This window comes from Solidesulfovibrio aerotolerans, assembly GCF_009856865.1.
Taxonomy (GTDB): Bacteria; Desulfobacterota; Desulfovibrionia; order Desulfovibrionales; family Desulfovibrionaceae; genus Solidesulfovibrio; species Solidesulfovibrio aerotolerans.
Map to the genome: position 1 here is coordinate 1 of NZ_WVUD01000006.1, position 57671 is coordinate 57671.

Below are 57671 nucleotides of genomic sequence, written 5' to 3' on the forward strand. Positions count from 1 at the left end.
AGTCGTTCACAGGAAGCCTCCGTCTGTTTGAACTTTGAGCGGTTCAAGCGATGGAGGCTTCCGATTCCCGGAACTGTCAAACTTTGTGAGTCCCCCGGCAGAGCCGGGGGTTTACTCGTTATTATTATGTTCGGAGCAATTCGTTGCTGGATCGACTATGTCCATTTTTTCTGTAAGTTTAAGTCCAGAAGTTGGTTTTGATCCAAATTGTATGCCGTTAAAGCTGTTTGGTAATGGCTCAAACGAGTATGCTGAGGCATGGAGTCCTAAAATAATACACAGAAATAAAACAGAAGCTGAGAACGATTTGAGATAAGGTTTGCTTGTTGTCATTGAGTCATCCTCCTCATTGTATACGTTGAAATCAATAATTACGATTGGACCAAAATATGGTCAAGCGTTAGGTTGTCGCGTCTCCCAGTTTAATGGCACGTCGGGAGGGAGTGTACGGACTGGTGGCGCAATTTTGAGCCGCGAGGTTACCGGGCACTGAACACAGATTTGTGTCAAGCGCCGGGTGGACCTCGACGAATTGGCCGGGGTAGGGGAGGTGTGGAGAAAGGTGCAGCAATTTCGGGTATATGAGAAAATATAATTTATTAAGTCGTGTAAAAACAGAGTGTTAAATGTGTTTGAATGGTCCCCGTCCTCCAAGTATTTTCAAGCGGGTACAACACAATGTGTTGTAACCGCTTTTCTGTTTTGTCCCATTGGCCCCGCTCTGGTCCCATGGTCCTATTGGGGCGGTCTCTGGATACGAAACACCATGGCATAGAGCGCCGGCGTAAACAGCAGGGTCAACAGGGTCGCCACCAAAAGCCCGCCCATGATGGCAAAGGCCATGGGTCCCCAAAAAACGTTTCGTGTGAGGGGAATCATGGCCAGGATCGCCGCCAGCGCCGTCAATACCACCGGCCGGCTCCGCCGCAGGGTGGCACCAATGACAGCCTCCCAGGGCGCAATCGCGTCCCGCCTGTCCTGGGAGATCTGATCCACGAGGATGACGGTGTTGCGCATGATCATGCCGGCCAGGGAGAGGACACCGAGCATGGCCACAAAACCGAAGGGCCGGTTAAAGGCAAGCAACGCGCCAACCGCCCCGATCAGCCCCAGGGGAGCCGTGGAGACGACGAGAAACAGACTCGGGAAGCTTTGCAACTGAAACATCAACAGCACGAGCATGACCCCGGCCATCAGCGGCAACAGTACCACGATGGCGGCATTGGCCTTGCTGCTTTCCTCAAGGGCCCCGCCGGTTTCGATACGGTAGCCCGGCGGGAGCGTCTTTTCGATGGGCTTAAGCCGGGGCAGGATTTCCATGGAGACGTCCGGCGGCTGCACCCCGTCGATGACTTCCGCCCGGACGGTGATATTGAGGTCGCGGTTTTGCCGCCACAGGATGGGTTCCTCGGCGATATATTGAATTTTGGCCACCTGGGAGAGGGGAATGGGCTGGCCGTTGCGGGCGCTGATCGTCAGATCGGCGAGGATTTCCGGGCGCAGGCGTTCCTCGGGAACGGCCCGGGCAACGATATTGACCAATTCGGTGCCGTCCCGGACCTGGGAGATGGTGACCCCGGACAGGAGCATCTGGAGGGCCTCGGCGATATCCTGCGGGGTCAGGCCGAGCACCCTGGCCCGGTCCTGGTCCACCACCAGCCGGATGGCTTTGGCCTGCTCGTTCCAGTCCAGATTGACATCATAGACCTTGGGATTGGCCCGCATGACCTCGCGGACCTCGTAAGCAATGGCCCGAACCTTGAGCGGGTCCGGCCCGATGACTCGAAATTGCACGGGAAATCCCACTGGCGGCCCCAAAAAGAGCGTCGTCACCCGCACCCGGGCCTGGGAGAGGCCACCCGTGGCGACAAAGGCCTCGACGCGGTTTTTCAGCTGGTCCCGGGCCTGGGCATCCCTGGTATTGAGGACGACGACACCGTAGCTGGCATTGGGCAGCTCCGGGGCCATGGGCAGGAACCAGCGCGGCGGACCGGAGCCGATATAGCTGGTGGCGCTCCTAATGGCAGCATCGTCCTTGAGGAACGTCTCCATGGTTTCTATCGCAGCGGCTGTGGCCTTAAAGGACGAGCCTTCCGGCAAACGCATTTCCACCAGAAGTTCCGCACGTGAAGAGGCCGGAAAAAACTGGAGCGACAGAAAGGCCGCGCCGACGCAGGCCAGGAGGAAAAGCCCCAAGGTCGCGCCAACCACGATGTTGCGGTGCATGACGCACCAGGTGATGCAGGTGCGCAGGCGTTTATATGTCGGGGTTTCGTAAATGGCGTCGCCACCCTCATGGGCCGCGCCGTGAAACTGCGGCAACAGCTTGTAGCCCAGGTAGGGCGTGAATACCACGGCCACGAGCCAGGATGAGAGCAGGGCGATGGTCACCACCCAGAAAATGCCGCCAGCGTATTCTCCAGAGGACGACTTGGCCAGTCCGACGGGCAGAAAGCCGGCGGCCGTGACCAGCGTGCCGGTCAGCATGGGAAAGGCCGTGGCGTTCCAGGCGAAGGTGGCAGCCTTGATCCGGTCAAATCCCTGCTCCATTTTCACCACCATCATCTCGACCGAAATGATGGCATCATCCACCAGCAGGCCCAGGGCGATGATGAGCGCGCCAAGCGATATTCGTTCAAGGCTCATGCCAAGCGCAGACATGATCGCCAGAACCATGGACAGCACCAGCGGCACGGCCAGGGCCACGACAATGCCTGTGCGCCAGCCCAGCGACAGGAAGCTCACGGCCAGGACGATGACCAGGGCCTCAAGAAACGAGCGGAGGAATTCGGACACCGAGTCATCGACCACTTCCGCCTGATCTGCCACCGTGCTGATGGTAAAGCCCAGGGGCAGGTCTTTGCGGATGTGCTCCATGGCTTGGTTGAGGCGCTGGCCAAGCTCCAGGATATTGCCGCCCTTGGCCATAACCACGCCCAGGGCGATGGCCGGCTTGCCTGCATGCCGGACAATAAACGTCGGCGGATCCTGGGCGTCCCGGCGCAAGGCGGCGATGTCCCCGAGCCGGAACACCTTGCCGGCATGTTGGATGGGCACTTCCGCCAGGGCCTGGGCACCGGTCAGTGCGCCGTCCACGCGCAGATGGATGGTGTCCGTATCCGTGTCCAGATTGCCGGCCGGTGTCACGGCATTCTGTCGTGCGATGGAGTTGAAAACGGTCTGGGCCGTAAGGCCAAGGGTGGCCAGTTTGGCGTGGTTGAGCTCCACGAAAATGCACTCGGCCTGTTCCCCGTAAAAGCGGACCTTGGTCACGGAAGGCACGCGCAGCAAGGCCTGGCGGATGTTTTCGGCCTCGTCCTTGAGTTCACGCATGGTGAAGCCGTCGCCTGTAAGCAGATAGAGCACAGAGTCCACATCGCCAAACTCGTCATTAAAAAACGGACCGAGCACGCCCGTGGGCAAAGTGCCCTTGATGTCGCCCACGCGTTTTCGGGCCTGGTACCAGCTCTCGCCCACTGCCGTTGCCGGCGCGCTGTCCCGCAGGATCAGCTGCATGACCACGCTGTCCGGCCGGCAGTAGGTTTTCACCTTGTCGAAATACGGGACTTCCTGGAGCTTTTTCTCGATGGGATCGGCCACCAGACGCTGCATCTCGTCAGCCGTGGCCCCGGGCCAGTTGGCGCTTACGATCATCGACTTGACAGTGAATTCGGGGTCCTCGGCCCGCCCGAGCTGCAAATAGGACCAGATGCCGGCCAGGGATACGACGAGGATGAGAAAGAGCGTGAGCGGCCGGTGGGTGACGGCCCACTCCGACAGGTTTAAGCGCATTACTTGCCGCTCTCCTTCGGCGCGTCGGCCAGACGGACGGTCATGCCGGCATCGAGCTTCTGGACGCCGGAGGTGACAATGGCGTCGCCGGTGGCAAGCTGCCCGAGTACGAAGGCATCCCGGTCGGAGTAGTGGTCAATCGTCACGGGCCGAAGCGCCAGTCGCCCGGTCTGCGGTTCGACAATCCACACGCCAGGGCCGCCGCCCTGGTTAAATAGGGCGCTGGCCGGAATGCGGAAGATACGTCCGTTGGCGGGAGCTGTCAGACGCAGGGTCGCGGTCATGCCCAGGCGTACCGCGTCGTCGGTGTCCGGCAGCGCATAGCGTACGGCATAGGTCCGGGTGGCCGGATCAGCGGCCGGGGCGGTTTCCCGCAACACGGCCCGATAGCGTACGTCCCGGTTGGACCAGAGGGTTATTTCCGCGGTGGTATCCTTAATGTCCTGCAGCCGCCGTTCGGGAATGTCAGCCTGGACTTCCAGCGCGCCGTCCCTGGCTATGGCCACGACGCTCTGGCCCAGGGACACGACCTGCCCGGCCTCGGCATTGACTTTGGTGACCACTCCGTCTGTGCTGGCCAGGAGATTGGCGTAGCCAAGCTGGCTCACGGCCAGCTTGTGGGTTCGCTCCGCTTTCTCCAGACGCGCCCGGGCCTCCTCGCCGGCAAGATGCTTCAGATCGTATTCGGACTGGCTGACCACATGCCGGGCCAGCAGTGTGGTATAGCGCTGTTCCTCGGTGGCGGCCTGCTCCTGGTTGGAAATAGCGGCCTTCCATTCCGCCAGGGTGCTTTCCGTCGCCAGCCGGAGGTCTTTTTCATCAAGGCCGGCCAGCACCTGCCCGGCATGGACGCGGTCTCCGACATCCACCAGCCGTTTTTCGATTCGCCCCCCCACCCGGAAGGATTCCTCCACCTCATGGCGCGCCACGATCACGCCGGAATAGGTGCGGTTCTCAACCCCCGAGTCCTGACTGACCCGCATGGTCCTGACCACAGGAACAGCCGGACGGTTGCCGCCGGCTTCCTTGCAGCCGGGCAGCAAGAGGCAAAACACAAGGGGGAAAAATCTCGCCCAACGGATCGCCACTGTGGATTGGGGCGACAGGGATTTGGTGCGCAAAGGCATAGCAGACGCCATCCAGGTTGGAAGGTGGAAAGGGTATTCAGGCTTTGGCGCTCAGGCCATAAAAAAGAAGATCAAGGAGTTGTTCAAGCTCCTCCAGCATACTGCCGTCACCGTCTGTTTCGTTCATTCGATGTTCAAGAAGGGATGGATACAGGAAAACAGCCAGAGCTTCATGGATGGCGATTGCCATTTTGGAGGCGTCCATTTGACGAAATTCCCCGGCGGACATTCCTTGCTCAAGAATTATAGAGATATTATCACACATGCGGTAGCTGTGTTGTTGTACGACATCCCAGTGTTCGTCCATGGCCACGGCAACCATGTCGTAGAGTTTTCTTTCCTTGATAATGCTGCGCTTGATGATGGTATGGTAGGCGATGATGAAGCGGGTCAGCCTCTCAGTCGCCGTGCTTTCTCCGCCAAGCGATGCCAAGCTTTGGGCTTCGATACTGTGCACCAGCCGGTCGCAAATCGCTTCGTTTATGGCCGCCTTGGTGGCGAAATAGCGATAGACATTGGCCGGGCTCATGCCCAGGGCTTTGGCGATGTCCGCCACGGTGGTCTTGGCGTATCCTATATCCCGGAAAAGCTGTTCGGCCGTGGCAACAATGCGCTGCTTGATGGCTTCGGCATCGAGTTCGGAAGTTTTTTTACGTCCCACGTGTCGCCTTCTCTGGTTGTGGCCCCTGCGGTCCGGGGCTCAATCTTGATTTAAATTTAATGATGATTTTTATGATTTATCATTTTATAAGTCAAGGCATTTCGCGCCGCCATTTAACAAGATGAAATTGCAGTGTTTTCTAGGTGCTCATGGTGCGGTGGGCCGTCTCGAGAGCTTCACGAGCCTTGATGCGGCGGAGGGGGGCAGCAGTTTGGGAGCCAGGATGTCGCGGATGGGGCGCGCGCCTGTCGCGTGGTGGTCTGGATGGCAACGGGCCAAACGCCCCCCAGGATGCAGACACCAAGGAGAGGGGATTCGTACCATGCCGACAGTATCATTTTTAACGGGAATCAGCCAATGAACTTCGTGGCTTTCAACTCTGGAAAGATAGGCCAGTGATCAAGGGGCTTGTCCTTTAAAACAAGCCCCAGGTAGCGTTTGGCGCAGCCAATCCAATCCTGTAAGGATGCAGTCCACCTGCATGAAGCGCCAGATGCAAGTTGATGAGAGGCACCTATGGCGATTCTGAACCACATTCGTTTCAAATCAGAAGGCTTTTTCTTCTTAATGAACGCTGTTTAAGCTTGTCGCCACAGCTGTTTATTAGAATATAAACCCAAGGCGCGCTCCGAATGAACTGGTCATGATGCCGTTGTACACGCTGGCGTCGGTCTTGCCGTTGATCATCAGCTGGGTGTGCGGCGTGAGCATGTAAGCGAACGAAAGCCCCAAGGTGTGGGAGTCGACCCAGTCCTTTTGCCATGTATCGTTGATTGTAGTCTCACCCCCGTGGAGGTAGTAGTAGTCGAAGGAACCGAAGAAGTCCTTTGTAAAATTGTAGCTCAAATGGGTTTCTCCGCCGTACGAGGCGGCCTTGGACGAAGTGACCGTGCGGTTTTCCGCGTCCCGGGCGTCGTTGTTGTCGGAATAGAATTGGACATGCGCCGCGACTTCGAGCCAGGTGCTGTCGCCAAACCCTTTGGCGACGCAGACCTCGTGTTTGGTGGCCCAGCGGTTGGACCCGAAGTTCACCGGACTGTTGGGGTCATAGCGTCCGGTGGGAGCGGTCAGAAAAGGCGTGTAGGCGAAAATGAACTTGTATTCCTTGTTGTTGATGAACCAGATGGTGGCGGCGAAGGTGGCGTCGCCGAGTCCGCCCGAGGGACTCTTGATGAGATCGGCCTCGCCAAAGGGAAGGATGAGCTGTGGATCGACGGTGAACGGTCCGATGCTCGTGTAGTAGACGGGACGGAAGACGCCGACGTTGGCATAATAATTCGTATTGCCGCTGACTTTCGTTCCTTTGTGGTAGTAGTCGTTCCCGTAATAATGGTCGTAGTAAAAAGCGACAAAGACACTGCCCGGGTCCAGCGGCAGGTAATCCCTCGGGCTGTTGGCCAGGGCCAGGCCCGGCATGGTCAAGGCTGTGATCAGGGCCCACAGGCAGAATGTATTTCGCATGATCCTTCCCCCCTGAAGGTTTTGCGGAATGGCCGCAGGGCGACAGGTGCAACAGCGCCTGTCCGTCCGCAGGTGTTGTGTGGGCATGGACGGCGCGGGCTGGCGGACCCGTTTCGGGAAAGGTCACGGCCGTCATGCGGGCATGTCCAGGCCGGGGGACGGACTGGCCGCCCCCCGGTCGTCGTGGCTACAGTGAATTTTTAAAGATGCGTTCCACCACGGCCTCGTTCACCTTGATGGGGGCCAGGGGCAAGAGCACCTTGGACAGGGAAGATGCCATGGTCAATTTGACCAGAGCCGGGATGTCGGCCTCGGAGTAGTAGCCGGCCATGCTGGTGGACTGGCCCACACTGTGGCACCAGGCACGCAGCTTTTCCACCACGAAGTCGGTCTCGCTGGGTTCGCCCTTGAGGCCCGGGATAGCCGGCGAGAACAGGTCGGCGATGACTTCCGGCACGGCCGGATAAATCTCCTGGACGATGGCTGGCATAAGGATGCCCAGACCATCGCCGTGGGTGACCTTGGTGTTGATGGCGCTCATGGCGTGCTCCATGACGTGGGTGATGTGGAGCATGCCCTGGTAGAAGCTGATGCCGGCGATGGCCGAAGCATACATGAGCCAGTAGCGGGCCGTGAGGTTGGAGGGCTCGACAATGGCCGTCGGCAGGTACGTAATAACCAGCCGGATGGCCTCTTTGGACAGCTCGATGCAATAGGGCGTGGTCGTGATTGTGGTGGCCGCTTCCAGGGCATGGTTCACGGCATCCATGGAAGTGGAGATGGTCTGCGTGGTGGGCATGGTCGCCGTCAGGGCAGGGTCTTCAATGGTGTAGGTGGAAAAAATGTGCGGCGAAAAGATGGCGGGCTTGTCCTCGCCGTCGGACTGGGCCACGGCGCCGTAGCCGCACTCGGAGCCTGTTCCGTGAGAGGTGTTGATAAGAATGAGCGGCACGGCCCCGGTGATGGGTTCGCCCTTCTCGTAGAATTCCACGGCCTTTTTGCCGGGATGCTTTATGAGCACAGCGGCCGTCTTGGCCGTGTCCATGGCGCTGCCGCCGCCGATGGCGAGGATGGCGTCGGCCTTGAAGTCCAGGCCCATTGCAGCAGCGTCTTCGCAGTTGGTATAGGTGGGATTGGGCCGCACCTTGTCATAGTGCTTCCACTTCACGTTTTTGTTCAGGGCCGGCTCCACGCTGTTCCAGGCACCGCTGGCCTTGTAGGCGATGGAATCAGTGACCACGAGGATGTTCTTAATGCCTTTAAGGGCCATCTCCGCCAGAATGGAGTCGATCTTGGCAATGGCTCCAACCCCGAAATAGGTGATCGGCCTGGGTGTTTGCAGAACAAAAACCTTGTTGATGTCGATCTTTTTTTCCCAATGAGACATAGCTGGGCTCCTCGTTGCTGATTGTTTGCAATATTGCAAAAATCAAGGCATAAGATCTCCACGGCATCTCGATGCGAAACTATTTCAAGAGACTGTGCAAAGCGACTCGTCCTTGGCAGCCGCCTGCACCTTGCTTGCTTTATTGCAACAAATCGTCCAGGCCAGGGGACCAAGGGAAACATGGCCAAAGGGGGGGAGGGCCATCTGCGGTTGTCTGCTGAAAAAATGTATTTTTACAGGGTGATACTTGGCGGGCAATTATATAAAAAGCTTCAAGTGTATGTAAAATGTTTCTATATGCCAGTGCGTTAGAGTTTGTTGCGGGGAAAAGTATTTTTTAAAGCCAGAAAAGGATACCGTTGCACTCTCTCGACGAAATCATGTCCAATTTATGGACATGCAAGGCTAACATGCCCATGAATTGGACAAAGAAGTGTGAGCGCGCAATACGGCGTATCTTGCCAAGTCACGAGAAAAGGCGCAGGAGCTCAGGCAGCGATGAGCAGGAGACAGGGATCGAGGTGTAGGCCCCGGAGCGCCTTGCGTTTTGCATCGGTGGTGCCGGCCGGCAAGTGCTCGAAGCGGTGTCGCAGAGAGCGGCGTGGCTCCAGGCCGTTGGCCTTGACCGTATTGATGCGGCAGTAAAACGGCGGCCGAGGTGTGGGCTCCAAGTGGATGGCCTGAGAACAACCAGTTTTTGCGTCCCACGGCAAAGCGCTATGTCAAACAGAACACTCTCCAATCATTTGGGGTTTGTCCCTGAAACTGGTGACGTCATGCGTCCGCGTGTTTTTATTTCTGGAGCCTCGGGCTTCATCGGCCGGGCGTGCTGCGCCCGGTTGGTTCAATCCGGCTTTGGGGTCCGAGCCGGCTTGCGAAAATATTGCCAGTTGGCGGAAGGCGTTGAGCCGGCGATAGTGGGAGATCTGTCTGGCGCCACGCAGTTCAGCGACGCTTTGCGCGGCGTGGACGTGATCGTCCATCTTGCCTCGCGGGTCCATATGCTGCGCGACACGGCCAGGGATAAACTGCAGGCCTTCCGGCTGGTCAATGTCGAGGGGACATTAACCCTTGCCCGCCAAGCGGCCTTGGCCGGGGTGAAGCGTTTCGTCTTCATCAGCTCGATCGGCGTTAACGGGACGCAGACCTTTGCTTCCCCGTTTGGTCCCGACGACGCGCCGAGGCCAAATTCACCCTATGCCAGATCAAAATTCGAGGCTGAAACCGGCCTGCGAAAGATTGCCGATCAGTCGTCCTTGGAAGTTGTCATCATTCGCCCCCCCCTGGTCTATGGTCCAGGCGCACCAGGAAATTTCGGCGTACTCATTCGCTTGCTGCAACGCGGTTGGCCGTTGCCGTTCGGCAGTGTCCGCAACAAACGCAGTTATGTTTTCCTGGACAATCTCGTGGATCTGATCGCCACCTGCGTCGTGCATTCGCAGGCAGCCAACGAGACGTTCTTGGTGTCCGATGGGGACGACCTCTCTACTCCCGAATTGATGCTGCGCCTGGGCCGGTTTATGGACAGGCCGGCCAAACTTGTGCCTGTGCCGCCGGTGCTGCTGCGGTCCGGCGCAAGAATCCTTGGCCGGCCGGAAATATATAGCAGGCTCTGCGGCTCCCTGCAGGTCGACATCAGCAAAACCATCAGTCTCCTGCAATGGACGCCGCCGATCAGTGTGAACGAAGGTTTGCGACGCGCGTCCAGAAGACTCTAACTGCCGGTCTCTTGGGCGGTTGGGCCAAATCCGCTCTTGCCTTCTTGGTCATCATAGGTAAGCGCCTGACAAGGCGCATCCTGTCAGGTCGAGAGGAAAGCGTCAGAAGCTCAGGCAGAGATGATCAGGGAGCAGGGATCAAGATATTGGGGGAGGAGGGCCTTGCGTTGGGCATCGGTCGTTGCCGCCGGCAAGTGCTCAAAGATGCGCCACTCGGCCTTGTCGAAGTCGACTTCCGACCATTTGGCATGGCGCAGCTCGCCAGGGCGCACGGACAGCATCGGGGCCAGCCGCAGCACGCTCATGGTCACAAAATCGAAGCGGCGAATGGTCCGGTCGGCATGGGAGGCGGTCCAGTTCTCCTTGAACTTTGAGAACCATTCCCGCGCCACCTTCTCAAAGCTCACGGCGTCGGCGGCGATTCCGGCTTTATCTTCTTTGCGTAGGGCGCTCGGGCAAATTCCGTTGGCGATGAGCTTTCGGGCGTCGTCGCGTCGCTCTCGGGCGTCCTTGAGGGACACGTCAGGATAGACGCCGAGGGAGATTTTTTTTTCCTTGCCCCCAAGTCGATACTTGAGACGCCACCACTTGCCCCCAGCAGTGGCAACTTCCAGATAGAGGCCGCCGCCATCGAACAATTTGATGGCGGCGGCTCCCGGTTTAGCGTTGCGGACAGCGGTATCTGTGAGCATGTGGGGCAACTTCTGGCGGAAATTTTCATGTCCAGCCTTGTTGCCCCAATTGTTGCCCCCAGAGTGGGCGGATGTCACCGGACCTAAAAAGACGAAGCCGGACTATCTCTAGCCCGGCTTCATGCTGAAATCTTTGGTCTTTTGGACTTTATCGGATCGTGTTGGAAGGTCTTTTGGGGTGGGGACAACCACATTGGTTCTTTAACATGCTTGTATGTTTTATAAAGATTGATTCTTGTTTTGGCGGTTATACGTAAAGTTATACGGTTTTTGAGAGCGCTGGAAAATATTTTCCGACTCCACCTTGTCCGCCATGGGCGGGGGGGGGGGGCGCTCGACCTCCCCGGCTTGGCATAAGCGCTTATCTCGCCTGCGCCCGAAACCGATATGCACGAGGACCAGCAATGCCCCGCCACCTGTCCGCACTCCTCTGGCTGGTCCTGACTCCTGGGTCTTCTCCTGTCCCCGCCTCAAATCCACGCAGTGGACTCCTGGCAGGGGAAGGTGGTGGGTGTCGTGGACGGCGCGACCCTGGGTGGCCAAGTCCGATGGTCAGGTCGAGCGTGTCAGGCTCTTCGCAATCGGCGTCCCCGCAGCCGGGCAAGCCGCAGCCGATGCGGCGCAAAGGCGGACGGCGTCATGGTGCCGCCAATGGGGGGACGTGGCCGAAGTCCGGCCGATGGGACATGACCGCGAAGGCCGGGTGGTCGCCCGGGTCCTCGTAGGCCGGGAAGACGTGGCCGAGGTGCTCACGAAGGCTTGCCTTGCCATTGTGGACATGCGGCGTTGCCGAGAGCAGTTCACCCCGGAATGCGTCTCCTGGAACGCCTGGGAGCTTCAATGTCGAGATGAAAAAAAGGGGCTCTGGGCACAATGACCAGTCAAATCGTAAGGAAGGGCATCCTCGCCGCGCTCCTCTTTGTCCTGCCGGTGTTTCCTTCCTTCGCCTACGACCTGACCCTCAATGACACCCCCGTCAGCCTGTATTTCAGCCCCAGAGGCGGCGGGCAAAAGGCCATCATTGAGTGCCCTCGGGCAGGCGAAGGAAAGCGTCTACGTCCAGGCCTACAGCTTCACGAGTGCCCCTCATTGCCAAGGCCCTGGTGGACGCGGCCAAGCGCGGGTGAAGGTCGAAGCCCTTCTGGACAAGAGCCAGCGGAGGGCGACCTACACAGGGGCGTCCTTCCTGAAAAACGCGGGTATCCCGGTCTACATCGACGTGGCCCACGCCATCGCCCACAACAAGGTCATGGTGGTCGACGGGCAGACGGTCGTGACGGGGAGCTTCAACTTTACGAAAGCGGCCGAGGAGCGAAACGCCGAGAATCTGCTCATCATTAAGGACAAGGGGCTGGCCCGGCTTTACATGGAAAACTGGGAGCGGCACAAAGATCATTCGGAGGATTATTGAGAACCACCATATTTATCTCGCAGGCCCGCTCTTCACCCACGCCGGCCGGGCATCTGGCCGCGCTACGCGACCAGCTGTGCTGGCTCCCAGACGGCCAGTGAGCCCTCGTAATCCTTCACCGAGAAGTAACCGAAGCCGCGAATCTCCACGGCAGCAGTCCCAGTAGGTATGCAGTTTCAATAGCGGCCGGCTGGTCCTGGCCCAGGACCAGCCGGCCGATACAAGAATATTTCCCGGCGGCTCCAGGCCTCTCCCCAAGAACTCAGGGGTCGTCGCTGGCTTCGTCGTAACGGCTGTCTGCAAGGGGGGCGGCACCTTAGCGCAACAGCAGCACCATGACCAGCCCCCACATGGTCAGCAGGGTGTTGCTGATGGCATAGGGCACGGTATAGCCAAGCATGGGGATGGTGCTTTGGGCTGCGTCGTTGACCATGCCGACCGAGGCCGTGCTGGTGCGCGCCCCGCCGCAGCAGCCAAGGTTTAGGGCCGGGTCGATTTTAAAGACATGCTTGGCGAGAAGCGGGGCCAGGAGCATGGGCACGGCCGTGGCCACGGCCCCCCAGAAAAAAAGGCCCCAGCCGGCGGACTTGAGGCCGGCGATAAAGCTTGGTCCCGAGGAGATACCGACCACGGCGATGAAGGTATTAAGGCCCACGGAATTCATGAACCACAGCGACGGGGCCGGGATGCGACCGAAGGTGGGATGCACCGAGCGCAGCCAGCCGGCCACAAGGCCCAGGATCAGCGCCCCGCCGGAGGAGGACAGGGTGATGGGGATGCCGGAAACCGGCACCGTGACCGACCCCAGGACGCCGCCCAGGGCAATGGCCAGCCCGACAAAGACCATGTCGGTCATGTTCGAGGGCCGGTCCTCGTAACCGAGCTGGGCGGCCAGCCGGTCCAGGTGGTTGGTGGTGCCGGACACCTTCAGGATGTCGCCCCGGTAGAGCTTGGTCTGGGCCAGGATCGGGATGTCGATGCCAGCGGCTCCCCGGGTGATCTTGCGCAGGTGCACTCCCCGGGCAAAGGGTTCCTTGGCCAGATCCAGAAGCGTGCGACCGTTGACGCTTTTTTTGGTGATAACGAGATGGACCGATTCCAGGGGAATGGACAGCAGTTCACGATCCTCCACTTCCACAGCCAGCTTTTCCATGATGCCGACCAGGCTCTCGTGGTGCCCGGACACGGCCACCACGTCCCCGGCCCCAAGAACAGTGTCCGGCGTAAATTCGACGATCCGCCCTCCCTGGCGCAGCCGCTCCACAAAGACCGGCGGATTGGCCAGCTTTGATTCCACGGCTGCAACCGTCAGCCCGTCCAGGCGGCCGCCTTTTTCGACGGCATAGGCCCGGGCGTCGATGGCGTGCCAGGCCGAATGGATGCCGCCGGCCGGCGTGCCATGGGACAGTTTGGCCTCGTAGTCCCGGCAGGCCTTGGGCAGGTCGATGCCCAGGAGCTTGGGTCCGAGAAAGGCCAGAATCCAGCCCGTGCCCAGGGTGCCGAAGAAATAGCAGACCGCATAAGCCACCGGGATTTCCTTCAGCAGGGCCGACGCCTTGTCCGGCGGCAGCCCGAGCTTGCCGATGGCGTCTGTGGACAGGCCCATGGCGGCCGAAATGGTCTGCGCCCCGGCGAACAGCCCGGCCCCGAAACCGATGTCAAAGCCGCCAAGGCGCACACAGACGTAGGTCACTCCCAGACACAGCAGGCAGATGACCACGGCGAAAAGAGCCTGCGGCCCGCCGTCCGAGGCCAGCCCGCGCACGAACTGCGGCCCCACGCCGTAGCCGATGGCAAACAGGAACAGGATGAAAAAGACGGCCTTGACGTTCTCCGAGACCGGGATATCGAGCTGGCCGACCAGGACGCCGGTTAAAAGGACGCCGGTCACAGCACCCAGGCTGAAGTTCTTAAATTTAAGGCCGCCAACCCAATAGCCCAGGCCAAGGGTCAGGAAGATAGCCAGCTCGCTGTGCTGGCGCAGGGTGGTCACGATCCATTCAAGCATAGAATACCTCATGGGGCGCCTGGGCGGCCGGTTGGCACAATCAAAGGCGATTGCGCAAACCGGTCGCACGTTGTCGGCAGGGCCGCGTCAATCCGGGCCGGTTAGCGGGAAGCGTCCCACTCGGCTTTGTAGTCGGCCAGCAGCTCGCTGATGGCCTTGCCGATCTTGCCGTATTCCGGCGTGTCCAGGTTGGCCTGGGAGACCCGCACCGACATGGTGGGACCAGCAAACCCGCCGCCGTCCATGAGGACCACGTCCTTGTCCGCCGCCAGCCGCCAGACAAAGTCGATGGGTTCGTGGGCGTCGCGCAGCCAGTCGTCGAAGTCCTGGCCGTAGCGGGCTACGGCCAGTTTGTGGATGTCGATGGTGGTGTAGTAGCGGGCAAAGGAGTCGTCGGTGTCCGGGGCGGGGATGCCGATGCCGTCAAAAAGCGCTTCGTAGCGTTCCTTGACCAGTCCCTGGGCCTCCTGCTTGTAGAGGTGAAACTCCGTGTCGAGCAGTTCGGCCAGGGCGAAAAAGACCATCATGGCCTGCTGGGGCGTGGACAGGCCGGCGGTGTGATTAAGGGCCACGGCCCGGCTGTCGGCCACCAGCCGGTCGATGAGTTTAAGGCCGTCAGGGTTGGTGGCAATGGACTCGTAGCGTGTATGTAGGGCGGCGCGCTTGTCGGCCGGCAGGGTGGCGATCATGGCGTCAAGGACGTTGTCCTGGTACAGGCCGATGACCCCGAGCCGCCAGCCGGTGCAGCCGAAATATTTGGAGAAGGAATAGACCAGGATGGTGTTGCGCGGGGCAATGGCGGCCAGGGAGCGGAAGCCGTTGACGAAGGTGCCGTAGACGTCGTCGGTGAGGATGATGAGATCCTGGCGTTTGGTGCGTACCAGTTCGGCAATGGTTTGCAGGGAGGCTTCGGTGAGGCTCACCGACGGCGGATTGGACGGGTTGACTAGGAAGAAGGCCTTGACCGCCGGGTCGTGGAGTTTTTCCAGTTCCGCGTCCGGGAACTGCCAGCCCTTTTCCTCGTCCATGGCCACATCCACGCTGACCAGGCCGTAGTCGGCCAGGGGCGGAATTTCCAGGTAGGGCGAAAAGATGGGGGTGGCGATGGCCAGCTTGTCGCCAGGGTTGAGCAGTCCGTTTTCCTTAAGCGTATTGAAGATGTAGCTTATGGCCGCCGTGCCGCCTTCGACCAGGAAGAGGTCCATGGTCCCGGCCGGCGGGCGGCTGTCGAACATGGTCTCGTTGAGATAGGCCTGGATGACTTTTTCGGTCAGGGGCAGCACCCGGTCCGGGGTGGGGTAGTGGTCGCCTATGATGGCGTCGGCCAGTTCGCCCACAAAGGCGTCGCCGTCAAGAGAGAGCTTTCCGGTGGCGTAGGCGTAGGCATCGGCCAGGAACTGGGCGCCGTTGTGGTCGCCGTGGGCCTGACAAAAGGCCAGCAGGCGCGCCCCGCTGCCGGCTGCGGCCGGCGCGCCGGCCATGCCCGGCCGGCTCATGACCCGGCGGGCCTCGGCCAGGGCGAAGCTGCCAAACAGGAAATAGGCCTCGCGCGGGGCGGTGGCGATCCAGTTGGGATTGCCGCGCCCGGCATTAATCATCATTTTTTCATGGGCCGTCTGGGCCAGATCGGCCAGCTTGTTTTTCAGTTCAAAGGGGCTGAGGCTCTCGTAGCGTTTTTCCTCGTCGCGCTGTCCATCCTGCATGGGATCATCTCCGTGTCGGGGTTGATTCGTTGGGAGCGAGGGGAACCTGCCGGTCGATGCGCTGGCCGCCGGGCCGGCGGCACCTTACGGCGCTTAAAAAAGAGCCTTGAGTTTGGCTGCGTCCGGGCCGTAGCCGGCCAGCCCCAGCATGAGGAGCAGGCGGGCTTTTTGCCCTGGCAGATCCCCGGCCAGGATGCAGCCGTCTTTTTCGAGCATCAGGCCGCCGCCCAGGTCGCCGTATACCGGCTCCACAGACCCGTAGTAGACCGTGGTGGAAATGACCACGACCACGCCTTTGGACAGGGCGTATTTGACGGCCCCGTAGACGGCTTCGTTGACGTTGCCGGAGCCGACGCCGTTAATGACAATTCCCTTGGCCCCGTCGTCCACGGCGTGGCGCACGAAGGCACCGTCGTCGCCGGCATAGGTGGCCAGAAAGGCGACCTTGGGCAGGGTTTCGGGCAGGGGCAAGCGGACCCGGCGCAGCCGGTCGTTAAAGCGCGAGACCGTGCCGCTGGTGATGTAACCCAGATACCCCTTTTCGCCGGACTCAAAGGTCTGCACATTGGTTGTCTGGGTTTTGCGCACGTCGCGGGCGGAGTTGATGTACCCGTTTAGGGTGACGGTGACGCCCCAGTCGCGGCTATTGGGTGAGCAGACCTGGAGCACGGCGTTGTACAGGTTGCCTGGGCCGTCAGGAAACGGGCTTGACGCGTCGTTCATGGCCCCTGTGAAGACGACGGGCTTATCACTTGTAAGCGTGGCGTCGAGGAAAAACGAGCCTTCGGCCATGGTGTCGGTGCCATGGGTTACGACCACGCCGCCCACCTCGGGCCGGTTCAGGGCCGCGTCCACGGCCCGACTCAGACCCGCCCAACGCTCCGGAGTCATTTGCGAACTGTCGATATTGGAATAGTTAACCACTTCGATGCGGGCCAGGGTGGCCAGTCCCGGTACGGCGGCGATGAGATCGTCGCCGGAAACGGTCGGCACCGCCCCGCCCGTTTTGGGGTCGGTCTTTTCCGCAATGGTGCCGCCGGTCGAAACCACCACCACCAGGGGCAGGGCCTTGGCTCCGTTTTTGGCGGCCGGGGCGGAGCCCTGGGGAGCCGCCGCCCCGGCTGTTATAGCAGCTCCTGGCCCCAGGGTCAGGGTCAGAAACAGGACCGTCAGGATTGCCAGAATCGGGGTGCGCGCCATGGGCATGGGCCGTCTCCTTGGGTTGCGGGTTGGTCTTAGAGCCGGGCCGGCCTGTGTTCGCGGCGGGCCGTCCGTCAGGACTTCTTAAAACGTATAGATAAGCCCCACGGCTCCCTGCCAGGCATTGCCGGCCTTATCCGCCATGTGCTGTCCCCAGATGCTTTTGCGAAACCCCTGGCCCTTGGCCCAGCCGGTTTCCAGCACCAGCTTCAGTGCCTCGTTTATGGCATAGGTATGTTCGCTGGCCACGGAGAGGGCGGATTCGCCCTGGGCCAGATCCTGGCCCATCGTCACGTAATTGCCGGGGCCGCCGGAAACGGCCATGGCCTGGCGCAGTCCGGCCGGAGAATTGGTGCCGGTGGCCACGGAGAAGGCCACCAGGGAGGTCAGTCTGGGGAGCAGGCCGATGGCATTGAAGTTGAGCGTCAGCCCCATGCTGCCCTGGGGATTGGTGTTCATGGAGGCGTTGGTGAGATCCTGGTTGGCGCTGAAAAGAAACGACCCGGTCGGTCCCCAGGTGGTGACGATATACGGCAGGCGCTCGGAGCCATTGGCGAGGCTGGCGTCTTCGCCGGCGCCGTACCAGCCCATGAGCTGGGGCGTGACCCAGGTGAGTCCGGTATATTCCAGGGCCAGATCGGCAAACCAGCCCTGGCGGTGGTTGCGGGAGGCATCGGCGAAGCCGGCGTTGCCGTATGCGACGTCGGCGGAGATCCGAATCGGGTCCAGGGCGTTGGCGGTCAGGGTCGCGCCGGCCCACACGGCCGCGTTCTGGTTATTATGATAACCGGTCGGGGTCAAAAACGAACCGGCCGACACCATGTTCTGGCTCATGCCGCTTGGCAGGTCGGCATCCTTGCCAAGCACGCCAACCGCGCCCCAGGGGGTGACGGCGAGGCCCGGGACGGTCAGGTTCAGACTGGCGAAGGCCAGATCGAACTCGTCACCGACCTGGGTGGTGGTGGTGTCGTACGTCCGGTTGGTGTCCACCAGCCGGCTAAATCCGACGGTGCCGGAAAGGGTCTCTGCCATAATCGGGCCGGAAACCACCATGGCGGCGGCGTCGCTGTTGCCCGAGTCCGTGGACAGGACCACAGAATCGTAGAAAATCGTGGAATGGGGCAGGGACAGAGGCTGGTAGCCGGCCGTGACAGTCACCTTCGTGTCCGGCACGGTCAGTTGCAGATAGCACTGGTAGGGCTGCACGGCCGGAACCGGATTGGCGGCCGTTAAGTAGTTCGTGCCCCAGGTCTGGTTCTGGACGCGAAGGCCCAAGCGAAAGGCAAGGTGGTCGCCGGCTGCCAAATCCATGTGAAGCCGCAGACGCTGCCAGATGTCGAAAGTATCGGCGGTCTGGCTGCCATCAGTGCTTTGCCCGGTGTAGTTCTGGTTGGAAAAAAAAGTCCCCTGGACGCGGAAATCGCCGTAGAGTTTGACCGAGGTGGCCGTGGCCGTGGTGCAAACGGCCAGTGATGCCAGCAAAATGCCCACGATGGAGAGAACCATTCGAATCATTGGCGTTCCTTTACAGCGGGCTGTGGCAGATTGGGGACAACAGGCAGGGGAACTCCGACAATAAACGGTCCAACGCCGGGGCAGCCGGGCGCAGCGGCGGTGCGGATTGTTCAGGTCTCATCAAAACAACGGCCCTGCTGCCAATTCCTGTTGCTGCATGACAAGCCCAGGCCTCGGCTGCACTACAGGCATGTTACAATTTTTCTTGTGCAGCATAAAACAGTCCTGGGCAAAAATATAGAGCAATTTTTACCCAGACCATTACGACCGATCCAGCTAAAAAAGATAGTCTGAGCCTGTTTACAATGAAGTCACTTGGTCTATCGACCCAAACTCCGCCCCCGGCACTCGCCTGATCCGCCAGCATATGTCCTACGGCGTATACTGGTCAAAAAGAGGCTGCACTTCGCCGTCCTTGTCCAGGGAGGCGACGGCACCTTTCGTGGCCAACCAGTGGAGCGGGTCGAACATGTTGGGCATGGGGAAGAGATATCGGGAACCTCAGGTGGAGGGAAGTGTCGGCGAACCCTTTCGCACCCGGGTCGGCCGGCCGCGAACCATAAGGGGGGGCATGTTTTGGGCAAAAAACGAAGGCCAGGCGTAAACCCTTAAAAACTGGCCGTAAAATCGTCTTTCGCTCTGAGGATGGAGAACGTCCCGGATTGTTCCGAAGAACGCAGGGAAGGGGCGTCTGGAGAGTAGGCGAAGGTGGGTGAGGCGGGTTTTCTTTCGCGGCAGGATAGGGAAGCTATTTTGGAAGCGTTCGGGGCCGGTTCAATTTTGGCCAGGGGTGTGCGGCCGGTTTCTTTGCTGCGAAGCCAGGAAGCTCTTGGAAACTTCCATTTCCACGGAGCCCCTGGCAAAGTTATGTGCGAGCGCAATCTTACCTTGAGATGGGCGTGCTCGCCCTCTTTTTGGCTGGAGTCTGGCTTCCGGCCTCCCCGAGCCTGGGAAGCTCGACGAACTCCGCTTCGATTGGGCTTGCCTCAATACGTACAAGATCCAGAGGAGGCGAACCGTCACCGTGCTGGGTGATGCTGTAGCGGCCGTTTTTCAATCACGAGCTCTGACTCTAGCCTGGATTCAGAATTTCGCTACCCCGTGGGCGGGTACATCGCGCCAGCGGTCCTTATAGTATAGGACGGTCTTGAGTTCGGCGAAAAAGGCCTCCACCACGGCCGGATCAAAGGCCGTGCCTGCACCCTGGCGGATGATGCGCTGGCAGGCATCCTCGGGAAAGGCGGGCTTATATGGGCGATGGTTGCCAACGGCGTCGTAGACGTCCACCACCGAGACTATGCGGGCCTCCAGGGCAATGGACTCCCCGGGCAGCCCCTTGGGATAGCCGGTCCCGTCCCAGCGTTCGTGGTGGGACAGGGCGATGGTCTGGGCCAGGGGCATGAGCCGCTGTTCCGCGCCCCGGGCGGGCAGTGGACCGGCGATGGTGCAGACCACGGCCTCGGTCTGGCCCTCGGCCAGGGGCTGGCTGAGGATCATGCAGCCGTATTCGCAGTGGCGCTGCATGACGGCCCATTCCGCAGGGGTAAGCGGACCGGGCTTGAGCAGGATGTGGTCGGGCACGCCGATCTTGCCGATGTCGTGCAGGGGGGCGGCCTCACGCAACATCTCTACCCGAGCTGGGTCCAGGCCCAGGCTGAGGCCCAGGGCGGCGCACATCTCGCCCACCCGGATGACGTGGCGGCCGGTCTCGTTGTCGCGGTATTCCGCCGCCTTGCCCAGGCTGTAGAGAATCTGGCGGCGGGTGTCGCGCAGTTCGTCCGTGCGCGCATCCACCAGGGCTTCCAGGTTGTGCTGGTAGTTGCGGTTTTCCCGCAGGAGACGGGCGCGCTCCAAGACCCGTGACAGGGCGTGCTCCACCACGGCAAAGCGCGACACCGGTTTGGTGATGTAGTCCCAGGCCCCCAGACGGATGGCCTCCACGGCCTTGTCCACGGCTCCGACGCCAGAGACCACGATCAGGGGCAGTTCCGGGGCGCGGACCCGGACCCGCTCGATAAAGGCGTAGCCGTCCATGACCGGCATGTTGAGGTCCACCATGACCACGTCCGGGGCGAAGCGTTCCAGGACCTCCAAACCCTCGGCCCCGTTGGCGGCCAGGGCGGTCAGGCAGTTCATGTCTTCCAGATAATCGGCCAGGGTGCGGCGCAGCATGACTTCGTCGTCAATGACCAGCACCCGCACCGCCTGCCCGGGAGGCAGGCCCAGGGCCTTAGCGAAGGGCATTGTCAAGGGCACGGACGATCGCCGCCATGTCAGCCACGGGCTTGTAGAGCACGCCCCGGAAGCCGGGGATGTCCTGGATGGTCGCCTTGGGGAGCTGCTCCTCGGGGGAGCCGGTATGGATGAGAAAGCGCAGGGCCGGGTACAGGGCCTGGGCCTGGAGCATGAACTCGATGCCGCTTGAACCCGGCAGACGCAGGTCCACCAGACACACGTCAACGGCCTGACGCCGCAGCAGGTCCAGGCCGGACTCGGCATCCTCCGCCACGAACGCCTCGAAGCGCCCTTCGTCTTCCAGGTAATCCTGGGCGGCCAGGCCCAGCAGGGCCTCGTCGTCGATAATCAGCACGCGGATGCGCTCGGAAGTCATGGCTGTGCCTACCCCAGGGGAATCTCGATGGCAAACGTGGTTCCCTGGCCGGGACGCGACGCCACGGAGATTCTCCCCTTGTGCTTCTGGGCGATGATGAAAAACCCCACAGACAGGCCAAGGCCTGTGCCTTCGCCCTGGGGCTTGGTGGTAAAAAACGGCTCGAACACGCGGCGGCGGGTGGCCTCGTCCATGCCCGGCCCGTTGTCCCGGATCTCGATGCGGGCGGCGTCGGAGTCGTGGAGGGTGACCAGACGCAGGGTGGGCGTGTCGGGCCGCTGGCCACGGTCCATCATGGCCTGGGCCGCGTTCTTGATGATGTTGAGCAGCACCTGGACGATCTCCGTCTCCATGCACTCCACCGGCGGCAGGGTCGTATCGTAATCACGTTCGATACGGATACCCTTGAAGTCGTAGCGCTTTTTGAGGTCGTAATCATTGGCGGCCAGATCCACGGCCATGTCGAGGAGGGCGTTTATGTTGCAGGAGGCGCGCAGGGACTGGCTGCTGCGGCTGAAATCGAGCATAGTGCGGATGATCCGGGCGGCCCGGTCGCCGGCCTCCTGGATGCCGCGCAGGTATTCGTCGATGTTGCGGGCGCGCACGTAGGCGGCGATGGAATCAATTTCCAAGCCGAGCCGCCGGGCCGCCTCCAGATTGCCCGGCAGGGTAGGCGATAACCGGCGCTCCATGTTCTGCACCGACTGCAAGATGATGCCTAGGGGGTTGTTGAGTTCGTGGGCCATGCCCGCGGCCAGCCCGCCCACGCTCATCATCTTTTCAGTCTGGATCATCAGCTCCTGCATCTTCTTGTGCTCGGTAATGTCTACGATGACGCCGATCAGCCCGCCTGACGCGCCACCGGACAGGTGAAATCCGGTGACCGAGTATAGGGTCTGGTGCACCGCGCCGTCGGCCAGGGGGATGGGCATTTCCTTGTGCACCGCCTCGGCCCCGGCAATAACGGCCTCGTCCTCGGCATGATAGGCGGCCCGGTCCTCGGCCGGCAGATAGTCCAGCTCCAGCACCGTCTTGCCGACGAGATCCTGCCGGCGCACCCCGAACCAGTCCTCATAGGCCTTGTTAAAGCCCAGGAACCGGCAGTCCGTGCCCTTGTAAAAGACCGCGTAGGGGATGGTGTCCAGGAGCGCCTGCTGGAAGGCCAGCTGGTCGGCCAGTTGCATCTCCAGCCGCTTGCGCCCGGTGATGTCCCGGAAAATGCCCTCCACGCCAAGCACCCGACCCTCGCCGTCGCGGTAATAGGCACTGGTGGTGGAAACCAGCACCGGCCCTCCGGTTTTGTCCTTGAGCGTGACCTCGTAGTCCAGGACCCGGCCCTCGACCGCGATGCGCTCCAGAAGGGCGTGGCGTTTGTCCGTTTCCATCCAGAAATCCGCAGCCGACCGGCCGAGCAGTTCCTCGGCCGAATCGTAGCCGAGCTGGCGCGGCGTGGAGGGGCTGAGCATCACCAGCCGGCCTTCGCGGTCGGTGCGGTAGTACATATCCTGGATGTTCTCAATGACGGAACGGTACCGGGCCTCGCTTTCGCGCAGAGCCTCCTCGGCCTGCCGGCGCTCGGCCACGTCCTCGACGACGCCGTTGATGCAGGCCGGTTCGCCTGCGGCGTCATACTGGAGGGAGGCGTTGATGATGGCCGGAAACGCCTGACCGTCCCGACGCCCCAGGAGCGCTTCCAGGCGCAGACCCTGGGACGAGACGGCCAGGGCGCTGCGGATATCCCGGGAGCCTTGGGGCCGCAGATAGCTGCTAAGCGGCAGATGTTCGAGGCCGCCGAGCATGGCCTCGGGGCTGGCGAACCCGTGCATGCGGGCCAGGGCAGCGTTGACCTCCTGTAGGCCGTCGCCGTAGGTGCAGCGGAAGATGCCGATGGGTGCATGATCGAAGATGGCCCGGTATTTTTCTTCGCTGGCCCGCAGGGCCTGCTGGAAGGCCAGGCTGCGGTCCAGTTCGGCCGCCAGTTCCCGGGCCTTGGTCTGGTAGGCCCGCCGCAGCGCCCGGGCGCGGTAGAGCAGGACGCCAAGCAGCACCACGGTGACCGAGAGCAGCCCGATGGCGGCGTACAGCAGCCCGGTCAGGGTGCGTATCTGGCGCTCCTGGGGATGGACCCATTTGTCCAGCAAGGCGCGCCGACGCTCCTGGGGAATGTTGGCCAGGGCTTTCTGGATGGCGGAAAAAAGCAGCGGCCGGTCGCTGCGCACAGCCATGGACAAGGCCGTCTCGTGCTCCGTGGTCGCGGCCACCCGCAGATTGCGCAGGCCTTCCTGCTCGATGTAATACGAGGCCACGCCAACGTTCTCCACAAAGGCATCAAGATCGCCGAACGCGGTCTGGCGCAGGCCTTCCTGGATGTTGTTCACCGGCACGATGGTGAACGAGTCCGGGTAATTGCTCTTGAGGAAAGCGTGGGAAACGTAGCCGTTGACCACTCCCACGCGCAGGCCGTGGAGATCGGCCAATCCGTCGATGGACTTGAAATTCTTCTGGGTGAACACCACCGTGGGCAGAAGCACGTAGGGGTCGGTAAACAGCAGGTACTGGGCGCGCTGGGCCGTGTAGGCCATAGCCGGGGCCATGTCGGCCCGACGCTCTTTGAGACTTTCTAGCAGCGCCGGCCAGTCGTGCTCGGCTTCGGCCCGGATGCTGACGCCCAAGCTGTCCTCGATCTCTTTGATGAAATCGGCGGCCAGCCCCGAGAATCGGCCGTCCTCGCCCAGGAACTCAAACGGCGGGTATTTCCAGTCGTAGACGAGGCGGATCTGCTTGAGCTCGGCCAGAGCGGCCCGCTCCTCGGGAGAAAGGATATCCGCCGCACGGGCAGCCGCGGCCAAGCCGAGCAGCACGGCCAGCCCCCAGGCCAGACACAGCGGCCCCAAGCCCCAGGCTCGTCCGTGATTCCGTGCCAGCATCGCCCCTCCCGGCCTGGACTGCACCAGCTAAAATACACCACTTTTTAAATATCGCACAGACGGCGCAGGCTGTCAAAAATTCACCAGTCCTTGGTGTCGCGAGCACATGATATGACCGGCTTAGGTATCGCATAATCCGACCGACGACGAAGATTCTCCGCGAGGGAGGGCAGCCCTGGGGATATCGGCGGCTCGCAGTGGAGCCCTGGCAAAGATCCGTGCGAGCGCCACCTTACCTTGAGATGGGCGTGCTCGCCCTCTCTTTGGCTGGCGTCTGGCTTCCGGCCTCCCAGAGCCTGGGAAGCTCGACGAACTCCGCTTCGATGGCCTGCGGCTGGTGCCTGATGATATTGACCACGATGCCACCACTGAGGCCGTTGCTCTTGGCCCTGGCCATCTGGAACGCCATGAGGCCGCAAGACGTCATTGGCTCGGACGTCCGGTTGACTCCTGAACGCGAAGCGGGCTTCAACCAGGAGTGGCCCTAAATGACGACCTGTTCCGACCGAGGGGTGGCGGTGCATTTTTCCGGCAAGGCGTCAAGCTGCCCGTGTCTCCTGTGGACCGCCGGATCACCTGGGCAGAGATCGCCGGGGGCTTGCAGGAACTGTACGAGATTTTCGACCCCGAGGGCCGGGCGGTAGGGGTGATCGACGCCGGGGACGTGCGCGGCGGGATATTTCAAAACGTGACGGGGGTGTGGTGATGGCTGACCAGGATTTGCTCAACGACGACGACAGGCTCTTGAGGGCCACAGATGCAAGACGGCTCCTGGGTCAAATGTCCAAAACGACGTTCTATCGGAACATCGAACGGGGGATCATCCCGGAGCCCCGTTACATCGGAGGCACGTCCGTCTGGCGGCTTGGCGACCTTCGTGCCGTGGTCAACCAGCTCCCCGAGAAACCCTACACCGCCGACGCCTTGAGCGTGTCCAGGTAGTCAGCCCATGTCTGCATCAACTCCCGACGCTCTGCCATGTATTGGGCGCGGTTATATACGGCTCGTATTTTATCCGCGCCCTTGTGGGCAAGCTGGGCTTCTATCACGTCCGGCCTGTGTCCGAGTTCATTGAGCAGGGTTGAGGCCATGGCCCGGAAGCCGTGGGCGGTCATCTGGTCCTTGCCATAGCCCATAATCCGCAGCGCCGTGTTGACGCCGTTTTCAGAAAGCGGCCGGTCCTTTCCTCGGGGGCCTGGGAACACAAACTTTCCGCCCCCGGTCAACGGCTGAAGCCCCCTGAGAACGCCAACAGCTTGCCCCGACAGCGGGACGCGATGTTCGACCCGCGTTTTCATCTTGGGAGCAGGAATCGTCCATTCTGACGCTTCAAAATCAATCTCTTCCCATTCCGCATGTCGTATCTCCCCAGGCCGGCAAAACACGAGCGCCGAGAAGGCGAGAGCGGCCCGGACGACGGCAGACCCCTTGTAATCGTCGATGGCCAGCATGAGAGCACCGACCTCTTTTGGCTTCGTCAGGGCGGCGTGTTGTCCCTTTGAAAATGGGACCAGGGCACCGCGTAAATCCCGGCAGGGGTCAGATGCAACAACTCCGGTTGCGACTCCATACCGAAATATCTGCGAGCAGAACGCCAGTACGCGACTGGCCGTCTCAAACGCCCGGCGTTCTTCGATACGTCGCAGGAGGGACAGCACATCCATCGGGCCAATCTCGGCTATTGGCCGTTCTCCGATGTGCGGATAAACGTCAAGCCGCAGGCGACCCTCAACGGTGATCGTGTAGCTTTCAGCCCAGACGTTCCGTTGATTTGCAACGTACTCCAGGGCCACGGCCTTGAATGTCACAGCGCCTTCGCTACCCGCCCCATCCCCATCCGCCCGGGCCTGCTTCTTCGCCTGCCCCGGGTCGGCTCCTTCGCGCAGCATCTTGCGGGATGCATCCCGCAAGACTCGCGCATCCTTTAGGCTGACATCTGGCCAAGCGCCCAGACTGAGCCTCTTTTCCTTCCCGTCGAATTTGTACTTCCAACGCCAATGCTTCCCCCCGGCAGCGCTCAGCTCCAAGTACAGCCCCTGACTGTCGTGGAACCGCTCTATCTTGCCGGAAGGCTTTATGGTCTTGATCTTGATTTCGGTCAGTAGGGGCAAAATAATCCTCGGGCGTGCTCTTGGATTCGATTTTGCCCCATTTTTGCCCCAAACGTGTTTGGGCTATCAAGGAACCAGATGGAACCGGAAGGGACTGCGAAGGTCTGAAAAGTTAAGTCCCACGCGGCTTTTGGGGCTGCGTGGGACTTGGTGAAAAAGTGGGGTGGTGGAGGTGGGGGGAATCGAACCCCCGTCCGAGAATGCTCCACTCCGGGCGTCTACAGGCTTAGACCGAAAAACAATCTCGCCTCGGGCAGGCCTTTCGGCCGGGCCGCCTCCGGCCAGTCCGTCTATTGTCTCGTGCTTACCCCAACGGACGAGGGTTCGCGCCAGCCTGATGGGGTTTGGCGTTCCGGTCCAGCATATCAGGCGTCAACTGATGGAACGCTGACTGTTAATTAAGCAGCCAGAGCGTAGTCGTAGTCGTTGGCAGTTAACCAGTTGCCGCGTGTTTTACGAGGCCTCGCGGCACCTCGGCCTGCAACCAGGGTTTCACTATCCCCGTCGAAACCAGGGCACCCCCGTCGAAAAATATATGTAACGCATTTCCCCTGAAGCGCAAGGGGGAAACCGCCTAAAAAAACCGGATTTTGGAGGTGTAGCCCCGTTCCTTCATACAGGCGTCGGCATCCCGGTCAACCTGCGTCAAAGGACGGTCCGGGAAGGGTGGCGTGTTTACCGCCAGCGACGCATTGCTGTAGCAATCGGTGTAGTCGTCTTCGACAGCGGACAGCTCGGTTCCGGGCTTGGCGTAGGGCGGACGTGTACACCCGGTGGCCAAAGCCAGCGAGATAAGCAGCAAGGGAATGATACGGCGCATGGACTCAACTCCTTGCGTCGCCTCGCCAGCCATGGCGCGGCGACAGGGTGACGGGTAATATGGCATGCCGTGGAGCAGGCATCGAATGACACCCCGACAATCTTTCTGATTTCTTACCGTTTGCCGGCCTTTCCGAAAAGCACTTTTTCGCAGACCTGGTTGCGGGCGGGCTCTCGATTTGCCGGGAAGCCGCGTTGCTGTAGCTTTGCCAGGTCGTGGCTGCCCGCCCAGCCGTGGGTGTCCACTCGGCCAGGGTGGGCCTGGGTTGGAAATAAGAGAGTCGGAGTCGCAAGGAATGTGTCTCGGTAAAGGGATACCGTCATGACGGCTGTCGCCGACACGCAGGAGGCCCATGGGAGCCATGTGCATCAGCAAAGACAAGTCCCACAAGGCTTTTGAAACCCTGTGGGACTTGATGAGAAACTGTATTGGCGGAGAGGGTGGGATTCGAACCCACGTGCAGGCTATTAACCCGCAACCCGATTTCGAGTCGGGCCCGTTACGACCACTTCGGTACCTCTCCGCTCTGAGAACCGCAACGAATTTGGAAAGCTAGCCGGCAACCGAGGTCTTGGCAAGCGTTTTTTTTTTGACCGTGGTTTTTTGACTGCGCTTATATTGAAAGCAGCCAGGAGTGCCACAACGGCTTACGTTTTTTGTCGGCCGCGCCGGCTGCGGAAAAAATCCCGCAGCAGCGTGCCGCAGTCCTCGGCCAAAACCCCGGCCACCACATCGAAACGGTGGTTGAGAAAGGGCAGATCCGGGCCGCAGAGTTGGGAAGAAACGGCCCCGGTGCGCGGGTCCGGCGCGCCGTAGACCAGCAGTCCCACCCGGGCGTGGACAATGGCTCCTAAACACATAAGGCACGGTTCCAGGGTTACCACCAGGGTCGTGTCGAGAAGCCGGTAGTTCCCGATGCTGGCCGCCGCCTGGCGGATGGCCAGCAGCTCGGCGTGGGCCGTCGGGTCGGAACTGGAAATCGGGGCATTGCCGGCCCGGGCCAGCACTTCGCCGTGGGCCGACAGCAAGACCGCGCCAACCGGCGCTTCGCCGGCGACCGCCGCCTGGCGGGCGTTTTCCAGGGCGAGCTGCATCACCGCTGCATAACTCGCCCACCCCGGCGGCGGCGGGGGCAAGATATCCGTGCCGGCGGCATAGCGTTTGGCCGGCTTAAGCGGCATGGAGCATCCTTGGGACGTCAGAAGTGCAAAGGCCGCTGGTCAACAGTGGTTCCCGACGCTTTCCTTGCGGCATTGCCCGGCTGACGGAAGTGCATTGCTCACTCCCTCCCCGTCGCGGCAACGCCGTTCCCCCTTAATCCATTTGGGGGGTCCGGGGGCCTCAGGCCCCCGGCCGCCGGAGGCATTCCCCGGCCGGGCCGGGAGCTGGTTCGGTTATTTACGCCGAGGCGCGCAGATGGGCGACGGCGTTTTCAAACAGCACCGTGCCCAGCGTCGGACGTTCGCCCCGGGTGTAGCCGGGGTGGTTGGTCGGGTGGTTGAACGCCTCGGGATGGGGCATGAGTCCGAGAATGCGGCCGGTGGGGTCGGTCAGCCCGGCGATGGCGTGGGGCGAGCCGTTGGGGTTGGCCGGATACTCCATGGTGATCTGCCCGGTGGCCGGATCGGCATATTGGAGGGCAACGGCTCCGCTGGCCAGCAGTTCGTCGAGCACGGCCGGTTCCATGGGCACGAGTTTGCCCTCGCCGTGGCGCACGGGCAAATCAAGGAGGGTCAGGCCCTTGGTGAAGATGCACGGGCTGGCGGGATTGGCGGCCAGGGCCACCCAGCGGTCTTCGAAACGGGCCGAGTCGTTGTTGGCCAGACTCACCTGGCGGGCGAAATAGGCCCCGCCAAGGGCCGGCAGCAGGCCGAGCTTGACCAGCAGTTGGAAACCGTTGCAGATGCCGAGGATGAGGCCCCCGGCATCGAAAAAGGTCCGCAGTTGGTCGAGCAAAGGCTCGCCGGCAGCGGTGGCGGCATGTTTCCAGCGAACCGCTGCGGCCTGGGCCGCACCGAGATCGTCGCCGTCCAGAAATCCGCCGGGGAAGACCAGAAAGTTATAGGCATCGATGCGTGTCCGGCCGGCCACGATATCGGAAAAAAACACAATATCCGTGACGTCAGAGCCGGCCATGCGGGCGGCATGGGCCGATTCCACCTCGCAGTTGGTGCCAAAGCCGGTGATCACGAGGGTGCGCACCTGGGGCATATGGGGAAATCCTCCCAAGGGTTCCTTGAAAAATTACGGATGAAGGCTTAGTTTGCGCAGCGGAACATACGGGGCCGCCCCGGCCGCGTCAACTGCGGCCGCACCTTGGGTGCGGTCGGGGGAGTCGCGGACCGCCGGGGTCGCCGGCGCGGTCCCGCAGCACAACAAGGACGGCATCAGCCATGAAGACCAAGTTTATTTTCGTGACAGGAGGGGTGCTGTCCTCTCTGGGCAAGGGCCTGTGCGCCGCTTCCATCGGCGCGTTGCTCCAAGCCCGGGGACTCAAGGTCACCATCCAGAAACTCGATCCCTACATCAACGTCGATCCCGGCACCATGAATCCGTTCCAGCACGGCGAGGTGTACGTGACCGATGACGGGGCCGAAACCGACCTCGATCTGGGTCACTACGAACGCTATCTCGGCGTTCCCATGAGCCAGAACAACAATTTCACCTCCGGGCGCATCTATTTCAGCGTCATCCAGAAAGAGCGCCGGGGCGACTATCTGGGCGGCACCGTCCAGGTGATCCCCCACATTACCGACGAGATCAAGCGCTCTATCCTGGGCGTGCCCCGGGACGAGGACGTGGCCATCATCGAAATCGGCGGCACTGTCGGCGACATCGAAGGCCAGCCGTTTCTGGAGGCCATCCGCCAGTTGCGTATGGAACTGGGCAAGGAAAACGCCCTGTACATCCACCTGACGTTGGTGCCGTATCTGCGCACGGCCGGCGAGGTCAAAACCAAGCCCACCCAGCATAGCGTCAAGGAACTGCGCTCCATTGGCATCCAGCCCGACATCATCATCTGTCGCAGCGAAGTGGATCTGGCCAAGGACATCAAGCAAAAGATCGCGCTTTTCTGCGACGTGGACGCCGACGCCGTTTTTACGGCCGTGGATGTCAAAAGCATCTACGAGCTGCCGCTGCGCCTGTACACCGAAGGCGTGGATCAAAAGATTGCCATTTTGCTGCGTCTGCCGGCCAAAAACGCCGAGCTTGAACCCTGGCACGACCTCATGCACCGCCTGGATCATCCCTCCGGCACGGTGTCCATCGCTATCGTTGGCAAGTACGTCGATTTAAAGGAAGCGTATAAGAGCCTGCACGAATCCCTGGTCCACGGCGGCATCCACGCCGGGGTGTCGGTCACGTTTGTGTATGTCAATTCCGAAGAGGTGACCCGGGAAAACGTGGCCGCCACCCTGGCCGGCATCGACGGCATTCTGGTGCCGGGCGGCTTTGGTTCGCGCGGGGTCGAGGGCAAGATCGCGGCCATCGAATACGCCCGAACCACGGGTGTCCCGTTTTTCGGCATTTGCCTGGGCATGCAGTGCGCGGTCATCGAATACGCCCGCAACGTGCTGGGACTGGCCGGGGCCAACTCCGAGGAATTCGACCTGACCACGCCGCATCCGGTCATCTATCTTATGCGCGAGTGGTACGACTTCCGCTCCCAGACCATCGAGCACCGCGACCCCACCAGCGACAAGGGTGGCACCATGCGTCTGGGTGCCTACCCCTGCGTGGTCGCACCGGGCACCAAGGCCGCTGCGGCCTACGGAACCGGCGAGATCTCCGAGCGCCATCGCCATCGCTACGAGTTTAACAAGGCCTACGCCGCTGCTTTTGAAGAGGGCGGGATGGTCTTAAGCGGCCTGTCGCCCGACGGCGAACTGGTGGAAATGGTGGAGCTTCCCGAGAGCGCCTGGTTTCTGGGCTGCCAGTTTCATCCGGAATTCAAGAGCAGCCCCATGCGCCCCCATCCGCTGTTTCGCGAATTTGTGGCGGCAGCCAAAAAGCACAAAGGCTGATCCGAACACGCCGCCAAAGTGGCTGCCAACGTCCGGGGAAAAACGTTTTTCCCCGGACGTTGGCTTTTTGCGGTCGCCAGAGCGAGAGGGGAGTAGGGGCTCGCGTGGCGCGGTATGCCTGCCGTATCCTCTGGTCCTGTCGGTATTTTTCGGGTAGTAAAGGCCTGACGGCAATCGAGGTTGGACTCGTGTTGCCGGCCCGTGCCGGCCCTGGTCCGGCTCCGTTGTTGCGGCGCGCGGTGTGTGCCGCGACAAGGGAGCCGGGCCAGGGACGAATCATGACGGGGAGGTGACCCATGCCTGTGGATGCGAGTCTGGCCGCAAGCCGAGCCCGGGAAGTCAAACTGCTGGTTTTGGACGTCGATGGCGTCATGACCGACGGCGGCCTATATATTGACGCCCAGGGTGGGATCGCCAAGCGGTTTAACGTCCACGACGGCCTGGGCATTAAGGCGGCCCAGGCGGTGGGACTGGACGTCGCGGTCATAAGCGGCCTGGACAGTCCGGCCGTGGCGGCCCGCATGGCCGAACTGGACATCGCCGAGTACCATCCCGGGCATCTGCGCAAGGTGGCCGTCTTGGAAGGCATCCTCAAACGCCAGGGCCTCGGGCCGCAGCAGGCGGCCTACCTTGGCGACGACTGGGTGGACGCCGGCCCGATGGAACTGGTCGGACTGCCCATGGCCGTGGCCGACGCCCAGCCGGAAATTCTCGATCTGGCCCTGTGGGTGTCGCGGCGGGGCGGCGGGCAGGGAGCGGTGCGCGAGGCGGTGCGCTTTATTTTGGCCACCCAGGGACGGCTGGAAGCCGCCTACCAATGGTTCCTGGGCTAAGGGCCGCCGGGGCCGATTGCCACAACGCTTCAATTATGGCATGGTTTTTGTCCAGCGGGGCGGCTCATGGTCGCTGCCCGCAGACGGCTTGAAACCTCAGACGCACACATAGCTCGCGGACGGCGGTAAAACATGGCCCTGGAACTGCGACAGCAGCTTAAACTTTCCCAACAGCTGGTGATGACTCCCCAGCTGCAACAAGCGATCAAGCTTTTACAGCTTTCACGGCTGGAGCTGCTCGAAAACGTGCAGCAGGAGCTGTTGGAAAATCCGCTTCTGGAGGAAACCTCCGACGACGACCGGCAGCCCGAGCGCGTCATGGCCGAAGACAATCTCGGTCCCACCGGCAATTCCAGCGACGCGGCCATGGAAAAGGAATTGCTCAAAAACGCCGAATGGGACGACTATCTCGGCGATTTCGCCAGCACCGGCCGCCAGTCCCAGTCGCGCGACTCTGAAATTCCCGAAGAGGGTATGGCCTATGATGCCCGCCTGGCCTCCAAGCCCTCCCTTGACGGGCATCTGGGCTGGCAGATGCATCTGTCCAATTTCACTCCCCAGCAAGTGACCATCGGCGAGACCATCATCGGCAGCCTCAACTCCGCAGGCTATCTGCGGGCCACGGTGGAGGAAATCGCCCAGATGGCGTCGGCCGAGCCGGCAGCGGTCGAGACCGTGCTCTATCGCCTCCAGCGCTTCGATCCCGTGGGCGTGGCCGCCCGCACCCCCAGCGAATGCCTGCTGATCCAGATCGAAGTCTGCGGCTACGAAGATCCAATCCTTATCGAACTGGTGCGCGAACACCTGGAAGATCTGGAAAAAAAGCGTTATAAGCCGCTTTGCAAAAAATTTCATATGACCATGGAAAAGCTCAAGGAATATCTGGAGATGATCCAGACCCTTGATCCCATGCCCGGAGCCAGCTACGGTTCGGGAGATCCGATCTACGTCAGTCCCGATGCCTTTGTGTACAAGTATGGAGACGATTTTATCATCGTGCTCAATGAGGAAGGCATGCCGCGCCTGGGCCTGAATACCTCCTACACGGACGGCACCAATCCCAAAAATGACAAGGACAAGGACTATCTGCAAGACAAGATGCGCTCGGCCATGTGGCTGATGAAAAGTCTGTATCAGCGCCAGCGAACCTTGTATAAGGTGCTTGAGAGTATCGTTAAGTTCCAGCGGGGTTTTTTCGATGACGGCGTCACCAAGCTGCGCCCGCTTATTTTAAAGGATGTGGCCGACGATATCAGCATGCATGAATCCACGGTCAGCCGCATCACTTCCAACAAATACGTGGCCACCCCGCATGGCATCTATGAGTTGAAGTTCTTTTTTAACAGTTCCCTGGAGCTTGACGACGGCAGCACGGTCGGTTCCGAGTCGGTCAAAGCCGTGATCAAAAAGCTTATTTCCGGCGAAAATGCCAAGAAGCCCATCAGCGATGAGGCCATTGCCGATACGCTCAAGGAAGAACTGCAAATCAACATCGCCCGGCGCACCGTGGCCAAATACCGCACAGCCATGGGCATAGAGTCGTCATCGAAACGCAAAACGGTTTTCTGATGCTTCTGGTCGGGCCTTCCCGGCCTCTCACTACGCCATCCTGGAGGACACCATGAACATTACTTTCAATTTCAAGAATTTCGAACCTTCCGACCACTTGCGCGACTATGCCCGCAAGCGTTTTGAAAAGCTGTCCAAATACACAACGGACGTTGAAGCTTCGGAATTGCAGGTCAATCTGGCCGTGGAAAAGACCCGGCAGTTGGCGGATGTCATCTTTCAGGCCGACAATATGCATATCTCGGCCCATGAAGTTTCCGAAGACATGTATTCCACCATTGACCTGATCCTTGACAAGGTCGAAGTCCAGGCCAAGAAGTTCCGCGAAAAGCAGAAGGACCGTCGTCGCCAGACCGTGGAAGCGGTCCGCATGGACGTCATCAGCATCAGCGAAGATGCCGAAGGCGGCCGCGTGCCCACCATCATCGAGACCGACAAGTACGAGCCCAAGCCCATGGCCGTGGAAGAAGCCGCCCTGCAGCTTGAGGCCCTGAAGTACGAGTTCCTGGTGTTTATCAATTCCGAAAGCGAACGGCCCAATGTCATCTACCGACTGCGCAACGGCGACTTCGGCCTTATCGATCCTGGAACGGGCGTCTAAATGCGGTTAGAGGACTATCTCCAGCCTGATTTTATCATCGGGGAACTTGCGTCGGAGTCCAAGTCCGAGGTGCTGGCGGAACTGGTGGCCCCGATCAAGGCGCACTGGCCCGAGTTCGACGCCAAGCGCGCCCATCAGGTGTTGCTTGACCGGGAGAATCTGGGCACCACGGGCATCGGCGACGGGGTGGCCATCCCCCACGGCAAGATGGAGAGCCTCGAACGCATTGTCATCGTCGTCGGGCGAAGCCGTGCGGGCGTCAGTTTCGATGCGTTGGATTTCAAACCCTGCCGCATCTTTTTTCTGGTGCTCGCGCCCGAACATGTTGCGGGCCTGCATTTGCGCATTCTGGCCCACATCTCCAGGCTTTTGTCCGATGAATCCTTTCGGCGGGCCTTTTTAACCGCTGAAAACGACGTCGCCCTGTGGCAGGTTCTGACTGCCGCCGCCTAAAAAGGGTCATTCCAATTACACCCCCGCGCGTTTGTTGTCATACAAACGCGCGGGGCATCTGTTACAGCCTGGGGCCGGAGAGGGCATGTCATGGATAACGCGGCCAAGGATCTTGTCATCGTCATTTTGACCGGGCTGTCCGGTTCCGGCAAAAGTACGGCCCTGCGCGTCTTTGAAGATCTGGGTTTTTTTTGCGTGGACGGCCTGCCCGTCAGCCTCGTGCCCAAACTCATGAACTTGTTCGATGACAAGGGCGGCCAGCGCTATAAGGGCCTGGCTCTGGGTATGGACGTGCGCCAAGCCGACCTGGATACGGACTGGGGGGCCACCCTGGCCCATATCAAGGTCAAGGACGTTGCACCCCAGATCCTTTTTTTCGAAGCCGACACCGGCGAGATCATCCGGCGCTACGCCACCACCCGCCGGCCGCATCCTCTGGAAAGCGATCAGCGGGGGCTGGAGCAGGCGGTGCTGGAAGAGCGCGAGCGCATGCGCCCCCTGCGGGAAGCTGCCGACATGGTGCTCGACACCACCCATTTCACCATCCATGACCTGCGGCGCAAGTTGCAGGAAAAATGGGCCTCCATCCGGCCCACCGCCGGCACGCTCAAGGTCCACGTCATGAGTTTCGGTTTCAAGTACGGGCCGCCGTCTGAAGCCGATATGGTTTTTGATCTGCGCTTTTTGCCCAACCCGTATTTCAACAAGGATTTGCGGGAACACACCGGCAAGGAGGCGGCCGTTCGCGACTACGTGCTGGCCGAAGATCCGGGCCGGGAGTTTATCCGGCGCCTCAACGAATTTCTCCTCTACCTTCTGCCGCTCTACGCCAAGGAAGGCCGCTTCCGCCTGACCCTGGCCTTTGGCTGCACCGGCGGCCGGCACCGTTCGGTGGCTGTGGCCGAGTCCGTCTTTGACACGCTGTCCAAGGCTGGCTACAATATTTCGCTTGAACATCGACATATTGAACGCGGCTAGCGGATGGACGGAGACTGCCTGGGCTGTCCGGCAATCGTAGTTTGAAGATGGAGCGCACGCTCCGGGATGTTACCTTATGAATGCTCAGTCCCGAACGGACACGCCGGTAGGCGTGGTGGTCGTCACCCACACCGACTATGGGTCGCGGCTCATTGCTGCAGCGGAATTCATCCTTGGCCCGCAGGAATTCTGCCAGGCGGTCAGCGTCGATATGACCAAAGCCGTGGACGAAACCCTGGTGGCGTTAAAGACTGCCATCAAGGAAACCGACCGGGGCGGTGGAGTTCTCATTCTCACCGACATGTTCGGCGGCACGCCGACCAACATGAGCCTGTCGCTTTTGGCTTCAGGCCACCTGGAAGTGCTCACCGGCGTCAATCTGCCCATGTTGATAAAAATTCTCGGTTCCCGGACCAAGGCCCTGGAAACCCTGGCTGTGGAAGCCAAGCAGGCCGGTTGCCAGGGCATCGTGGTGGCCGGTGAGGTGTTGCGCAAAAAGGTGGCCGAGGGCTAGCCATGGCCTTTGTGCGCATCGACAACCGCCTTGTGCACGGCCAGATTATCGAAACCTGGCTGCCGTTCACCCTGGCCCGCCGGATTGTGGTGGTCAACGACGCCCTGGCCGCCGATCCGCTGCGCCAGGAAATCATGTCCCTGGCCATTCCGGCCGGGGTGGACATCGTGTTTTTAGCTGTGGCCGCACTGGCCGGTTATTGCAATCACGCCCCCTTGGATATTGGCGAGGCGCTCATCCTTTTTTCCAACTGCCGCGATGCCCAGGCCGCCTACGAACACGGCTTCGATTTTGCCAATCTCAATCTTGGCAATCTCCATTATGCCCCGGGAAAACGCCAGGTCTGCCCCCATGTGGCGCTGTCCCAGGAGGACGAATCCTGCCTGGATTTCTTCCGGGACAAGGGCGTGCGTCTGGATTATCGTTGCGTGCCGGGCGACCCGGCCCAGCCGCGTTCGGTCTGACGACCCGCGCGTCGCCCGGCTGTCCGACGGGGCTGTCGGCCAGGGCGGATTGTACCGTTTGAGCGCCTCCAGGATGCAATCGCCCATTCGAGTCCGACGGATTTGCCAGCCGGGGCGGATTGCCAGGAGCGTCTGGATGTGCGGCACACGCCAAACCGTTTTGTTGCAAGCGAGACACCTGCCATGACCCATCAGGCCGACATCTTCCTTTACGTCCTGGGCGTCGCTTTTTTTTTGTCCTTTTCTCTGCCTTCCGTTTTGCCGTAAACGCGGCCCTGCTTGAGCGGCCGCTCATCATCGGTTTTTTCTGGGCCGCCTGCCAGGGCGATCTGGAAGGGACCATGCGGCTGTGTATTTTTTACGAACTCTTCTGGCTCGACGCCATCCCGGCCGGGACGCAGATCCCGCCCAACGCCGCTGCCGCCACCCTGGCCGGCCTCTCCCTTATGCACGTCTATTCCCTGTCCACCCCGGCCGAGGCCTTGTTCGTGGCTGCGGGCACTTCCATTCTGGCCCGGCTGTTTGCGGCCTTGGAAGGGGCGCAACGGGTGGTGGAGAACATTGTTTTTTCCCGATACGCTGCGGCCCGCCAGCGCCAGCGCGCCCCTTTTCAACCGGGTCGGCTTGTCCGGCGGGCGTTGGTGAATATGGTCCTCATCCAGGGTGTGGCCTTTAGCGTGGCCCTGGCTGCGCTGGTTGCACTTTTTGCCGTGGCCCTGCCCCCGGTTTGGCCGTATCTGGCTTCGTCCAAGGCCACCTGGGGGCAGTTATGGATTCTGGGCAGCCTGGGGGCTGTCCTTTCCCTGCGCTATCGGCCGGCTTATGTGACCCTGGCCGGCGGCATGGGCGTGGCCGTTGCCTGGCGGTTTTTTTAAGCCTTGTATGACGGCCGTCCAACCATCCGCGGTTTCAATGGGCGTGGCGTTGCCTAGCGGTTTTTCCAGCCTGCGGCGGCGTTTGTCCCGAGGCAGCCGCCAGACGGTCGGAAAAAAGGCATCCCCGGCCAGGGGTTTTGACTTGGCAAGGGGTGGATTATGGGATATTATTCACAAGTTTTAAATGCGAACGCCGACCCGACTGGGTCTTTAAAAAACCACCTGGAGGAAAAGAGTATGTCCGTTTACGTGGTTGGTCACAAAAACCCGGATACCGATTCCGTCGCCGCCGCCATTGCCGTGGCTGATCTCATGAACAAGTCCAAGGCCATGGGTGCCATTGCGGCGGCCCAGGGTCCGCTGAACCCCGAGAGCGCTTTCGTGCTTGAGAAGTTCGGCGTGGCTGCTCCTGAGATCGTCACCGACGCCACCGACAAAAAGATCATCCTGGTTGACCACTCCGACCTGGCCCAGAGCCTGGAGAACCTGTCCAAGGGCGAGCTCGTCGGCATCTACGATCACCACAAGCTCGGCGATGTGACCACCCCCAATCCTCTGGACATCATCGTCAAGCCCGTCGGCTGCTCCTGCACCGTGGTCAAGATGATGTACGACTGCGCCAAGGTGGAGATCTCCAAGCCCATGGCCGGCATCATGCTGTGCGCCATCCTGTCCGACACCGTCATGTTCAAGTCCCCGACCTGCACCCCGGAAGACAAGGCCGCTGTTGAAGCGCTGGCCAAGATCGCCGGCGTGACCGACACCATGGGTCTGGGCGTTGAAATGTTTAAGGTCAAGTCGGCCGTCGGCGGCACCCCGGCCAAGGATCTCGTTTTCCGCGACTACAAGGACTTCGACATGGGCGGCAAAAAGATCGGCATCGGCCAGCTCGAAGTGGTCGACCTGTCCATCCTCGAGCCGGTCAAGGCCGATCTGCTGGCCGAGTGCAAAAAGGTCAAGGCTGATGGCCGCCACAGCGTTTTCCTGCTGCTCACGGACATCATGAAGGAAGGTTCCGAGATGCTGATCGTCTCCGACGATCCCAGCTACGTGACCAAAGCCTTTGGCGTCGAAGTCAAGGGCGACTCCGTGTGGCTCGACGGCGTGCTGTCCCGCAAAAAGCAGGTCGTTCCGCCTTTCGAAAAGGCTTTCGCCTAAGTCTGTTGGCTTAAACGCAAAAAAGGGAGCGGTTTTCGGACCGCTCCCTTTTTTTGTGGGCTGGTGGGGACTGCAACCACAGCTACGGCGCAAATGGCCTCAGTATTTGATCAGCCCCGAATCAATGACTTCGCGGGCGGCATCCACGGCGTCGGCGTCAAAGGCCGTGCCCCGGTGGCTGGACAGTTCCGCCAGGGCGGCGTCAGTGCCAAGGGCCGGGCGGTACGGGCGGTTTGATGCCATGGCGTCCAACACGTCGGCCACGGCCAGAATGCGGACCTCGATACCAAGATCCGGGGCGGTAAGCCCCTGGGGATAGCCCGTGCCGTCCAGGCGTTCGTGATGGTTGCGCACGGTTTCAGCCACGGGCCAGGGAAAGTTGATGTCTTTTAAGATTTCGTAGCCCGTGACGGCGTGTTGCTTCATAAACTCCCATTCCAGGCCGACCAGGCGGCCGGGCTTGGACAGGTAGCGCACGGGAACGCTGATTTTGCCGATGTCGTGAAGCTGCCCGGCCACCCGGATGCCGGCGATGGCGTCTTCGCCCAGGCCCATGCATCGAGCCATGGCCGCAGCCAGCCGGGCCACGGTGTCCTGGTGGCTGGCGGTGTAGGAATCGCGGAAGCGCATGGTGGTGGACAGGGATTTGACGGTCTGGTGAAAAAGGGAGCGGGTGTGCTTGAGCGTGCGGCGCAGCGCCTCCTGGGATTGCCGCCGGTCGGTCACATCTTCCATGGAGCCTTCGTACAGAACCACTGCTCCGTCGCCGTCGCGCACGGCCCGGGCATAAATTGACCCCCACAGACGCTGGCCGTCGGTGCGGGCCAGTTCGGTTTCCATGCCCCGCACGACACCGGTCTGGGTGAGGGCGGCGTGGAGAAACTGCCGGTCTTCGGGGTGGATAAAGATGGCGGCGGCGGCGTCGCCCCGGGCGGTCAGGGCCTGCGGGGAGGCGTAACCAAGCATACGGGCCAGGGCACCGTTGACCGTGACGAAGCGTCCGGCCGGGGTCATCTGGAAAAGTCCTTCCACGGCGCGCTCAAAAATGGCGCGGTATTTTTCTTCGGCTTCTGATAAGGCCCAGCTCGTGCTTTTTTCCTCGGTGATGTCTCGCAAAAAACCGATATAATAGAAATCTCCGGCGGGCGAAGCGGTGCGGTGGGCCGATTCTTCGATCCACAGGACAAAACCGTCGTTGCAGATGGCCTGATAGCGCTGTCCCGTGATCGAACCCGAGGCGGCCAGTTCGTCGAGTATGGTGCAGCGGACCGTCGGATCAAGGTAGAATTGATCCGGGGCAGCGGCCATGGCGGTTAAAAAAGCCGCCGGGTCCGGATACCCGAAAAGATCGGCCATGGCCTGATTGGCCTTGGCAAAAGAGCCGTTTGCCGCGCGCAGATACACGGGCAGGGGCATATCGTTAAAGAGCAGGGCGCTGGCCTCGGCCACACCGGCACCGGTTTCGGGGCAGTTGAGGGCGAAGGTGGCGGCAATGTCGGTGGGCATGGTGGTCAGCGGATAAAGCGGCGCACAACGGCCACGAGGCTGGCAGGTTCAAAGGGTTTGACGATCCAGCCCGAGGCCCCGGCAGCCACGGCTTTGTCGCGCAGCGGCCGCTGGGATTCGGTGGTCAGAACCAGGACGGGTGTAAAGCGCGTATCTAAACGGGTGCGTAACTCGCCCAGCAGTTCGATGCCGCCGATATTGGGCATGTTGATGTCAGTGATGACCATGTCAAAGCCGCTTGATACCTTCTCCAGGGCGTCGGCACCGTCCACGGCTTCGACCACGTCGAACCCGGCTTGGCGCAGGGCGCTGGAGACCAGGGAGCGTACGCTTTCAGAGTCGTCAACGGTTAAAATACGCTTATCGGCCATTCCTACTCCTTGCCGGCCAAGCCTTAGAGACTTACTCTAGCCGATAATAGAAGGCATCGAAACCCTTGGCAAGCCTCTCCGACCGTTTGGGGCCGCCAGGGAGCGTCCCGGTTATTGCGGCCGGGTCGCGTGGACAGGTCGGGTATGGCTGTGTTATGCCTGACGCCTTATACAACCCACGGGCCGATTGGTCCCCATCCGTCCTGCGGAGGACCCTAGTTTGAACAGCTTTGCGAAAAATCTCATGCTCTGGGCGGCCATCTCCCTGGTCATGGTCGTCCTGTTCAATTTGTTTAACCAGCCCCAGACTCAAAGCGCCAAGCTTTCGTATTCCGAATTCATGCAGAAGGTGAATGCCGGAGACGTGGTTTCCGTGAAGATCCAGGGCAAAAAAATCACCGGCGTGGCCACGGGCGGGGGCAAATTTTTGACCTACGCCCCCGAGGATCCCAGCCTCGTCGGGTCGCTTATGGCGAAAAAAATCGAGGTCATGGCCGAACCGGACGAGGAATCGCCCTGGTATATGACCTTACTTGTGTCCTGGTTCCCCATGCTGCTCCTGGTCGGCGTCTGGATCTTTTTCATGCGCCAGATGCAGGGTGGCGGCGGGCGGGCCATGAACTTCGGCCGTTCCCGGGCGCGCATGATCACCCAGGAACAAACCCGCATCACCTTTGACGACGTGGCTGGCGTGGACGAAGCCAAGGAAGAGCTGTCGGAAGTGGTGCAGTTTCTTTCCGACCCCAAAAAATTCACCCGCTTGGGCGGGCGTATCCCCAAGGGCGTCCTGCTCATCGGATCGCCGGGAACCGGGAAAACCTTGCTGGCCCGGGCCGTTGCCGGCGAAGCCGGGGTGCCGTTTTTCTCCATCTCCGGTTCTGATTTTGTGGAAATGTTTGTGGGCGTGGGCGCTGCCCGGGTTCGCGATTTGTTTTTACAAGGCAAGAAAAACGCCCCGTGCCTCATTTTCATTGACGAAATCGATGCCGTGGGCCGGCAGCGCGGGGCAGGCCTTGGCGGCGGCCACGACGAGCGCGAACAGACCCTTAACCAGTTATTGGTCGAGATGGACGGTTTTGAATCCAACGAAGGCGTCATCCTCATTGCCGCCACCAACCGGCCCGATGTCCTGGACCCGGCCTTACTGCGTCCCGGCCGTTTCGACCGGCAGGTGGTGGTGCCGACCCCGGATGTGCGCGGCCGCAAGCGTATTCTTGAAGTCCATACCCGGCGTTCGCCGCTTTCCCCCGACGTGCAGCTCGACGTCCTGGCCCGGGGCACCCCGGGCTTTTCCGGGGCCGACCTGGAAAATCTGGTCAACGAAGCCGCCCTGCAGGCCGCCAAGATCAACAAAGACCGGGTGGACATGGCCGACTTCGAGCACGCCAAGGACAAAGTGCTCATGGGCAAGGAGCGCCGCAGCCTCATCCTCACCGACGAGGAAAAGCGCACCACTGCCTATCACGAGGCCGGCCACGCGCTGGTGGCCAAGAAATTGGCCGGCACCGACCCTATCCACAAGGTGTCCATCATTCCGCGCGGCATGGCCCTGGGCATCACCATGCAGTTGCCCACAGACGACCGGCACAACTACTCACGCGACTTCCTGCAAAAAAATCTGGCCGTGCTCATGGGCGGCCGGGTGGCTGAGGAGCTGGTACTCGACCAAGTGACCACCGGGGCCGGCAACGACATTGATCGCGCCACCACCATGGCCCGCAAGATGGTCTGCTCCTGGGGCATGAGCGAAGTGCTCGGCCCGTTGGCCTACGGCGAGAGCGAAAGCGAGGTCTTTCTCGGCAAGGATCTGGGGCATCATCGCAATCTCAGCGAGGAGACCTCGCGCCAGATTGATGCTGAAGTGCGAAAGATTGTCGAATCGGCCTACCGCCGGGCCCGCGGCATCCTCGAAAACGAAAGGCCGGCCCTGGAATCCATTGCCAAGGCCCTGCTCGAACGCGAGACCATTACCGGCGACGAAATTGATCGTCTGTTGCGCGGGGAAACCCTGCCTCCCCCGGAATTCCCGGCCGGGTCTCCAGGTGCTACGGCCGGGGGCTCTGCTGCCACGCCGGAAACCGGACCCCAAGGCGCTTCCGGCCCCGTGGCCGCAGCCGGGGCAGGCACCGCCACGGGCGCGACAGCCGCAGCGGCCCCAACATCGAATGACGAGTTCACCCTCGAACCCGATGACACCAAAACGACGGACGACGTGCCTCCGGCCGCCGGCTCCGATCAGGGCCATGGCCGGTAACAGCCAAAGCCTCTGGCGTCTGGGAACTGGGCGGGATATCGATTGCGCCGTCGACCGCATCGCCGGCATCGTCAACGTCACCCCGGATTCCTTTTACGACGGCGGCCGCCACGACAGCGTGGCGGCCGCCGTCGCCCATGGTCTGCGTCTGGCCCAGGAAGGGGCGGACATCCTGGATGTGGGCGGCGAGTCCACCCGGCCGGGGGCGGCACCGGTCCCGGACGCGGCTGAGATAGCCCGGGTCGTGCCGGTCATTGCCGCCCTGACCCGGGCGCGGCCCGACCTGCCTGTTTCCGTGGACACCTACCGGGCCGGCTGCGCCGCCGCCGCCCTGCAGGCCGGGGCGGTCATTGTCAATGACGTGTCGGCCTGTACCTTTGATCCCGGACTCCTGGAACTGGTGGCCGAACGTCGGCCGGGATACGTGCTCATGCACAGCCTGGGCCGGCCCGACGTCATGCAGCGGGATCCCCGCTATGACGATGTGGTGGCCGAGATTCTGGCCTTTTTCGAAGAAAAACTGGCCATGCTGGTGCGGGCAGGACTTCCGGAAGACCATGTGGTCCTTGACCCGGGCATTGGTTTTGGCAAACTGCCCGAGCACAATCTGGCCATCTTGCGCCACCTGGACCGGTTCGCCGTTTTGGGCCGGCCCATCTATCTCGGGCTGTCCAACAAATCCTTTTTCGGATCCCTTTTGGCGCTGCCTGTGACCGAGCGCGGAGAGGCTACGGCCGTTGCCTCGGCCCTGTGCGCCGGCAAGGGTGCACGCATCCACCGTGTGCACGACGTGGCCATGGTCAAAACGGCCCTGCGTCTGGCCGCAAGCCTGGCTGCCTGAGGCGGCCGTCGCCGCCGCAAGTCAGCCGTATCATGGCTATTATGCTAAATTTCTTTGATAATATTCATATTACCTGGCGCGAAATCCTCGATATCGCCGTCGTCACTTTCATTTTCTACCGCGGTCTGATGCTTATTCGCGGCACCCGGGCCGCCTCGGTGCTGCACGGGTTTTTGCTGCTCATCATTGTCTATTACGTCTCCGGCGAATTCGGACTCAACACCCTGCATTGGCTGCTCACCAACTTTTTGGGCTCGATCTTTTTAGTCATCATCATCCTGTTCCAGGCCGACATCCGAAAGGCGCTTTCGTCGGTGGGCGCGGGGGGATTTTTCCGGTCCCGGCGGCGGGAGTCCGTCAATGAAGCGGCAATAAACGAATGCATTCTGGCGGTCTTTCAGATGGCCCGGGCCAAGATCGGGGCATTGATCGTCTTTGAGCGCCGGGTGCCCCTGGGCGACTGGATCGAGCGCGGCGTGGAGCTTGGAGCCCGGCCCAGCCGGGAACTGCTCGGCACCATTTTTTTCCCGGACACCCCCTTGCACGACGGGGCGGTCATTATCCAGGGTGACACCGTGGCCGCTGCCGGCTGCATTTTACCGCTCATTGCCGGCGTGACCCTGGACGCCAGTCTCGGCACCCGGCATCGGGCGGCCCTTGGCATTACCGAGGAAACCGACGCCTTGGCCGTGGTGGTGTCTGAGGAGCGGGGGGTGGTGTCGGTGGCCCAGGGTGGCAAACTTGTTTCCCCGGTGGACGAATTGACACTGAAAAACATGCTGTGGAATCTGTCGGCCAAACGCACATGAAACCGAACTGGCAATACCTCCTGTTGGCCTTGGCCATGGCCCTTTTTTGCTGGTATCTGGTGACCGGCCGGGAAAAGGTTGATACCTGGATGCCCATGCGGGTGGAGATGACCGGGCTGCCCGAGGATCTCTACATCAAATCCGGTATGGTCGCGACCGTGGACGTGTTGGTGCGCGGGCCGCGCGGCGTGGCCCGCAAAATCGACGAGAGTCAGATCGTTTACAGTCTGCATCTCGGCAGGATCGCGGCCGGCAAAAATATCGTCCTTTTTGAGACAAAAAACGTGCCCCTGCCCAAGGTTTACGAGGTGGTGGAGATTCGTCCCACCCGGCTGGAACTTGAAGTCGAGCGTCGGGCGGTCAAGACCGTGCCGGTCAAGGTCGTGTTGCGTGCTTCACCGCCGGATGGCTTCGCCATGTCGGCGGCGCGGGCGACGCCGGATGCGGTGCGCCTCAGCGGTCCGGCCGGCAAGCTCGACAAAATCACCGAAATTCGCACCCAGCCCGTGACCCTGCCTCAACCGCCACCAGCCCGTTTCGACGACCGGGTGCCGCTGGATGTGCCGGAGGATCTGGAAGCGACGCCGCCGGCAGTGCAGGTGGTCATGGGTTTTACCGCAAAGGAATCGGAGATCACCCTGCGCGCCCCGCTGGCGATAAAAAAGCCCAAAGGCCGCGAGGCGGAAGTCTCCCCCCAAGCCGTGACGTTGCGCATCAAGGGTCCGGCAGCCATTGTGGCAGACAAGGATTTCCCGGGATTGGTGGAAGCCACGCTGGAGTTAAAGCCGGACATCGAACCCGGAAAGTACGAAGCATCCTATCGGGTTAAAATGCCCCAGGGATGCGAACTTATTGAGGCCAAACCCGACAAGGTGTCGCTCACTGTAAAATAAAGCCAGCCTCAACCGACTGGAACGGAACATGGATAAAAAGCTTTTCGGAACCGATGGTCTTCGCGGCAGGGTCAATGCCTATCCAATGACACCCGATGTGGTCATGCGCCTGGGGCTTTCTGCGGGTCTGCATTTTCACAACGGCGGCCGCCGGCATAAAGTGCTCATCGGCAAGGACACGCGCCGTTCCGGTTATATCTACGAATACGCCCTGGCCTCTGGCTTTTGCGCTGCCGGTATGGATGTGTTTCTGGTCGGACCGCTGCCAACGCCGGCCATCTCGTTTCTCACCCGCGATATGCGGGCCGATGTGGGCGTGGTGATTTCGGCCTCCCACAATCCTGCCTGCGATAACGGCATCAAATTTTTCGACCACATGGGTTTTAAGCTCCCTGATGCCGTGGAAGCCGAGATTGCGGCCTCGGTTGAAGGCTGCTCGCGGGATTGGATTCTCCCCGAGCCCGATGCCGTGGGCCGGGCCTTCAAGCTGCAGGACAGCACCGGCCGCTACAACGTGTTTTTAAAAAATTCCATCCCCCTCGACATCAATTTCGAGGGCATGAAAATCGTACTCGATTGCGCCAATGGCGCGGCTTTCCGGGTGGCCCCCCTGGTCTTTGAAGAGCTTGGGACCACGGTCATAAAAATCGGTGTGGACCCCGACGGAGCCAACATCAACCAAGGCGTTGGCTCGCTTTATCCCGAGCAGATGGCCAAAATGGTGGTGGAGACCGGGGCCGATATCGGCATCGCCCTGGATGGCGACGCGGACCGGGTTATCGTCGCTGACGAAAAGGGCCGCATCCTGGACGGCGACCAGATCATGGCCATCTGCGCCCTGGATTTTCTGGAGCGCGGCGCCCTTCCGGGCAATCTGCTGGTGGCCACGGTCATGAGCAACATGGCCTTGGAAGTGTTTATGGCCGAGCGGGGCGGGCGGTTGTTGCGCACCCCGGTCGGCGACCGCTACGTGGTCGAGGCCATGCGGGCCAATGGGGCGGTGCTTGGCGGTGAGCAGTCGGGGCATCTCATCTTTTTAAACCACAGCACCACCGGTGACGGCACCCTGGCCGCGTTGCAACTCATGAAAATCATGGTGCGCAAGGGCAGGCCCCTGTCGGAGTTGGCAACGCTTTTGGCTCCCTATCCGCAAAAACTCGTCAACGTGCCCGTGACCCGGAAAATTCCCTTCAGCCAAGCGCCGGCCATCGAAGCGGCCGTGGCCGAGGCCGAAAAACGTCTGGCCGGTCGCGGCCGGGTGCTGCTGCGCTATTCCGGCACCGAATCCCTGGCCCGGGTCATGGTCGAGGCCGAGGATGCGGCCTTGGTGGAATCGCTGTGCGCTTGCCTTGCCGCCACCGTGGGCGAGGCGCTGCGCTGACAGCCGCTGCGCTGACAGCCGCTGCGCTGACAGCCGCTGCGGCAGTGGGATCACCGGAAATGTCTTTTGGGACTGGACTTGTGAAAGCAAAGGATTTACCGTCCATTGGTGATGCCGGGAGCCACGGAAACGCGTGTTGGCGGCATCATCGGGTGGGTCAATATCCGGACGGCCGGCGCATGGGCGCGGTTCGCCGCCTCCGAAAAATACCGGGCAGTGCGCGCATTCAAGGAGAAGAGCATGGAAATTAAGAAGGTGGTCATTCCCGTCGCCGGATGGGGTACGCGGTCCTTGCCGGCCACGAAGAACATCCCCAAGGAAATGCTGCCCGTCTATAACAAACCTGTGGTGCAGTATGTGGTTGAAGAAGCCCAGGCCTCGGGCCTGCAGGATGTGGTCTTCGTCACCAACCGCAACAAGACCATCATCGAAGATCACTTCGATTACAACCTGACCCTTGAGGATCTGCTCTCCCGCACCGGGAAGACGGAGATGCTTAAAAAGGTCCGGGAAGTGGCGGAAATGGTCAACATCATCTCCGTACGCCAGAAAAAGCAGCTGGGCCTGGGCCACGCCGTGCTGTGCGCCCGCGAGATCTGCAAAAACGATCCCTTTGCCGTCATGGTCGGCGACGACCTTATGTTTAGCATGGAGCCGGGCATCAAGCAGCTCCTGACCGTGGCCATGACCGAGCATATGCCGGTCGTCGGCGTCATGGAAGTGCCGCCCCACATGGTGTCGCGCTACGGCATCATCGATGGCGAAGAATTTGCTCCGGGCATGTACCGCGTGCGCGATCTGGTGGAAAAGCCCAAAGTCAACGAGGCCCCTTCGCGTCTGGCCATCGTTGGCCGCTATGTCCTTTTCCCGGATATCTTTTACCATCTGGAGAAGGTGGCTCCGGGGCACGGCGGCGAAATCCAGCTCACCGATGCGCTCAAGGGGCTGGCCGGCAACAACCGGTTGCTCGCCGTCAAGATCCAGGGCCAGCGCTTCGACGCCGGCGACTGGGTGGACTATCTCACCGCCAACATCTATTTCGCCCTGCACGACGAGGTTTTGCGCGAGTCGCTGGTGCCCCGTCTGCGCGAGTTGCTGCCTTTTGGGAATTAGGCCGTTCGTCCTGCCCTGGCAGTGTCCATCGACGTATCGCGCCCGGGGGGATCGCCCTCCGGGCGTTTGCATTTGGACAACGCGTTGCCAGCCGCTGCCGTGCCCAGGGGGCCTGACCCAGGGGCGCATCCCCCTCAAACGCGCCGCCCTGTCGGGTAAGGACGCCAGCCCATGACTGCCGCCATTGCCGTGGCGTTGACCGCGCCGCCGTACAGCATCCTCACCTACGCCCTGCCGCCGCATTTCGGCCTGACGGATTTTCCGGTTGGGCTGCGCCTGATCGTGCCTGTGGCCGGTTGGCTGCGCACCGGCGTTGTCTGGGAGCAGGACGCCCCCCGACCGGCCGGGGTGACCCTGCGCCCGGTCGTCTGGCCACTCGAGCGTGCGCCGCTGTGTGACGCCGCCTATCTCCAGCTCGTCAACACCCTGGCCAGCCGGCACATGGCCCCGCCCGGACGCATTCTGGGGACGCTGTTGCCGCGCGGGCTGCGTACGGCCAAAGTGGTGTTTGAAAACGACGAGGCCGGCCTGCCCAGATTGCTGACCGCCCAGGCCCTTTCACGCAAATCCCCTGACGAGCAGGCCCAACTCGCGACCGCTTGGCGGGCCGGGGCCATGCGTTGCCGCCTCGATGCCGCGGCGCGCGATCCGTTGTGCTCTTTGGCGGCCGATCCGCCCTGGCCGGTGCGTCCCGGAGCGGCCAAGCAGCTGGCTGTGCTCGATCTGCTGTGCGACCTCGGCCCGACTTCCTTATCCGATCTCAAAAAACGCCTTGGCCCCGGGACGCTCCCAATCCTGCGCCGCCTCGCCAGTCTGGAGCTGGTGCGTTTTGACGAAGGCGAGGCCACCTGTCCGCTACCCGAGCCAGGCAGTGGCCAAGCGTCGGAAATGCCGCCGCTCACAGCCGAACAGGCTGCTGCCCTGGCCACCCTGGCCCCTGTGCTGGACCAGCCGGACGGTGCGGCCCGACTGGTCTACGGCGTCACCGGCAGCGGCAAGACGCGCCTTTATATGGAGCTGACCCGTCTGACCCTGGCCAAGGGACGCCAGGTGTTGCTGCTTGCCCCGGAAGTGGCCCTGGCCGCCAAGCTCCACCGGGCTGCTCTACGGGCCTTTCCTGAAGCTTGTCCCGTACTTTCCCATGGCTACCAGCCGCCGGCCGTGCGGGAGCAGGCCTTTGCCCGGGCGGCTGCCGCTGACGCCCCGGCCATTGTGGCCGGCACACGGTCGGCCCTGCTATTGCCGCTGCGCAATATCGGGCTCATCGTCCTTGACGAGGAGCATGACGGGGCCTTTAAACAAGAGGACCGGCTGCCGTATCAGGCCAAGGAAGTGGCGTTTTTCCGGGCCAATCAGTCCGGGGCGCTCCTCGTGCTCGGTTCAGCCACCCCGGATGTGAAGACGTATTACGCTGCCAAGGCCGGCCATGTACCCATGGTGCGTCTGGCCCACCGGGTGGGAGGGGGCGGCCTGCCGGCCATCGAACTGGTGGACATGCGCGGAGCGGGCAAGCTGACGGCTGTTGCCGGCAAACGCGAAACCGGGGACCGCACCGGCGTGCTGACGGATCTGGCTGCCGCCGCCCTGGCCGAAACAGTGGCGGCCGGCGATCAGGCCATGATTCTGCTCAACCGCCGCGGCTATGCGCCGCTGCTTTTTTGCCTGGACTGCGAAGCGCCGGTGCGCTGCCCGCGCTGCGAACTGTCCCTGACTTTCCACAAGGACCGCGAGCGGCTGGTGTGCCATTACTGCGGCCTGGCCCGGCCCCATCCCTCGCCGTGCCCGATCTGCGGCGGGGCGAGCTTTTTGCCCATGGGCGTGGGGTCCGAACTGCTGGAGGAACAATTGTCCGGGGTGCTGCCGGCAACGGCCCGGGTGGCCCGCCTGGACCGCGACGTGGCCCGGCGTCCCGAACGGGCCGAGGCCATCCTGGCGGAATTTGCCTCGGGCCAGGCCCAGGTGCTGGTCGGTACCCAGATGCTCTCCAAGGGGCACCATTTCCCGGACGTGACCCTGGTCATTGCCGCCGATGCCGATCTGGGCCGCAATCTGCCCGATTACCGGGCCTCGGAGCGCACCTTTCAACTGCTCACCCAGGTGGCCGGCCGGGCCGGGCGGGGCGAGCGGCCGGGGCGGGTGCTTATCCAGACGCGGATGCCGGATGATCCGTTTTTCGCCCATGTTGTTCGCAGTGATTTTGAAGGCTTTTACGAACTGGAGCTTTCCCGGCGTCGCCGGTTATGCTATCCGCCTTTTACCCGTCTGGGGTTGGCCCGCTTGAGTTTTCCCCGGGAAGTGGAAGACGGTTTCGGGCTGGTGGCGGCCGTTGGGGAAGCGATGCGTCTGGCCGCAGCACCCCTTGGGGTGCGGGTGCTCGGGCCGGCTCCTGCCCCCTTGGCTCTGGTTGCCGGGCGCAGGCGGTTTCATTGCTTGCTCAAATCGCCGGATTGGCCGGCCGTGCGGCAGGTGTTTGCCGCCGGCCGCCAGGCCTTGGCCGGTGCGGCCAACATCCGGTTCGTCCTTGATCTCGATCCCGTGGATATGCTCTAACGCGCCATTTTTTGGAGGCAGCTTTTGAACGACGCGTTTGCAAATGATGATGGGCAGTTGTTGCGTGCGGTCGAGAAAACCTTGACCGAACGCCGCCAGGCCGGGCTGGACGGTCTGGTCGGCGGACTGGCCGCCGTTGTCCTTAATGTCGCCCCGGCCGATCTCGTGCCTGCGGCCGAGGAGTTGCTCGGGTCCACCGGCCTTCGTTTCGAGGCCGCCCTTACCGATCCGCTGACCGCCGACGGCGCGCCGGCCCTTGTGCTGCGCGATGGCCTTGGAGCGGATTTTCTCATTAAAAGCCGTCCCGCCGGCCAGGACAATCCGTTTCTGCCGTATAACACCGGCGCCAAGACCGGACAGGACGCGGCGGCGCGCCTGGAAACCTTCGTTTTCATCTGCCATGACCTTCCCCGTTACGTGGCCCTGCAACAGGCACGGGGCGTGGCGTTTTTAACGCCGGCCCCCCTGGTGACGGAGACGTTCTCCTTTATACAGACCGCGCCCTCGGCCCATACCGGCAATTCGCTGGGCTTTCTCCAGTGGCATGGCCGACCGGGAGCCTACGCCCACGCCCGGAGTCGGCTGCTGCCCCTGGCCCCGGTCAAACCGGAGCGTCCCTGGCTGGCTCACCTGGGCGGCCTCGATCATGTGGCCACGCGGGTGCAGGCCCGGCACCGCGACAGCGCCATCACAGAGTTTTTGGCCCTGACCAATTACCGCTTTGATTTCGCAGTCTACGTTGCATCGCTCAATTCCATCACCAATGTGGCCCGTCTGGGCCTTGGCGACTACGCCCAGGTCTTCACTTCGGGCATCATGCCGGCAGATGGTCAGGCGGATGCCGGCCCAACCGAGGGGTTTATTCGCAATTACGGGCTGCGGCCCCACCACATGGCCTTTGGCACGGACAGCATTGAAGACGTGGTGGCCGGGCTGACCGCTGACGGCATGCAGTTTTTGTCGCCCCTGGTTGGTTCGCGGGAAGAGGGCCTCAAGCAGATTTTTTCGGCCATGTCGGCGCGAACTCTGCTGGTCAATGAGTATATAGAGCGCTATGATGGCTTTGATGGGTTTTTTACCAAAAGTAATGTGACCCGACTGACCAAGGCGACGGAAAATCAGTAGCCGGAGTGGTTTTTAAGGCTGCGGCGAATTTTCAGGTGCCTGTCGGGAAGAGCGGAGTGCCCGGATACCGCTTCGCTTTTTCTTCTTCTCCGGACGGCACAGCATGTCAATCCAAGAGCGTTACCAACAGCAGAAAGTGAGTGGCCGCATGCCGGTCAGTATTGCATTATTGTATACAGTTCTTGGATTTTTGTGGATTCTCTTTTCCGACAAATTGGCCGACATGCTTTTTCGATATGACCCAGATATGCTCTTGCGAGTCTCTTCCTATAAAGGATTTGCTTTTGTTGTCGTCACCTCGCTTTTGCTTTTCTTCCTACTCAAGCGCCACGTCAAAGCCTATCACCGCAAGGAACTGGAGCTGCTTCAAAGTGAAGAGCGCTATCGTCTGGTCGTGGAATATGCTCCGGACGCCATCCTCATCCATGACGGCGTCCGGTTTGTGTTTGCCAATACCGAAGCTGCCAAAATTTTCGGTGCCGATGCACCGGATCGGCTCGTTGGTCGCGAAATTTTTAGCCTTGTCCATGAGGATTTTCGAGCCTCCGTGGCCGAGCGCATGGCCCAAAACCTCGTTGCGAAAGTCCCGGTCATGCTGCGTGAACAGTGCTATCTGCGGTTGGACGGCACATCCCTGGAAGTGGAGGTATCGGCGGTTCCTTTTGCCTTGAACGGCGCTGATGGTGCCCTGATCTTTATGCGCAATATCGGCCCGCGCAAGGCCGCCGAGCGCAGCCTGCGGGAAAGCGAGGCCAAATACCGTCTGCTGGCCGACAATGCCCACGACCTCATCTATACCCTTGATGCATCCCTGCGTCTGACCTACATCAGTCCTTCGGTGAAAAAATTGCTTGGCTTTACCGTGGATGAAGCCCTGGCCAGATCCATGGAAGAGACCCTGACGCCCGAATCTGCCGCCCGGGTCAAGGAGGCCGTTCGCCAAAGCATGGAGGCCGATCCTGCCGGGCGCAGCGCGCCGCGTGCGATCGATATTGAAATGTACCGCAAAGACGGGACAACGGTCTGGGTGGAAGCGGTGGTGCGCAGGATCTTTGACGCCAAAGGCAAACTTATTGGCTTTGTAGGCGTCTCGCGTGACAGCAGCGAGCGGCGGCGGGTCGAAGAGGAGCTGCAGCTGTCCCGACAGTTCACGGCGTTGGTGCTGGCGGCCATTCCCGACCCGGTGTTCGTCAAGGACAGCAGCCACCGGTTTGTGCAGGTCAATGAGGCCTTGTGCGCCATGCTGGGCCAGCCGGCTGACGCCATTATCGGCAAAGCGGATGTGGATTTCGTGTCCCGCGACGAGGCGGTAGTGTTTGTCGAACGCGATAATCTGGTGCTGGAAACCGGCCAGCCCGATCTTTACGAAGAGCGATTGACCGACAGCCAGGGACAGACCCACATCCTGGTCACACGCAAGGGGCTTTTTGTCGATCCCAAGGGGAACCGCTATATCGTCGGCGTCATTCGGGACGTCACCAGCGACAAGATCAGGGAGCGGCAGTTACGCGATTCCTTGTTGGAAAAGGAAGTGCTGCTCAAGGAAGTCCACCACCGGGTCAAAAACAATCTCCAGATCATCTCCAGTCTGCTGTTCCTGCAAAAAGACACCGTTAACGATCCGGCTATCCAGACTATCTTTGAGGAAAGCCGTAACCGCATCGCCTCCATGGCGCTTATTCATGAAGAGCTGTACCGCTCCGGCGATCTGGCCCGGGTCGATCTCAAAGAATATCTGGAGCGGCTGGCCCCCAAAGTGGTGCAATCACTTCGCGGCTCGAAAAGTATCGGCTTTGCCCTCAATCTGGCCGAGTGCCGGGTCAGCGTGGACAAGGCCATTCCCTTTGGGCTGGCCATCAATGAACTGCTGACCAATGCCGTCAAACATGGGTTTGCCAACCGCGACGCCGGCAACATCCGGGTGGCCCTTACTTGCGAGGCGGGCATGATCCTGGCCGTGGTGGAGGACGACGGGGTCGGGTTGCCGCCGGGATTTCATCCAGACGCCGTTCGCTCGCTTGGCATGCAGCTCGTGGTGCAGTTGACCCGGCAGTTGCGCGGCGGGCTGACCTTTGGCAGCAGTCCCCAGGGGGCTGCCTTCCGCCTCACCTTCCCTTTGGCTGATCCGGCCGCGTAGGCACCTCTGCGAGCAGCCCTGCTGCGCCCATTTCCAGCCTTTTTTGCCGCAAATCATTTGCCGCCACCGTGCGCTGCCGCTGGACCAGCTCGGCCAGATGGTCGGCGTGCTTGGCCACGAGCTTGTGCCGGTTGGCCTGGGCTGCGGCGAGCTGCTGCGGCGATTGCGGGGCCAGGGCCGGGGCCGGGCGGCGGTGGGCCACCGTCAGATGGCCCTGGTAGACGGGCGGCGTGCCGGCCAGGACCAGACGCAGATCGTGGTCCACGTCGTCGTACTGGGAGGGGCTGTAGCGGATATCGAAACCATCGGCCCGGGCCAGCCGGTCGCGGCGAAACAGATGACAGCAGCCCATGACCGTCAGACACGGCCGCATGTGTGAAAATCCCATGAAATTGAAGCCTTGGGCGTGCAGATCGCCAATATGCAGGCCGTCGCCGCCACTGGGGGGCGGTGTGAGCATGCCGTCCACACCCTGGGCAATGGCCGGGTTTCGGGCGTCGGCCACCTGGCAGCCCCAGACCCCGGCCTCGGGATAGGCGGCGGCGGCGGCGGCCAGTCGGCCCAGCCAGTCGGGGGGCAAATCCACATCGTCGTCGAGATAGGCCATAAAATCGGCCGACTGGGTGCGGGCATCCGCAGCCAGCCAGTTGCGGGCCGCCGGCGCGCCGATATTGACCGGCAGCCGGATGGAGACCAGTCGCTCCCGGCCCAGGCGCTCGACCCAGGCCGCGACGACCGCCGGGGTGGCGTCGCCGGAGGCGTTGTCCAGGACGAACACCTGGGTTGCGCCGTCGCACATGTTTTGATCCGAAGCAAACAGGGAGGCCAGCGTCCGGTCGAGATCCGCGGCCTTGTTAAAGGTGTAAAGGGCCACGGCCAGACTCCCGGGCAGGCGGGAGACGGCGCGGGAGCGGCCCGAAACCAGATCGGCCAGGGCGAGCTGGGCCGAAACATGTTCGGGCATGGCCCGGACCAGGGCAGACAGCTGGTCCCGGGCCAGTGCGGCATCGCCCAGGGCCAGGGTGGCCAGTCCCAGGCGAAACAGGCCCGCCGGCCAGGGGGCCGTGGCCGCAACAGCCTGATAGTGGGTGAGGGCGGCTGGCCGGTCGCCGGCCAGCAGGGCCAGATCGCCGGCGACTTTGGCGCGAAGGGGTGCCAGCTCGCCGGTCAGGACGCAGCCGGCCAGGCTGCCTGCCTGGTCAAAGTCGCGGACCAGCACGGCCCGGCGCAGGGCCACATGCAGCCAGAACAGGGCGTGGCGGCCGGTGCGGATCTCGTTGTCCAGGAAGCGGCTCAGGCGGGCCTCGTCCCCTGCGGCGGTCAGACGCTCAAAATAGGCCGTGCTTTCCGGGACGGTAAAGCGGCTGGCCAGGGTGGCGGCCAGGGCGGCAAAGCCCGGATCGAAGCTGCCCGGCGGCAGGGCCGGCAGCAGGGCGACCAGCGCCTGGGCCGTTGGCCCGTAGAGCGGGTCTTCTTCCAGGGCGGCCGCCAGGAGCAAGGCTTGGCGTTGCCGCCACTGCGCCTGGGCGTGGGCTGGAGCACCCTGGGCGGCGGTTGCGGCCAGGGCGGCGGCGCGCCGCAGGTGGTCGCGGCCCACCGTGCCGGCCAGGAGCAGATCGCCAAGGGCTGTCGGAAAGTGGGGATCATCCAACCACACCGGGTTCATGGCGTGTCTCCTTGGGCGGCGCTGCGCCAGGCATCTCCAAACGCGCTGGCTCCGGTTGCGAGCCAATGGGAGCGGTCCAGGGCCTCCCGGGCCTTGCCCGCCAGTCGGCGGCGCAGGGGCGCATCGGCCACCAGCCGGGCCACGGCCTCGGCCCAGGCCTGGGGCTGGGGTCCGACCAGCAGACCGGTCTGTCCGTCTTCGACCACATCCTGGTAGGGCGGCAGATCGGCATAGATGCCGGCCGCGCCGCTGGCGGTATATTCCAGCCATTTGATGGCGCTTTTGGCCCGATCAAAGGGCGTATCGGCCAGGGGGGCCAGACCGATGGCCAGCCCCAGACGCGGCAATTTGGCGGCGTAGGCGGCGTAATCCGGGGCAAAGGGCAGGATCGTTGCTCCGGGAAACGTCCCAGGAGCCGGCGGGCAGCCGTAAAAAACGAAGCGGCCGGAAAATCCCGCCGTCTGGGCCAGTCGGGACAAGGCTGGTTCAAGACAGGCCAGATCCGGGGCATGGGAGGGGGTGGCGGCAAAGCCGATGGCGGCCACGGGCCGCTGCGGGGGCGCGACCGGCTGCCACAGCGCTTCGGGGAGGCAGTTTGGGACCACGCGCACCCTGGCGGCCAGGGGGCGAAAGACGGCGGCCAGCCCGGGGGTGCTGACAGTGACCAGGGTGGCGCGCCCGGCCGTGTCGCGGATGTGGGGCACAAGCGCAGCCATGCGGGGGAAAAAAGGATGCCCGGCCGGGACAGCGGTAAAATCGTCGTCGGTGTCATAGACCACGGGTTTGCCGCTGGCAAAAATGGCCTCCAGGATGGGGGCGGTGCGGGGACCGGGAAAAAAGCGCTGGATGAGGACCAGATCGGCTGCGGCCAGGACATCGGTGGCCACGGTATGGCCCGGTCCGCTGGGCACGACGCCCATGAGCAGGCGCACGGCCGGCGTTAAGGCGCGCACCGGCTCAAACACCCGCAACCGGGCGCAGGCGGCCGCCGGATCGTCAAATCCGTACAGGGCGATGGTCAGTGCGGCGGCAGGCATGGGCGGCAGGGAGGCGCGCGTCGGCCGGCCCAAACGCGCGCCCAAGGGCCGTTCTAGGCGCCTAACGCTTTGGGCCGACGGCCGCCGCGGAAGACGACTTCCGCCCGGGCCGTGTGGGGATCGTTGTACGAGACGCTGATATCGACCGGTTCCTTGAAGAATTCCGCCGCGCCCCGCAGGATGCCTTCGTAATATTCCGGATAGGCCCGCTTGGAGTGGTAGGTCATGACCAGCCGGTCGCCCATGTCTTCGTAGGTGAAGCGCGGGGGCATAAGACCGGGCATATCCTTGGTGAGCCGGGCATGGGTATCGTTCATGGTCAGGAAGAAATCCTTGAGGGTATCGGCCTTGAAATAGCGCGGATAATGGCGGTGGAATCCTTTGATGGTAAACCGTCCCAGGGCCAGGAAGATGTCCTTGGTGGATTTGCCGGATTTTTCCGACGCGAAGTCGGCCATCTGGCGCAACACCTGATCCGGGTAGTTCTGGGTGGGCAGGAAGGTGGGATGCCCCATGGCCTCCTGCATGGCGTCAAACACCTTTTGGCCGAACTGTTCCCGGATGAAATCCTGCATGAGCTTGGGCAGGATGCCCTTCATATTGCCCTGGGACTGGCGCAGATTGAGCGCATTGCCTTGGCGTTGGGCAAAGGCACCGGCCAGGGTGAGCAGGGAATTGGCCAATTCGGCCAGTTCACGGGTGGCCTGGGCAGTCTGGCCGGCCCCTTCGTCGGCCTCGGCGGCCACGCGGGCGATGACTTCGATGTTGTGGCTGATCTCTTCGGCGGCGGCAGACTGTTCTTCGGCGGCGGCGGCGATCTGGGTCACCTGTCCGTTGACCTCGTTAATGCGGGCTTTGATGCGTTCCAGGGCTTCGCCGGCCTTATGGGTGGCCTCGGTGCTGGCGCTCACCCGGGATTCCGTTTCCTGCATGGAGGCCACGGCATGGCGGGAGCCGTCCTGAATTTCGCGGATGGATTTTTCCACTTCCTTGGTGGCGGTCATGGTCTTTTCGGCCAGTTTCCTGACTTCGTCGGCAACCACGGCGAAGCCGCGTCCGGCGTCTCCGGCCCGGGCCGCTTCGATGGCGGCATTTAAGGCCAGCAGATTGGTCTGGTCGGCGATATCGTTAATGACGCTGATAATGCGGCCGATCTCGGCGGCCTGACCGTCCAGGGCGGTGAGCACCTGGCCGAGCTTGCCGGCGGATTCGGCCACGGCCTTGATGCCGACAACGGCCTCGCGCACTTCCACGGCCCCGCTTTCTGCGGCTTCATTGGCGCTGGAGGCGGCCCCGGAGGTCTGGGAGGCGTTTTGGGCCACTTCCATGACCGTGGCCGTCATTTGTTCCATGGCGGTGGCCACGGAGTCGGCC

Annotated in this window: 45 protein-coding genes, 1 tRNA gene, 1 other RNA gene and 1 pseudogene (1 of these 48 running past the window's edge); 23 read left to right on the plus strand and 25 right to left on the minus strand. The window is 61.8% G+C overall.

Features of this window, described 5'->3' with window-relative positions:
• Window positions 1-735: 735 nt before the first annotated feature.
• The 6 genes from GTA51_RS05210 to GTA51_RS05235 all read right to left on the minus strand — a co-directional run bounded on the left by GTA51_RS05210 (window position 736) and on the right by GTA51_RS05235 (window position 9099).
• On the minus strand, window positions 736-3792 hold the full coding sequence (locus GTA51_RS05210) for an efflux RND transporter permease subunit (protein WP_160959279.1): 3057 nt from the start codon (window positions 3790-3792) through the stop codon (window positions 736-738).
• Window positions 3792-4919, minus strand: coding sequence for an efflux RND transporter periplasmic adaptor subunit (locus GTA51_RS05215; RefSeq protein WP_160959281.1), 1128 nt, complete (start codon window positions 4917-4919; stop codon window positions 3792-3794). The genes GTA51_RS05210 and GTA51_RS05215 overlap by 1 nt, the downstream gene beginning before the upstream one ends.
• A gap of 37 nt (window positions 4920-4956) precedes the next feature.
• Window positions 4957-5580: a TetR family transcriptional regulator gene (locus GTA51_RS21385; protein WP_160959282.1), complete on the minus strand. Its 624-nt coding sequence runs from the start codon at window positions 5578-5580 to the stop codon at window positions 4957-4959.
• A 603-nt stretch (window positions 5581-6183) separates the two neighbouring features.
• Window positions 6184-7041: a transporter gene (locus tag GTA51_RS05225; RefSeq protein ID WP_160959284.1), complete on the minus strand. Its 858-nt coding sequence runs from the start codon at window positions 7039-7041 to the stop codon at window positions 6184-6186.
• Between the two features lie 187 nt (window positions 7042-7228).
• The gene (locus tag GTA51_RS05230) at window positions 7229-8428 is read right to left on the minus strand and encodes an iron-containing alcohol dehydrogenase (RefSeq protein WP_160959286.1); all 1200 of its coding nucleotides are present in this window, start codon (window positions 8426-8428) and stop codon (window positions 7229-7231) included.
• Between the two features lie 488 nt (window positions 8429-8916).
• Window positions 8917-9099 (minus strand): transposase domain-containing protein, encoded by a 183-nt coding sequence (locus GTA51_RS05235; RefSeq protein WP_246197991.1) that lies wholly within the window; start codon window positions 9097-9099, stop codon window positions 8917-8919.
• A gap of 105 nt (window positions 9100-9204) precedes the next feature.
• Between GTA51_RS05235 and GTA51_RS05240 the strand changes: the two genes are divergently transcribed.
• On the plus strand, window positions 9205-10146 hold the full coding sequence (locus GTA51_RS05240; RefSeq protein ID WP_160959287.1) for a UDP-glucose 4-epimerase family protein: 942 nt from the start codon (window positions 9205-9207) through the stop codon (window positions 10144-10146).
• A 446-nt stretch (window positions 10147-10592) separates the two neighbouring features.
• Here GTA51_RS05240 and GTA51_RS21595 read toward each other — a convergent pair.
• Window positions 10593-10838, minus strand: a pseudogene (locus GTA51_RS21595) (Arm DNA-binding domain-containing protein); the annotation flags it as partial.
• A gap of 313 nt (window positions 10839-11151) precedes the next feature.
• On the opposite strand from GTA51_RS21595, the gene GTA51_RS21490 reads away from it, so the two are divergent.
• Together GTA51_RS21490 and GTA51_RS05255 are read left to right on the plus strand one after the other, a co-directional pair.
• Entirely contained in the window at window positions 11152-11715 is a 564-nt protein-coding gene (locus GTA51_RS21490) for a thermonuclease family protein (RefSeq protein ID WP_369334277.1), read from the plus strand.
• A gap of 87 nt (window positions 11716-11802) precedes the next feature.
• On the plus strand, window positions 11803-12249 hold the full coding sequence (locus GTA51_RS05255; RefSeq protein WP_246197992.1) for a phospholipase D family nuclease: 447 nt from the start codon (window positions 11803-11805) through the stop codon (window positions 12247-12249).
• Window positions 12250-12565: 316 nt separating this feature from the next.
• Here the strand turns inward: GTA51_RS05255 and aspT are convergent, their stop codons facing one another.
• From aspT to GTA51_RS05290, 7 genes are all read right to left on the minus strand, one after another.
• Window positions 12566-14257: an aspartate-alanine antiporter gene (aspT, locus tag GTA51_RS05260; protein ID WP_160959292.1), complete on the minus strand. Its 1692-nt coding sequence runs from the start codon at window positions 14255-14257 to the stop codon at window positions 12566-12568.
• Between the two features lie 101 nt (window positions 14258-14358).
• Window positions 14359-15960: a bifunctional aspartate transaminase/aspartate 4-decarboxylase gene (locus GTA51_RS05265; protein WP_160959294.1), complete on the minus strand. Its 1602-nt coding sequence runs from the start codon at window positions 15958-15960 to the stop codon at window positions 14359-14361.
• 93 nt (window positions 15961-16053) lie between these two features.
• The gene (locus tag GTA51_RS05270; protein ID WP_211922442.1) at window positions 16054-17166 is read right to left on the minus strand and encodes an asparaginase; all 1113 of its coding nucleotides are present in this window, start codon (window positions 17164-17166) and stop codon (window positions 16054-16056) included.
• 78 nt (window positions 17167-17244) lie between these two features.
• Complete coding sequence (locus tag GTA51_RS05275; protein WP_160959295.1) at window positions 17245-18675, minus strand: outer membrane homotrimeric porin; 1431 nt, start codon at window positions 18673-18675, stop codon at window positions 17245-17247.
• A 1083-nt stretch (window positions 18676-19758) separates the two neighbouring features.
• On the minus strand, window positions 19759-20919 hold the full coding sequence (locus GTA51_RS05280; protein ID WP_160959297.1) for an HD domain-containing phosphohydrolase: 1161 nt from the start codon (window positions 20917-20919) through the stop codon (window positions 19759-19761).
• Window positions 20906-21286, minus strand: coding sequence for a response regulator (locus GTA51_RS05285; protein WP_160959299.1), 381 nt, complete (start codon window positions 21284-21286; stop codon window positions 20906-20908). The genes GTA51_RS05280 and GTA51_RS05285 overlap by 14 nt, the downstream gene beginning before the upstream one ends.
• 8 nt (window positions 21287-21294) lie before the next feature.
• Entirely contained in the window at window positions 21295-24213 is a 2919-nt protein-coding gene (locus GTA51_RS05290) for a PAS domain S-box protein (protein WP_160959300.1), read from the minus strand.
• 550 nt (window positions 24214-24763) lie between these two features.
• Here GTA51_RS05290 and GTA51_RS05295 point away from each other — a divergent pair.
• Entirely contained in the window at window positions 24764-24919 is a 156-nt protein-coding gene (locus GTA51_RS05295; protein WP_160959302.1) for a hypothetical protein, read from the plus strand.
• 202 nt (window positions 24920-25121) lie between these two features.
• On the opposite strand, the gene GTA51_RS05300 is transcribed toward GTA51_RS05295, so the two are convergent.
• The 6 genes from GTA51_RS05300 to GTA51_RS05325 all read right to left on the minus strand — a co-directional run bounded on the left by GTA51_RS05300 (window position 25122) and on the right by GTA51_RS05325 (window position 29355).
• A complete protein-coding gene (locus GTA51_RS05300; protein WP_211922443.1) occupies window positions 25122-26324 on the minus strand; it encodes a tyrosine-type recombinase/integrase in 1203 nt (400 codons plus the stop codon).
• Between the two features lie 164 nt (window positions 26325-26488).
• Window positions 26489-26847: a transfer-messenger RNA gene (gene ssrA, locus GTA51_RS05305) on the minus strand.
• 51 nt (window positions 26848-26898) lie between these two features.
• Window positions 26899-27144 carry a hypothetical protein gene (locus GTA51_RS05310; protein WP_160959303.1) on the minus strand — a complete coding sequence of 82 codons (246 nt, stop codon included), beginning with the start codon at window positions 27142-27144 and terminating at the stop codon, window positions 26899-26901.
• Between the two features lie 429 nt (window positions 27145-27573).
• Window positions 27574-27667 (minus strand) — tRNA-Ser (locus GTA51_RS05315).
• 124 nt (window positions 27668-27791) lie between these two features.
• Entirely contained in the window at window positions 27792-28325 is a 534-nt protein-coding gene (gene tadA, locus GTA51_RS05320; protein ID WP_160959305.1) for a tRNA adenosine(34) deaminase TadA, read from the minus strand.
• 217 nt (window positions 28326-28542) lie between these two features.
• The gene (locus GTA51_RS05325) at window positions 28543-29355 is read right to left on the minus strand and encodes a phosphoribosylformylglycinamidine synthase subunit PurQ (protein WP_160959306.1); all 813 of its coding nucleotides are present in this window, start codon (window positions 29353-29355) and stop codon (window positions 28543-28545) included.
• Window positions 29356-29537: 182 nt separating this feature from the next.
• On the opposite strand from GTA51_RS05325, the gene pyrG reads away from it, so the two are divergent.
• The 10 genes from pyrG (at window position 29538) to GTA51_RS05375 (ending at window position 38614) form a co-directional block, all read left to right on the plus strand.
• The gene (gene pyrG, locus GTA51_RS05330; RefSeq protein ID WP_160959308.1) at window positions 29538-31169 is read left to right on the plus strand and encodes a CTP synthase; all 1632 of its coding nucleotides are present in this window, start codon (window positions 29538-29540) and stop codon (window positions 31167-31169) included.
• A gap of 296 nt (window positions 31170-31465) precedes the next feature.
• Entirely contained in the window at window positions 31466-32002 is a 537-nt protein-coding gene (locus GTA51_RS05335; RefSeq protein WP_160959309.1) for a KdsC family phosphatase, read from the plus strand.
• A gap of 132 nt (window positions 32003-32134) precedes the next feature.
• Window positions 32135-33571, plus strand: a complete 1437-nt coding sequence (rpoN, locus tag GTA51_RS05340; RefSeq protein ID WP_160959311.1) for an RNA polymerase factor sigma-54 — start codon at window positions 32135-32137, stop codon at window positions 33569-33571.
• Window positions 33572-33623: 52 nt separating this feature from the next.
• Window positions 33624-34172: a ribosome hibernation-promoting factor, HPF/YfiA family gene (gene hpf / locus GTA51_RS05345; protein WP_160959313.1), complete on the plus strand. Its 549-nt coding sequence runs from the start codon at window positions 33624-33626 to the stop codon at window positions 34170-34172.
• The gene (locus tag GTA51_RS05350) at window positions 34173-34625 is read left to right on the plus strand and encodes a PTS sugar transporter subunit IIA (protein WP_160959314.1); all 453 of its coding nucleotides are present in this window, start codon (window positions 34173-34175) and stop codon (window positions 34623-34625) included.
• A gap of 90 nt (window positions 34626-34715) precedes the next feature.
• Window positions 34716-35603, plus strand: a complete 888-nt coding sequence (gene rapZ / locus GTA51_RS05355) for an RNase adapter RapZ (RefSeq protein ID WP_160959316.1) — start codon at window positions 34716-34718, stop codon at window positions 35601-35603.
• A gap of 76 nt (window positions 35604-35679) precedes the next feature.
• The gene (locus GTA51_RS05360; protein ID WP_160959317.1) at window positions 35680-36117 is read left to right on the plus strand and encodes a PTS sugar transporter subunit IIA; all 438 of its coding nucleotides are present in this window, start codon (window positions 35680-35682) and stop codon (window positions 36115-36117) included.
• Between the two features lie 2 nt (window positions 36118-36119).
• On the plus strand, window positions 36120-36581 hold the full coding sequence (locus tag GTA51_RS05365) for a PTS sugar transporter subunit IIB (protein ID WP_160959319.1): 462 nt from the start codon (window positions 36120-36122) through the stop codon (window positions 36579-36581).
• 119 nt (window positions 36582-36700) lie between these two features.
• A complete protein-coding gene (locus GTA51_RS05370; protein WP_160959320.1) occupies window positions 36701-37456 on the plus strand; it encodes a PTS sugar transporter subunit IIC in 756 nt (251 codons plus the stop codon).
• Window positions 37457-37693: 237 nt separating this feature from the next.
• A complete protein-coding gene (locus GTA51_RS05375) occupies window positions 37694-38614 on the plus strand; it encodes a manganese-dependent inorganic pyrophosphatase (RefSeq protein WP_160959322.1) in 921 nt (306 codons plus the stop codon).
• Between the two features lie 99 nt (window positions 38615-38713).
• Here the strand turns inward: GTA51_RS05375 and GTA51_RS05380 are convergent, their stop codons facing one another.
• Together GTA51_RS05380 and GTA51_RS05385 are read right to left on the minus strand one after the other, a co-directional pair.
• On the minus strand, window positions 38714-40120 hold the full coding sequence (locus tag GTA51_RS05380) for an HD domain-containing phosphohydrolase (protein WP_160959324.1): 1407 nt from the start codon (window positions 40118-40120) through the stop codon (window positions 38714-38716).
• 5 nt (window positions 40121-40125) lie between these two features.
• The gene (locus tag GTA51_RS05385) at window positions 40126-40491 is read right to left on the minus strand and encodes a response regulator (RefSeq protein ID WP_160959326.1); all 366 of its coding nucleotides are present in this window, start codon (window positions 40489-40491) and stop codon (window positions 40126-40128) included.
• A 220-nt stretch (window positions 40492-40711) separates the two neighbouring features.
• Here GTA51_RS05385 and ftsH point away from each other — a divergent pair, with 220 nt between their 5' ends.
• From ftsH to GTA51_RS05430, 9 genes are all read left to right on the plus strand, one after another.
• Window positions 40712-42745 carry an ATP-dependent zinc metalloprotease FtsH gene (gene ftsH, locus GTA51_RS05390; RefSeq protein ID WP_160959327.1) on the plus strand — a complete coding sequence of 678 codons (2034 nt, stop codon included), beginning with the start codon at window positions 40712-40714 and terminating at the stop codon, window positions 42743-42745.
• Window positions 42735-43586 (plus strand): dihydropteroate synthase, encoded by an 852-nt coding sequence (gene folP / locus GTA51_RS05395; RefSeq protein WP_246197993.1) that lies wholly within the window; start codon window positions 42735-42737, stop codon window positions 43584-43586. Before ftsH ends, folP begins: the two co-directional genes overlap by 11 nt.
• Window positions 43587-43627: 41 nt before the next feature.
• Window positions 43628-44395 (plus strand): diadenylate cyclase CdaA, encoded by a 768-nt coding sequence (gene cdaA / locus GTA51_RS05400; RefSeq protein ID WP_170300324.1) that lies wholly within the window; start codon window positions 43628-43630, stop codon window positions 44393-44395.
• Window positions 44392-45288, plus strand: a complete 897-nt coding sequence (locus tag GTA51_RS05405) for a CdaR family protein (RefSeq protein WP_160959331.1) — start codon at window positions 44392-44394, stop codon at window positions 45286-45288. The genes cdaA and GTA51_RS05405 overlap by 4 nt, the downstream gene beginning before the upstream one ends.
• Window positions 45289-45316: 28 nt before the next feature.
• Window positions 45317-46669: a phosphoglucosamine mutase gene (glmM, locus tag GTA51_RS05410; RefSeq protein ID WP_160959332.1), complete on the plus strand. Its 1353-nt coding sequence runs from the start codon at window positions 45317-45319 to the stop codon at window positions 46667-46669.
• A gap of 240 nt (window positions 46670-46909) precedes the next feature.
• On the plus strand, window positions 46910-47782 hold the full coding sequence (galU, locus tag GTA51_RS05415; protein WP_160959334.1) for a UTP--glucose-1-phosphate uridylyltransferase GalU: 873 nt from the start codon (window positions 46910-46912) through the stop codon (window positions 47780-47782).
• A 171-nt stretch (window positions 47783-47953) separates the two neighbouring features.
• Window positions 47954-50332 carry a replication restart helicase PriA gene (gene priA, locus GTA51_RS05420; RefSeq protein ID WP_160959336.1) on the plus strand — a complete coding sequence of 793 codons (2379 nt, stop codon included), beginning with the start codon at window positions 47954-47956 and terminating at the stop codon, window positions 50330-50332.
• A 24-nt stretch (window positions 50333-50356) separates the two neighbouring features.
• The gene (locus tag GTA51_RS05425; RefSeq protein WP_160959338.1) at window positions 50357-51457 is read left to right on the plus strand and encodes a hypothetical protein; all 1101 of its coding nucleotides are present in this window, start codon (window positions 50357-50359) and stop codon (window positions 51455-51457) included.
• A gap of 247 nt (window positions 51458-51704) precedes the next feature.
• The gene (locus GTA51_RS05430) at window positions 51705-53594 is read left to right on the plus strand and encodes a PAS domain S-box protein (protein WP_246197994.1); all 1890 of its coding nucleotides are present in this window, start codon (window positions 51705-51707) and stop codon (window positions 53592-53594) included.
• Here GTA51_RS05430 and GTA51_RS05435 read toward each other — a convergent pair.
• The 3 genes in view from GTA51_RS05435 to GTA51_RS05445 are tightly spaced (at most 8 nt apart) and all read right to left on the minus strand, a layout consistent with a single transcriptional unit that may run on beyond the window.
• Window positions 53563-55260 (minus strand): glycosyltransferase family 2 protein, encoded by a 1698-nt coding sequence (locus tag GTA51_RS05435; RefSeq protein WP_160959341.1) that lies wholly within the window; start codon window positions 55258-55260, stop codon window positions 53563-53565. The two genes, GTA51_RS05430 and GTA51_RS05435, sit on opposite strands and share 32 nt — an antisense overlap.
• Window positions 55257-56342, minus strand: a complete 1086-nt coding sequence (locus GTA51_RS05440; RefSeq protein WP_246197995.1) for a glycosyltransferase — start codon at window positions 56340-56342, stop codon at window positions 55257-55259. The genes GTA51_RS05435 and GTA51_RS05440 overlap by 4 nt, the downstream gene beginning before the upstream one ends.
• Window positions 56343-56350: 8 nt before the next feature.
• On the minus strand, window positions 56351-57671 hold the 3' portion of the coding sequence (locus tag GTA51_RS05445) for a methyl-accepting chemotaxis protein (protein ID WP_343039475.1). The gene runs 842 nt beyond the window's last position; the window shows 1321 of its 2163 coding nt (coding positions 843-2163); the start codon falls outside the window, past its right edge; it ends in the stop codon at window positions 56351-56353.

Coding starts and splice junctions, on each gene's coding strand:
- GTA51_RS21490 (WP_369334277.1), top strand. CDS start 11,152: ATGGGCGGGGGGGGGGGGCGCTCGACCTCCCCGGCTTGGCATAAGCGC.
- tadA (WP_160959305.1), bottom strand. CDS start 28,325: ATGCCGCTTAAGCCGGCCAAACGCTATGCCGCCGGCACGGATATCTTG.
- folP (WP_246197993.1), top strand. CDS start 42,735: ATGGCCGGTAACAGCCAAAGCCTCTGGCGTCTGGGAACTGGGCGGGAT.
- GTA51_RS05430 (WP_246197994.1), top strand. CDS start 51,705: ATGCTCTTGCGAGTCTCTTCCTATAAAGGATTTGCTTTTGTTGTCGTC.
- GTA51_RS05375 (WP_160959322.1), top strand. CDS start 37,694: ATGTCCGTTTACGTGGTTGGTCACAAAAACCCGGATACCGATTCCGTC.
- GTA51_RS05365 (WP_160959319.1), top strand. CDS start 36,120: ATGGCCTTTGTGCGCATCGACAACCGCCTTGTGCACGGCCAGATTATC.
- GTA51_RS05380 (WP_160959324.1), bottom strand. CDS start 40,120: ATGCCCACCGACATTGCCGCCACCTTCGCCCTCAACTGCCCCGAAACC.
- GTA51_RS05360 (WP_160959317.1), top strand. CDS start 35,680: ATGAATGCTCAGTCCCGAACGGACACGCCGGTAGGCGTGGTGGTCGTC.
- GTA51_RS05350 (WP_160959314.1), top strand. CDS start 34,173: ATGCGGTTAGAGGACTATCTCCAGCCTGATTTTATCATCGGGGAACTT.
- GTA51_RS05325 (WP_160959306.1), bottom strand. CDS start 29,355: ATGCCCCAGGTGCGCACCCTCGTGATCACCGGCTTTGGCACCAACTGC.
- priA (WP_160959336.1), top strand. CDS start 47,954: ATGACTGCCGCCATTGCCGTGGCGTTGACCGCGCCGCCGTACAGCATC.
- glmM (WP_160959332.1), top strand. CDS start 45,317: ATGGATAAAAAGCTTTTCGGAACCGATGGTCTTCGCGGCAGGGTCAAT.
- GTA51_RS05280 (WP_160959297.1), bottom strand. CDS start 20,919: ATGCCCTTCGCTAAGGCCCTGGGCCTGCCTCCCGGGCAGGCGGTGCGG.
- GTA51_RS05435 (WP_160959341.1), bottom strand. CDS start 55,260: ATGAACCCGGTGTGGTTGGATGATCCCCACTTTCCGACAGCCCTTGGC.
- GTA51_RS05275 (WP_160959295.1), bottom strand. CDS start 18,675: ATGATTCGAATGGTTCTCTCCATCGTGGGCATTTTGCTGGCATCACTG.
- GTA51_RS05225 (WP_160959284.1), bottom strand. CDS start 7,041: ATGCGAAATACATTCTGCCTGTGGGCCCTGATCACAGCCTTGACCATG.
- GTA51_RS05290 (WP_160959300.1), bottom strand. CDS start 24,213: ATGCTGGCACGGAATCACGGACGAGCCTGGGGCTTGGGGCCGCTGTGT.
- rapZ (WP_160959316.1), top strand. CDS start 34,716: ATGGATAACGCGGCCAAGGATCTTGTCATCGTCATTTTGACCGGGCTG.
- GTA51_RS05265 (WP_160959294.1), bottom strand. CDS start 15,960: ATGCAGGATGGACAGCGCGACGAGGAAAAACGCTACGAGAGCCTCAGC.
- GTA51_RS05335 (WP_160959309.1), top strand. CDS start 31,466: ATGCCTGTGGATGCGAGTCTGGCCGCAAGCCGAGCCCGGGAAGTCAAA.
- rpoN (WP_160959311.1), top strand. CDS start 32,135: ATGGCCCTGGAACTGCGACAGCAGCTTAAACTTTCCCAACAGCTGGTG.
- galU (WP_160959334.1), top strand. CDS start 46,910: ATGGAAATTAAGAAGGTGGTCATTCCCGTCGCCGGATGGGGTACGCGG.
- GTA51_RS05310 (WP_160959303.1), bottom strand. CDS start 27,144: ATGCGCCGTATCATTCCCTTGCTGCTTATCTCGCTGGCTTTGGCCACC.
- aspT (WP_160959292.1), bottom strand. CDS start 14,257: ATGCTTGAATGGATCGTGACCACCCTGCGCCAGCACAGCGAGCTGGCT.
- GTA51_RS05230 (WP_160959286.1), bottom strand. CDS start 8,428: ATGTCTCATTGGGAAAAAAAGATCGACATCAACAAGGTTTTTGTTCTG.
- GTA51_RS05405 (WP_160959331.1), top strand. CDS start 44,392: ATGAAACCGAACTGGCAATACCTCCTGTTGGCCTTGGCCATGGCCCTT.
- GTA51_RS05255 (WP_246197992.1), top strand. CDS start 11,803: ATGACACCCCCGTCAGCCTGTATTTCAGCCCCAGAGGCGGCGGGCAAA.
- GTA51_RS05385 (WP_160959326.1), bottom strand. CDS start 40,491: ATGGCCGATAAGCGTATTTTAACCGTTGACGACTCTGAAAGCGTACGC.
- GTA51_RS05285 (WP_160959299.1), bottom strand. CDS start 21,286: ATGACTTCCGAGCGCATCCGCGTGCTGATTATCGACGACGAGGCCCTG.
- pyrG (WP_160959308.1), top strand. CDS start 29,538: ATGAAGACCAAGTTTATTTTCGTGACAGGAGGGGTGCTGTCCTCTCTG.
- cdaA (WP_170300324.1), top strand. CDS start 43,628: ATGCTAAATTTCTTTGATAATATTCATATTACCTGGCGCGAAATCCTC.
- GTA51_RS05240 (WP_160959287.1), top strand. CDS start 9,205: ATGCGTCCGCGTGTTTTTATTTCTGGAGCCTCGGGCTTCATCGGCCGG.
- GTA51_RS05215 (WP_160959281.1), bottom strand. CDS start 4,919: ATGCCTTTGCGCACCAAATCCCTGTCGCCCCAATCCACAGTGGCGATC.
- GTA51_RS05210 (WP_160959279.1), bottom strand. CDS start 3,792: ATGCGCTTAAACCTGTCGGAGTGGGCCGTCACCCACCGGCCGCTCACG.
- hpf (WP_160959313.1), top strand. CDS start 33,624: ATGAACATTACTTTCAATTTCAAGAATTTCGAACCTTCCGACCACTTG.
- GTA51_RS05270 (WP_211922442.1), bottom strand. CDS start 17,166: ATGCCCATGGCGCGCACCCCGATTCTGGCAATCCTGACGGTCCTGTTT.